58 protein-coding genes (2 of these 58 only partly in view) are annotated in these 56,099 nt (G+C 64.1%); 29 read left to right on the forward strand and 29 right to left on the reverse strand.

Translation table 11 applies throughout. From position 1 onward, the window contains the following. Positions 1-259 carry the 5' end (the start) of a 4,5:9,10-diseco-3-hydroxy-5,9,17-trioxoandrosta-1(10),2-diene-4-oate hydrolase gene (gene hsaD, locus ACL02S_RS06580; protein WP_412801396.1) on the reverse strand. It extends 623 nt beyond the left edge of the window, so the window shows 259 of its 882 coding nt (coding positions 1-259); its start codon is at positions 257-259; the stop codon falls past the left edge of the window. 9 nt (positions 260-268) lie between these two features. Beyond that, complete coding sequence (gene hsaA, locus ACL02S_RS06585) at positions 269-1,432, reverse strand: 3-hydroxy-9,10-secoandrosta-1,3,5(10)-triene-9,17-dione monooxygenase oxygenase subunit (protein ID WP_412801397.1); 1,164 nt, start codon at positions 1,430-1,432, stop codon at positions 269-271. Between the two features lie 217 nt (positions 1,433-1,649). Here hsaA and ACL02S_RS06590 point away from each other — a divergent pair, with 217 nt between their 5' ends. Both ACL02S_RS06590 and ACL02S_RS06595 read left to right on the forward strand, forming a co-directional pair. Then, on the forward strand, positions 1,650-2,858 hold the full coding sequence (locus tag ACL02S_RS06590; RefSeq protein WP_412801398.1) for a 3-ketosteroid-9-alpha-monooxygenase, oxygenase component: 1,209 nt from the start codon (positions 1,650-1,652) through the stop codon (positions 2,856-2,858). After that, on the forward strand, positions 2,858-3,190 hold the full coding sequence (locus ACL02S_RS06595; protein ID WP_412801399.1) for a hypothetical protein: 333 nt from the start codon (positions 2,858-2,860) through the stop codon (positions 3,188-3,190). Before ACL02S_RS06590 ends, ACL02S_RS06595 begins: the two co-directional genes overlap by 1 nt. 60 nt (positions 3,191-3,250) lie before the next feature. Here ACL02S_RS06595 and ACL02S_RS06600 read toward each other — a convergent pair whose 3' ends face one another. The 9 genes from ACL02S_RS06600 to ACL02S_RS06640 all read right to left on the reverse strand — a co-directional run bounded on the left by ACL02S_RS06600 (position 3,251) and on the right by ACL02S_RS06640 (position 12,665). Continuing rightward, a complete protein-coding gene (locus ACL02S_RS06600) occupies positions 3,251-3,661 on the reverse strand; it encodes a cupin domain-containing protein (RefSeq protein WP_412801400.1) in 411 nt (136 codons plus the stop codon). Positions 3,662-3,757: 96 nt separating this feature from the next. Further along, positions 3,758-4,510 carry a DUF427 domain-containing protein gene (locus ACL02S_RS06605; protein WP_412801401.1) on the reverse strand — a complete coding sequence of 251 codons (753 nt, stop codon included), beginning with the start codon at positions 4,508-4,510 and terminating at the stop codon, positions 3,758-3,760. A gap of 110 nt (positions 4,511-4,620) precedes the next feature. Beyond that, the gene (locus ACL02S_RS06610; protein WP_412801402.1) at positions 4,621-5,847 is read right to left on the reverse strand and encodes an MFS transporter; all 1,227 of its coding nucleotides are present in this window, start codon (positions 5,845-5,847) and stop codon (positions 4,621-4,623) included. Between the two features lie 9 nt (positions 5,848-5,856). Then, positions 5,857-6,315 (reverse strand): MarR family winged helix-turn-helix transcriptional regulator, encoded by a 459-nt coding sequence (locus ACL02S_RS06615; protein ID WP_412801403.1) that lies wholly within the window; start codon positions 6,313-6,315, stop codon positions 5,857-5,859. A 678-nt stretch (positions 6,316-6,993) separates the two neighbouring features. Further along, positions 6,994-8,049 (reverse strand): acyl-CoA dehydrogenase family protein, encoded by a 1,056-nt coding sequence (locus ACL02S_RS06620; RefSeq protein ID WP_412801404.1) that lies wholly within the window; start codon positions 8,047-8,049, stop codon positions 6,994-6,996. Next, the gene (locus ACL02S_RS06625; protein ID WP_412801405.1) at positions 8,046-9,077 is read right to left on the reverse strand and encodes an acyl-CoA dehydrogenase family protein; all 1,032 of its coding nucleotides are present in this window, start codon (positions 9,075-9,077) and stop codon (positions 8,046-8,048) included. The genes ACL02S_RS06620 and ACL02S_RS06625 overlap by 4 nt, the downstream gene beginning before the upstream one ends. Further along, positions 9,074-10,216, reverse strand: coding sequence for an acyl-CoA dehydrogenase family protein (locus ACL02S_RS06630; protein WP_412801406.1), 1,143 nt, complete (start codon positions 10,214-10,216; stop codon positions 9,074-9,076). Before ACL02S_RS06630 ends, ACL02S_RS06625 begins: the two co-directional genes overlap by 4 nt. Then, positions 10,216-11,112, reverse strand: a complete 897-nt coding sequence (locus ACL02S_RS06635; RefSeq protein ID WP_412801407.1) for an enoyl-CoA hydratase — start codon at positions 11,110-11,112, stop codon at positions 10,216-10,218. Before ACL02S_RS06635 ends, ACL02S_RS06630 begins: the two co-directional genes overlap by 1 nt. Next, on the reverse strand, positions 11,112-12,665 hold the full coding sequence (locus ACL02S_RS06640; RefSeq protein WP_412801408.1) for a FadD3 family acyl-CoA ligase: 1,554 nt from the start codon (positions 12,663-12,665) through the stop codon (positions 11,112-11,114). Before ACL02S_RS06640 ends, ACL02S_RS06635 begins: the two co-directional genes overlap by 1 nt. Positions 12,666-12,749: 84 nt before the next feature. On the opposite strand from ACL02S_RS06640, the gene ACL02S_RS06645 reads away from it, so the two are divergent. From ACL02S_RS06645 to ACL02S_RS06665, 5 genes are all read left to right on the forward strand, one after another. Then, positions 12,750-14,003, forward strand: a complete 1,254-nt coding sequence (locus ACL02S_RS06645) for an acyl-CoA dehydrogenase family protein (RefSeq protein WP_503129048.1) — start codon at positions 12,750-12,752, stop codon at positions 14,001-14,003. Then, positions 14,000-14,797 (forward strand): SDR family oxidoreductase, encoded by a 798-nt coding sequence (locus tag ACL02S_RS06650; protein ID WP_412801410.1) that lies wholly within the window; start codon positions 14,000-14,002, stop codon positions 14,795-14,797. Before ACL02S_RS06645 ends, ACL02S_RS06650 begins: the two co-directional genes overlap by 4 nt. A 207-nt stretch (positions 14,798-15,004) precedes the next feature. Next, on the forward strand, positions 15,005-15,766 hold the full coding sequence (locus tag ACL02S_RS06655) for a hypothetical protein (RefSeq protein WP_412801411.1): 762 nt from the start codon (positions 15,005-15,007) through the stop codon (positions 15,764-15,766). A gap of 45 nt (positions 15,767-15,811) precedes the next feature. Further along, positions 15,812-16,420 (forward strand): TetR/AcrR family transcriptional regulator, encoded by a 609-nt coding sequence (locus ACL02S_RS06660; RefSeq protein ID WP_412801412.1) that lies wholly within the window; start codon positions 15,812-15,814, stop codon positions 16,418-16,420. A gap of 10 nt (positions 16,421-16,430) precedes the next feature. After that, entirely contained in the window at positions 16,431-17,624 is a 1,194-nt protein-coding gene (locus ACL02S_RS06665; RefSeq protein WP_412801413.1) for an acetyl-CoA C-acetyltransferase, read from the forward strand. Between the two features lie 553 nt (positions 17,625-18,177). Here ACL02S_RS06665 and ACL02S_RS06670 read toward each other — a convergent pair. The 4 genes from ACL02S_RS06670 to ACL02S_RS06685 all read right to left on the reverse strand — a co-directional run bounded on the left by ACL02S_RS06670 (position 18,178) and on the right by ACL02S_RS06685 (position 21,900). Then, on the reverse strand, positions 18,178-19,263 hold the full coding sequence (locus ACL02S_RS06670) for an NAD(P)H-dependent flavin oxidoreductase (RefSeq protein WP_412801414.1): 1,086 nt from the start codon (positions 19,261-19,263) through the stop codon (positions 18,178-18,180). An 82-nt stretch (positions 19,264-19,345) separates the two neighbouring features. After that, positions 19,346-20,104, reverse strand: coding sequence for a CoA-transferase subunit beta (locus ACL02S_RS06675; RefSeq protein ID WP_412801415.1), 759 nt, complete (start codon positions 20,102-20,104; stop codon positions 19,346-19,348). Positions 20,105-20,245: 141 nt separating this feature from the next. After that, complete coding sequence (locus tag ACL02S_RS06680) at positions 20,246-21,124, reverse strand: CoA transferase subunit A (RefSeq protein WP_412801416.1); 879 nt, start codon at positions 21,122-21,124, stop codon at positions 20,246-20,248. Between the two features lie 11 nt (positions 21,125-21,135). Continuing rightward, positions 21,136-21,900 (reverse strand): enoyl-CoA hydratase family protein, encoded by a 765-nt coding sequence (locus ACL02S_RS06685; protein WP_412801417.1) that lies wholly within the window; start codon positions 21,898-21,900, stop codon positions 21,136-21,138. 80 nt (positions 21,901-21,980) lie between these two features. Between ACL02S_RS06685 and ACL02S_RS06690 the strand changes: the two genes are divergently transcribed. Together ACL02S_RS06690 and ACL02S_RS06695 are read left to right on the forward strand one after the other, a co-directional pair. Beyond that, entirely contained in the window at positions 21,981-22,763 is a 783-nt protein-coding gene (locus ACL02S_RS06690; RefSeq protein WP_412801418.1) for an SDR family oxidoreductase, read from the forward strand. Between the two features lie 32 nt (positions 22,764-22,795). Further along, positions 22,796-23,707 carry an SDR family oxidoreductase gene (locus ACL02S_RS06695; protein ID WP_412801419.1) on the forward strand — a complete coding sequence of 304 codons (912 nt, stop codon included), beginning with the start codon at positions 22,796-22,798 and terminating at the stop codon, positions 23,705-23,707. A 430-nt stretch (positions 23,708-24,137) separates the two neighbouring features. Here the strand turns inward: ACL02S_RS06695 and ACL02S_RS06700 are convergent, their stop codons facing one another. Both ACL02S_RS06700 and ACL02S_RS06705 read right to left on the reverse strand, forming a co-directional pair. Continuing rightward, positions 24,138-24,554: a helix-turn-helix domain-containing protein gene (locus ACL02S_RS06700; RefSeq protein WP_412801420.1), complete on the reverse strand. Its 417-nt coding sequence runs from the start codon at positions 24,552-24,554 to the stop codon at positions 24,138-24,140. Positions 24,555-24,916: 362 nt separating this feature from the next. Further along, entirely contained in the window at positions 24,917-26,080 is a 1,164-nt protein-coding gene (locus ACL02S_RS06705) for a steroid 3-ketoacyl-CoA thiolase (protein ID WP_412801421.1), read from the reverse strand. A gap of 102 nt (positions 26,081-26,182) precedes the next feature. Here ACL02S_RS06705 and ACL02S_RS06710 point away from each other — a divergent pair, with 102 nt between their 5' ends. After that, a complete protein-coding gene (locus ACL02S_RS06710; RefSeq protein WP_412801422.1) occupies positions 26,183-27,484 on the forward strand; it encodes a cytochrome P450 in 1,302 nt (433 codons plus the stop codon). 72 nt (positions 27,485-27,556) lie between these two features. On the opposite strand, the gene ACL02S_RS06715 is transcribed toward ACL02S_RS06710, so the two are convergent. From ACL02S_RS06715 to ACL02S_RS06735, 5 genes are read right to left on the reverse strand one after another with little or no spacing between them, the layout of a single operon-like run. Beyond that, positions 27,557-27,976, reverse strand: a complete 420-nt coding sequence (locus tag ACL02S_RS06715) for a nuclear transport factor 2 family protein (protein ID WP_412801423.1) — start codon at positions 27,974-27,976, stop codon at positions 27,557-27,559. A gap of 29 nt (positions 27,977-28,005) precedes the next feature. Next, on the reverse strand, positions 28,006-28,890 hold the full coding sequence (locus ACL02S_RS06720; RefSeq protein ID WP_412801634.1) for a TIGR03619 family F420-dependent LLM class oxidoreductase: 885 nt from the start codon (positions 28,888-28,890) through the stop codon (positions 28,006-28,008). 5 nt (positions 28,891-28,895) lie between these two features. Next, positions 28,896-30,077: a thiolase family protein gene (locus tag ACL02S_RS06725; protein WP_412801424.1), complete on the reverse strand. Its 1,182-nt coding sequence runs from the start codon at positions 30,075-30,077 to the stop codon at positions 28,896-28,898. Then, complete coding sequence (locus tag ACL02S_RS06730; protein WP_412801425.1) at positions 30,074-31,111, reverse strand: thiolase family protein; 1,038 nt, start codon at positions 31,109-31,111, stop codon at positions 30,074-30,076. The genes ACL02S_RS06725 and ACL02S_RS06730 overlap by 4 nt, the downstream gene beginning before the upstream one ends. A 12-nt stretch (positions 31,112-31,123) precedes the next feature. After that, entirely contained in the window at positions 31,124-32,086 is a 963-nt protein-coding gene (locus tag ACL02S_RS06735) for a Zn-ribbon domain-containing OB-fold protein (RefSeq protein ID WP_412801635.1), read from the reverse strand. 114 nt (positions 32,087-32,200) lie between these two features. Between ACL02S_RS06735 and ACL02S_RS06740 the strand changes: the two genes are divergently transcribed. The 4 genes from ACL02S_RS06740 to ACL02S_RS06755 all read left to right on the forward strand — a co-directional run bounded on the left by ACL02S_RS06740 (position 32,201) and on the right by ACL02S_RS06755 (position 35,669). Continuing rightward, a complete protein-coding gene (locus ACL02S_RS06740; RefSeq protein ID WP_412801426.1) occupies positions 32,201-33,238 on the forward strand; it encodes an LLM class F420-dependent oxidoreductase in 1,038 nt (345 codons plus the stop codon). A 22-nt stretch (positions 33,239-33,260) separates the two neighbouring features. Further along, positions 33,261-34,817: an acyl-CoA synthetase gene (locus tag ACL02S_RS06745; protein ID WP_412801427.1), complete on the forward strand. Its 1,557-nt coding sequence runs from the start codon at positions 33,261-33,263 to the stop codon at positions 34,815-34,817. Positions 34,818-35,058: 241 nt separating this feature from the next. Then, positions 35,059-35,253 carry a type II toxin-antitoxin system VapB family antitoxin gene (locus ACL02S_RS06750; protein WP_412801428.1) on the forward strand — a complete coding sequence of 65 codons (195 nt, stop codon included), beginning with the start codon at positions 35,059-35,061 and terminating at the stop codon, positions 35,251-35,253. Beyond that, entirely contained in the window at positions 35,250-35,669 is a 420-nt protein-coding gene (locus ACL02S_RS06755) for a PIN domain nuclease (RefSeq protein WP_412801429.1), read from the forward strand. Before ACL02S_RS06750 ends, ACL02S_RS06755 begins: the two co-directional genes overlap by 4 nt. Before the next feature lie 9 nt (positions 35,670-35,678). Here the strand turns inward: ACL02S_RS06755 and ACL02S_RS06760 are convergent, their stop codons facing one another. Next, positions 35,679-36,677, reverse strand: a complete 999-nt coding sequence (locus tag ACL02S_RS06760; RefSeq protein ID WP_412801430.1) for a sigma-70 family RNA polymerase sigma factor — start codon at positions 36,675-36,677, stop codon at positions 35,679-35,681. 189 nt (positions 36,678-36,866) lie between these two features. On the opposite strand from ACL02S_RS06760, the gene ACL02S_RS06765 reads away from it, so the two are divergent. Next, a complete protein-coding gene (locus ACL02S_RS06765; protein ID WP_412801431.1) occupies positions 36,867-37,286 on the forward strand; it encodes a VOC family protein in 420 nt (139 codons plus the stop codon). A gap of 69 nt (positions 37,287-37,355) precedes the next feature. On the opposite strand, the gene ACL02S_RS06770 is transcribed toward ACL02S_RS06765, so the two are convergent. Then, the gene (locus ACL02S_RS06770) at positions 37,356-38,138 is read right to left on the reverse strand and encodes a crotonase/enoyl-CoA hydratase family protein (protein ID WP_412801432.1); all 783 of its coding nucleotides are present in this window, start codon (positions 38,136-38,138) and stop codon (positions 37,356-37,358) included. Positions 38,139-38,198: 60 nt separating this feature from the next. Between ACL02S_RS06770 and ACL02S_RS06775 the strand changes: the two genes are divergently transcribed. Beyond that, positions 38,199-39,848 (forward strand): acyl-CoA synthetase, encoded by a 1,650-nt coding sequence (locus ACL02S_RS06775; RefSeq protein WP_412801433.1) that lies wholly within the window; start codon positions 38,199-38,201, stop codon positions 39,846-39,848. A gap of 27 nt (positions 39,849-39,875) precedes the next feature. Here the strand turns inward: ACL02S_RS06775 and ACL02S_RS06780 are convergent, their stop codons facing one another. Both ACL02S_RS06780 and ACL02S_RS06785 read right to left on the reverse strand, forming a co-directional pair. Continuing rightward, on the reverse strand, positions 39,876-41,060 hold the full coding sequence (locus ACL02S_RS06780; RefSeq protein WP_412801434.1) for an FAD-dependent oxidoreductase: 1,185 nt from the start codon (positions 41,058-41,060) through the stop codon (positions 39,876-39,878). Then, positions 41,057-41,254: an AbrB/MazE/SpoVT family DNA-binding domain-containing protein gene (locus ACL02S_RS06785; protein WP_412801435.1), complete on the reverse strand. Its 198-nt coding sequence runs from the start codon at positions 41,252-41,254 to the stop codon at positions 41,057-41,059. The genes ACL02S_RS06780 and ACL02S_RS06785 overlap by 4 nt, the downstream gene beginning before the upstream one ends. Before the next feature lie 340 nt (positions 41,255-41,594). Between ACL02S_RS06785 and ACL02S_RS06790 the strand changes: the two genes are divergently transcribed. Continuing rightward, on the forward strand, positions 41,595-41,966 hold the full coding sequence (locus ACL02S_RS06790; RefSeq protein ID WP_412801636.1) for a type II toxin-antitoxin system death-on-curing family toxin: 372 nt from the start codon (positions 41,595-41,597) through the stop codon (positions 41,964-41,966). Positions 41,967-42,023: 57 nt separating this feature from the next. Here the strand turns inward: ACL02S_RS06790 and ACL02S_RS06795 are convergent, their stop codons facing one another. Together ACL02S_RS06795 and ACL02S_RS06800 are read right to left on the reverse strand one after the other, a co-directional pair. Further along, positions 42,024-43,145 (reverse strand): acyl-CoA dehydrogenase family protein, encoded by a 1,122-nt coding sequence (locus tag ACL02S_RS06795; RefSeq protein WP_412801436.1) that lies wholly within the window; start codon positions 43,143-43,145, stop codon positions 42,024-42,026. A 20-nt stretch (positions 43,146-43,165) separates the two neighbouring features. Then, entirely contained in the window at positions 43,166-44,359 is a 1,194-nt protein-coding gene (locus tag ACL02S_RS06800) for an acyl-CoA dehydrogenase family protein (protein ID WP_412801437.1), read from the reverse strand. 155 nt (positions 44,360-44,514) lie between these two features. On the opposite strand from ACL02S_RS06800, the gene ACL02S_RS06805 reads away from it, so the two are divergent. From ACL02S_RS06805 to ACL02S_RS06860, 12 genes are all read left to right on the forward strand, one after another. After that, a complete protein-coding gene (locus ACL02S_RS06805; protein WP_412801438.1) occupies positions 44,515-44,703 on the forward strand; it encodes a ferredoxin in 189 nt (62 codons plus the stop codon). A 42-nt stretch (positions 44,704-44,745) separates the two neighbouring features. After that, entirely contained in the window at positions 44,746-45,648 is a 903-nt protein-coding gene (locus ACL02S_RS06810) for a 3-oxoacyl-ACP reductase (RefSeq protein WP_412801439.1), read from the forward strand. A 281-nt stretch (positions 45,649-45,929) separates the two neighbouring features. Further along, on the forward strand, positions 45,930-46,694 hold the full coding sequence (locus ACL02S_RS06815; protein ID WP_412801440.1) for an MlaE family ABC transporter permease: 765 nt from the start codon (positions 45,930-45,932) through the stop codon (positions 46,692-46,694). 4 nt (positions 46,695-46,698) lie between these two features. Next, positions 46,699-47,550, forward strand: coding sequence for an MlaE family ABC transporter permease (locus tag ACL02S_RS06820; RefSeq protein ID WP_412801441.1), 852 nt, complete (start codon positions 46,699-46,701; stop codon positions 47,548-47,550). A 5-nt stretch (positions 47,551-47,555) separates the two neighbouring features. Further along, positions 47,556-48,770, forward strand: coding sequence for an MCE family protein (locus tag ACL02S_RS06825; protein ID WP_412801442.1), 1,215 nt, complete (start codon positions 47,556-47,558; stop codon positions 48,768-48,770). Continuing rightward, entirely contained in the window at positions 48,767-49,795 is a 1,029-nt protein-coding gene (locus ACL02S_RS06830; protein ID WP_412801443.1) for an MCE family protein, read from the forward strand. Before ACL02S_RS06825 ends, ACL02S_RS06830 begins: the two co-directional genes overlap by 4 nt. Continuing rightward, positions 49,792-50,853: an MCE family protein gene (locus ACL02S_RS06835; RefSeq protein ID WP_412801444.1), complete on the forward strand. Its 1,062-nt coding sequence runs from the start codon at positions 49,792-49,794 to the stop codon at positions 50,851-50,853. The genes ACL02S_RS06830 and ACL02S_RS06835 overlap by 4 nt, the downstream gene beginning before the upstream one ends. Further along, on the forward strand, positions 50,850-52,121 hold the full coding sequence (locus ACL02S_RS06840; protein ID WP_412801445.1) for an MCE family protein: 1,272 nt from the start codon (positions 50,850-50,852) through the stop codon (positions 52,119-52,121). The genes ACL02S_RS06835 and ACL02S_RS06840 overlap by 4 nt, the downstream gene beginning before the upstream one ends. Then, the gene (locus tag ACL02S_RS06845) at positions 52,118-53,368 is read left to right on the forward strand and encodes an MCE family protein (protein WP_412801446.1); all 1,251 of its coding nucleotides are present in this window, start codon (positions 52,118-52,120) and stop codon (positions 53,366-53,368) included. Before ACL02S_RS06840 ends, ACL02S_RS06845 begins: the two co-directional genes overlap by 4 nt. Then, on the forward strand, positions 53,365-54,726 hold the full coding sequence (locus tag ACL02S_RS06850) for an MCE family protein (protein WP_412801447.1): 1,362 nt from the start codon (positions 53,365-53,367) through the stop codon (positions 54,724-54,726). Before ACL02S_RS06845 ends, ACL02S_RS06850 begins: the two co-directional genes overlap by 4 nt. Further along, positions 54,723-55,496 carry an Rv1363c family protein gene (locus ACL02S_RS06855; RefSeq protein WP_412801448.1) on the forward strand — a complete coding sequence of 258 codons (774 nt, stop codon included), beginning with the start codon at positions 54,723-54,725 and terminating at the stop codon, positions 55,494-55,496. The genes ACL02S_RS06850 and ACL02S_RS06855 overlap by 4 nt, the downstream gene beginning before the upstream one ends. Further along, a complete protein-coding gene (locus ACL02S_RS06860) occupies positions 55,493-55,981 on the forward strand; it encodes a YfgM family protein (RefSeq protein WP_412801449.1) in 489 nt (162 codons plus the stop codon). Before ACL02S_RS06855 ends, ACL02S_RS06860 begins: the two co-directional genes overlap by 4 nt. 25 nt (positions 55,982-56,006) lie before the next feature. On the opposite strand, the gene ACL02S_RS06865 is transcribed toward ACL02S_RS06860, so the two are convergent. Continuing rightward, positions 56,007-56,099, reverse strand: the end of a protein-coding gene (locus ACL02S_RS06865) for a sensor histidine kinase (protein WP_412801450.1). It continues 1,371 nt past the right edge of the window; 93 of the gene's 1,464 nt are visible here — the last part of the coding sequence; its start codon lies beyond the right edge, outside the window; its stop codon occupies positions 56,007-56,009.

Here is a 56,099-nt window from a genome sequence, read left to right on the forward strand (position 1 = left end):
AATACTGCGGATGTTCGGTCGGCTTATCGGAGTGGCCGAATCCGGGCTGGTCCACCGCGAGCACATGGAAATGTTCCGCCAGTACCGGGATATTGCGGGCGAAGTTCGACCACGAGGAGGCGCCGGGGCCACCACCGTGCAGTAGGACGATCGTCGGTCCGTTGCCTTCGCCCGCCTCGTGATAATGCAGCCGCAGATCCGGCCGCACCTGCGCGTATCGGGAGGTCGATTCGGCGGTGAGCGCTATGGTTGATGTCACGACCGGCTCCTAGACCATACCGTCGGTAACCGGGAGCCCGAACTCGTGCGTGCCGTACATCAGATACGCGCGCTCGGGATCATTGGCCGCGTGTACCCGGCCCGCATGTGCGTCACGCCAGAAGCGTTGCAGCGGAGTTCCGTTCGCCAGCGCGGTGGCGCCTGAGCTCTCGAACAGCTTGTCGATGGCCGCGATCGAACGGCCGGTGGCGCGCACCTGATCGCGGCGGGCCCGTACGCGCAGGTCGAAGGGGATTTCCTGACCCGAAGCCAGGAGCGCGTATTCATCGGCCACATTGCCGGACAGCTGCCGCCAGGCGGCATCGATATCGCTGGCGGCCTCGGCGATGCGGACTTTGGCGAAGGGATCTTCTTTGGCCTTCTCGCCGGCATATGCCGCTCGTATGCGCTTGCCCTGGTGCTCCACATGCGCCTGGTACGCGCCGTAGGCCATGCCGACGATCGGAGCGGAGATGGTAGTGGGATGAATTGTGCCCCAAGGCATCTTGTAGACCGGATCGGTGTTCTGTTCCAGACCGGGCGATTTCATCTCGCTCATGGCACGGAAACTCAGGAACCGGTGCTTGGGCACGAAGACGTCCTGTACGACGATGGTGTTGGAGCCGGTGCCGCGCAGGCCGACCACATTCCACACGTCATCGATGCGGTAGTCGTCCCTCGGGATGAGGAAGCTGCCGAAGTCGACCGGCTTGCCGTCTTTGAGCACCGGTCCGCCGACGACAACCCAGGTCGCGTGATCGCAACCGGACGACCACGCCCATGCGCCGTTGACGAGGTAGCCGTCATCGGTGACCGTGCCCGCGCCCATCGGTGCGTAGGAGGAGGAGATGCGTACCTCGTTGTCCTCGCCCCAGACATCTTCCTGGGCCTGCTGGGAGAACAGCGCCAGATGCCAATTGTGCACGCCGACAATGCCCGCTACCCAGCCGGTGGAACCGCAGGCGCTGGCGATCTTGCGCGTGGTGTCGTAGAAGGTCACCGGATCGGCAGCGTAGCCGCCCCACTGCGTGGGCTGGAGCAGCCGGAAGAAGCCGGTCTCCTGCAACGCCTTGATGTTTTCGTCGGGGATGCGCCGTAGGTCCTCGGCCTCCTGCGCGCGTTCGCGCAGTGTCGGCAACAGCGCTTCGACCCGTTCGGTCACTTCTTGCGTCATCTCGGGACCTGCTCCTGCCTGGTCGATTGATAACCGATACTCATGTGCTTCTGCGATTAGAACCGCGCTTCTGAGATTAGAACAGGTTCTTATCTATGTCGAGAACCAACGTTCACTGCTGCTCTGGCATGCACTCATGCAGGAAGTGGCGCGAACCGCTGGCGCCGTGGGTGGCAATTTTGTAACGTGTTCTAGTACAGAAGGAGGAGGAATCGCGATGGCAGTTACCCCGCCCCCGAGCGGTGCGAAGGTCAGGGACCTGGATGTCGGCGCTGCCCCGAGCCGGTATGCGCGGGGATGGCATTGCCTCGGCCTGGCCAAGACATTCCGGGATGGTAAGCCACACGCTGTCCACGTATTCGGCACCAAGCTCGTCGTCTGGGCCGACAGCAGTGGTGAACTTCGGGTGCTGGATGCCTACTGCAGGCATATGGGCGGCGACCTGAGCATGGGTGAGGTCAAGGGCGACGATATCGCGTGTCCCTTTCACGACTGGCGCTGGTCGGGGACCAGCGGTAAGTGCACCTCGATCCCGTACGGGCGTCGGGTGCCGCCTTTGGCACGCACCAGGAAGTGGCCGACGCTGGAGCGTAACGGTCAGCTGTTCGTCTGGAACGATCACGAGGGCAATCAGCCTCCGCCGGAGATCACCATTCCCTATATCAAGGGCGCCTATACCGATGCCGACGGCAATCCCAGCGAGGAGCTCGACAGCGGGTGGACCGACTGGACGTGGAACTCACTGCTGATCGAGGGCGCGAACTGCCGTGAGATCATCGACAACGTGGTCGACATGGCCCATTTCTTCTACATCCACTACGCCTTCCCGACCTATTTCAAGAACGTCTTCGAGGGGCATATCGCCACCCAGTTCCTGGAGACCACAGGCAGGCCGGATGTCGGCATGGCGGCCAAGTACGGCGGCGATACGCTGCTGAAGTCCGAGGCTTCGTACTACGGGCCTTCGTACATGATCAACCCGCTGCTGAACATCTACAGCGGGTACGAGGTCAACAGCGTGTTGATCAACTGCCACTATCCGGTCACCCAGGACTCCTTCGTCCTGCAATGGGGCATCACACTGCGTAAGCCGCAGGGGGTGGAAGGTGAGACGGCCGAACGGCTGGCGGAGAAGATGACCGATGGCATCAGCATCGGCTTCCAGCAGGATGTCGAGATCTGGAAGCATAAGTCCAAGGTCGAGAACCCGCTGCTGTGCGAGGAAGACGGGCCGGTCTATCAGCTACGTCGTTGGTACGAGCAGTTCTATGTCGATCTTGCCGATGTCACCGAGAAGATGACCCAGCGCTTCGAATTCGAGGTGGACACCACCAAGGCCAACGAGGCTTGGGCGGCCGAGGTCGCCGAGAACTTGCGCCGCCAGCGCGAGGCCGGGCACATCGAGGAAACCGAGGCGGGCGTGTAATGGCAGCTAACTGGGCGAAAGCACCAGACTTCGCCGATCAGCCCGATCGTCGAGCCGAAGTGCGGGCCCAGACCGTGGTGGACAAGCAGCGTTATCTGGAGGATGGCTTGACCCCGCTGCAGTGCCAGTCGTGCGGGAGTGAGGTGCTGGTGCGTAAAAGCAGCTCGCGGCAGACATCGGTGCAGTGGACCGCTGATCCCGCTACCCACTGCCCGGTGTTCGCCGAGCTGAGCACGCACGGCGGAGGACTCGGTCGCCCCGACTCCTGTCCGCAGCTGGCGCGCACTATTGCCTGGGCGGTGGAGGAGGGTGTGCTCGAAATCCCCGAATAGAGCAGTGGTCGGGGCACGGTAGGTTGGCGCTTGCGCGGTGTGCCGGGGTACTGAATCAGCTCAGTCCAACCGGAAGTCCGCGAAGTCGAATCCTGGCGAGACGATGCAAGTGACCAGTACATGATCCGCTCCGATAGGCCGGGCCGCCTGGCTGACCCCGCCCGGTACTACGGCCTGCGGTAGGTGCCCCTGCTCCAGGTCGGGGCCGAGGATCACTTCCGTGCCGCCGATGTTCAATGCCAGCGGTCCGCCACGGTGCCAGAGCCATAGCTCGTCGAAACGGAGGGTATGCGGGGCGGATCGCTCGCCGGGCAGCAGCAGGAAATAGGCCGCCGTCGCGCTCGCCCGTGGCCCTTCGCATCCTTCTGGGGTGATTTCGACAGGGCTGCACCAGGTTTGGCGATACCAGCCGCCTTCTGGATGCGGCGCCAGATCGAGTGCGGCGGCAAGCGACGGTCGGCTGTCTGTCATCGTTCGATGATGCCTGTTCCCGCGGCTGTTCGCCGGGCATTCTCCGCAGTCGGCGCATGCTCTGCGGGTGAGTTACCGCCAAGGTGCAGGTGTGGGTCAGCTGAACGGTGAGGGCGGCCGTTCCTGGAGTCGGCCGTCCAGGTAGATATCGACCTTCTCGTTGTAGAAGCAGATCAGCCCGGCGACCTTCTGGCTTTCCGGCAGCGGGGTACGGTAACCCCAGGCGTGGTCGGGATACTGTGTATCGCCGATCTGGATGGTCCAGTAGTCCGCGGTGCCCTTGTACGGGCAGCTGGTGTGGGTGTCCGAAGGGTGCAGCAGATCCATTCGAACATCGGTCATCGGCAGGTAGTACCGTGCGGGCAAACCGGTTTCGAAGAGGATGCGCGGGGTGTGCGATTCGGCGACGGTGACACCGTCGATCGCCACGCGTATATGCCGAGAGCTGGCCAGGATGTCGACACGGGAGTAGGGGTTGCGTGGGTGGACGTAGATCGGCTCGTCCTCCTCGAACCATTCGTCCATCGCGGCCCATTCCAGCCTGACCAGGTCATGTAACTCGGTGATCGGTGAATCGTGGTATCGCAGCGCCGCTCCGGTGGCGGTGCCGCCGTCGGTCACGATGTCGTAGCCGGTGGCATCGCCGCGGCTGGGGGAATGCCGAATGTCTCCGTTCGGTTCGAGTTTCACTCGCAGATCCGCGACCGGCAGGTAGTAGGTCGGGTAGTGCGGGTTCTCCCATAGCAGCACCGGTCTGACCGTATCGGCTACCAGATATCCGCCCAGATAGACCCGCACGCGCTTCTGGCTGGTTTCGACACTGACGCGGCCCCGCCTCGCTTCGGTCATACTTGTCGACCGTACTCTCCGCTGTCCGGTTCCGGGAGAAGTTTCGTATCAGTGGGCTCGGGCATCGCACCACTGCTGCCGGAGGCGGAGCAGGCTCGGCATCGCTGACCTCAATCGCCCACGGTGATGGCCGCGGCCTCTTCGACGCTGTGCGGTGTGGGATTGTGATCGCCGATATGGGTGAGGGCCGCTCGACCGGCGAACAGCACGAGTACGGCGGCCACAGTGCATGCGGCACCGACCCAGAACGGCAGGGCGATAGCGTGTTCGCCCAGCTTTCCGGCGAGATAGGGGGCACAGGCGCCGCCGGCGAATCGGACGAAGCTGTAGGCGGCCGATGCGGTGGACCGCTCCACCGGCGCCGAGATCATCACGGCCTCGGTGATCAGCGTGTTGTTCACGCCGAGGAACAGGCCTGCCAGGACGGTGCCGACGATAAGCACCGATTTATGCTCGGCGAACGCGGCCATTATCGCCAGATCTGCCGCGAACAGGCTCAGCGAGAGTCCCATCATCGGCAGCGAGCCGAAGCGGCGCTGCAGCCGTGGCGCCAGAAACACCGAAGCGATAGCGAGCAGCACACCCCAGCCACAGAAGATGAAGCCGATCGCATAGGTGCCCATATCCAAGGGAAACGGAGTGTACGCGAGCAGGGTGAAGAAGCCGAAGTTGTACAGCAGGGCGGTGATACTCAGGATCAGTAGCCCGCGGTGGCGTAATGCTCGGAACGGCGCGGCGATCGAGGTGCGCTGAGCGGGTTCGGGTGCTTGCGGTAGCAGCACGATAACACTGACCAGTGCGACGGCCATCAGTACCGAGACGCCGAAAAACGGTCCACGCCAGCTGATTCCGCCCAGCAAGCCGCCGAGCAGCGGTCCGGTGGCGATACCGATGCCCAATGCCGCCTCGTACAGGATGATCGCGCGGGCTACCCCGCCACTGGCCGCGCTGACAATGCTGGCCAGCGCGGTAGCGATGAACAAAGCGTTGCCGAGACCCCACCCCGCGCGGAAGCCAACGATCTGTCCGACGGTATCGGACATGCCTGCCAGCGCTGCGAATACGATGATGATCACCAATCCGGCCTGCAGTGTCGCCTTGGCGCCGAAGCGACTGGAGATAACGCCGGTTATCAGCATGGCCACCCCTGTCACCAGCATGTAGCTGGTGAACAGCAGCGATACTTCCGCCGGTGAGGCGTTCAATTGTTCACCGATCGGTTTGAGAATGGGATCGACCAATCCGATACCCATGAATGCGATCACGCTGGCGAATGCCACCGCCCACACGGCCTTTGGTTGCTTGGTGTGGTGCACAACCGAAGTCGCGATGCTCATCAGTACTTCCTATGGTTCTCTTCGCGGGGCTCTTTCATGTTGTCCCGCAGCTGCTTTCATAGCGTCCAGTAGGTCGTGTAATTCGGTGTCCAGTCGCGTCAGGCGTTCGGTGTCGAAGCCGGGAAGCCGGTCACCGATCTCGGTGGCCAGCGCCTGGCGGAATCGGGCGAGACGAGCGTGTCCGGCCGGGGTGAGTTCGATGATGACGGCTCTCGAGTCCGCGGGATCCTTGCGCCGGGAGGCGAATCCTTCCGCGACCAGCTTGCCGGTAAGCACCGTCGCCGAAGGTTGGGAGCATCGGTCGATCATGGCGAACTCGCTGATCCGCACAGCGCCGTGTTCGTCGAGTACCGCAAGCGCACGCGCCATCGCGCGGGGCAGATTGTCACCGCTGATCACCCCGGCGAGTCGGGTCACTCTGCCCGCGGTGACGAGGAGATCGACGATGATGCTGTCCGCTGCGCTCATCCGGTCCTGCTGCACAACTACTATATTACATAGGATAACTATATATCTGCCGGCGAATCGCGTTTTCTCTGATTTAACGATTCCCTAACGATCAGAAGCGCATTGTGCGGATACTATGAACACATAGTTCGAATTCCTCTCCTGTTGGCTTGAAAGTTCTTTTCTCGCCCCGTATTTCGGAAAGCAGAAGAAGGGAATGTCCTCGAGAGTTCGTATCGATCGGCAAAGCACAAGCGGGCGATACGAGAGAAGAGGGAAGTCGAGCGAATGAAACCGGAAGGGAGGTGGGTGCATCCACATCGAATCGTTTCGCGAACCGGTCAGGAGGCCGGACACCGCGAATTGTTCCTGAGACCGGTCCTGTCGATCAGTTCTGGGCACTGGCGCATGTCGGTCTCAGGAACAAAGATCAAACGCTGAGTATCTCAGCGTACCGTGTGTGGAACTGGGAAGACGAGGTTCTGGCGGTAGTTGTCCCAGAAGCCGAGTCCATTGTAGAGATCAGTGTCGACCTCTCGGATGCCTGGACTCATCGTGGATATACCACAGCGTCGGGGACGATGCCCGTGACTAGCCCTGTAGAGACGGTAGGGGATACCGAAGCCTGGGCTTTCTGCTTCGCCAGCCGGGATCGCCGATCTCGTCTCCAGTTCTGCGCGAGAAATTTCTACTACGGCCTCATACCGACTGGGCGACCGGTCGTCGAGGGGCGCCGAACAATTGCGCGTCCGCGTGTGCGCGCTTGAAGAACAATTGCGCGTCGTGCTCCCAGGTGATCGCGATGCCCCCGTGTAACTGGATAGTCTCGGCTGCGATGGTATTGAGCGCCGTAGAACAGTGGACACGGGCCACCCAGACATCTTCGGCAGCCGAAGGGCTGTCTATCGCTACGGCCGTGGTGGCGGCGACGGACGCGGATCGAGCTGATTCCAGCAGTACGTACATATCCGCCATCCGGTGTTTGAGCGCCTGGAAGCCACCGATCGCCCGGCCGAACTGCACCCGGGATTTGGCATAGTCCACAGTCATCTCCAGACAGCGCTCAGCAGCGCCTACCTGTTCGGCGGCCACAGCGGCCCACGCGATCCGGCGAAGCCTGGTACTGGTCGTCGCTGGATCCGCGGAGCCGAGACGGTGTGCTCGCGCTGCGGCGAAGACTACTTCGGTGAGGCGACGGGTGGGATCCATGGTCGGTGCGCGGCGTCGGGTGACGCCGGCTACCGAGGGATCGACTTCGAAGAGACCGGTCGGTGTGACGACGATGAGGGTGTCGGCGGTCATCCCGTCGAGGACATAATGCGCGGTCCCGGTGAGCGCGCCGTCTTTTTCCCGCACCCCGAGTTCGTCCCAGCCGCGTTCGCTCGCCCAGCACACCGCTATCGTCCTGGTGCCCTCGGCCACTTCGGGCAGCAGCCGCGCACATGCCTCGGCATCACCCGACAGCAGTACGGCTTGCCCGCCGAGTACGGCCGAGCCGAGCATCGGCACTCCGGCGAGAGTGCGTCCCAATTCGCCTACCACCAGAAGTGCTTCCACCAGACTCGCCTCGAAGCCGCCGTATTCCGCGGGGATGGCCAGTGCGCCGACGCCGATCTGCTCACACAGCAGTTGCCACAGTGCCGGGTCGTAGCCGAGTTCGGTATCCATCGCCGCGCGCACCGCGGCCGACCCGGCGTGCTTGGTCAGCAATGCCCGAACCGAGGCGAGGAATTCCCGGTGTTCCGCGGTGCTCATGGTGTGTCTCCCGCCGTAGGCTCCCCAGTGGCATCGCTGCGCAGTGCGTTGGCGATCCGGGAGCGGTGTAGGTCTGCGCTGCCCCACGCCGAACGCAGTGCGGTCACTTTGGTCAACCACAGCGAAAGGTCGTACTCGGCGGTGTAGCCGATCGCGCCGTGTACCTGGAGTGCGGTACGAGCGGCGTGATAGGCCGCGTCGCCGCAGGCGACCACAGCGGCCGAGACATCGCGGCTCCGCGTGGGCTCGGTCATGGTCAGTGCGGCGCGGTAGAGCAGTGGCTCGGCCAGATCCAGTGCGATGAGTACATCGGCGAGCTTCTGTTTCACGGCCTGGAACTCGCCGATCGGCCTGCCGAACTGTTTGCGCTGTTTGGTGTACTCGGTGGAAGTGTTCAGCAGCGCCCGGCCCGCCCCGAGTAGCTGGGCCGCGCAAGCCAGCGCTCCGGTGTCGAATCCAGTGGCCGCGGCTTCGGGTAAGTGTTCGCCCTCGGCGATGGTGTCGTCGGCGGCGATCGCGAACAACCGGCGCGCTGGGTCGATCGAACGCACTTGACCGGCGCGGTGCCCGGTGCGCAGGCGCGTGCCTTCTACCGAGAGCACAACTTCGGCGGTGTCGGCATCCAGCGCCACACTGCTGTGGCCTGGTGTAGGGAAGGAGATCGTGCCGAGCGCGGCGCCACCGGCGAAGCCGGGCAGCCATCGTGCGGCCAAGCCGGTATCCGGAAGTGCCTGTAACAGAGCGGGAATAACGGCCGCGGTCTCTATCAGTGGCCCCGGTGCGGCAGCCCGTCCGATTTCCTGGAATGCCACGACCAGATCGATCGGTTCGGCACCACTACCACCGTATTCCTCCGCGACGGTCAGCCCGAGCACACCGGCCCCGGCCAGCTGCCGGATCAGTGCGCGCCCCGGACTCGGATCGCCTGCGGCCCACGCGCGTGCGGCGGTCGGTGTGCGACAGGCATCGAGGAGCTTGCGCAGGCCGACACCGAAATCGAGTTGTTCGGGGCTGAGCGCGAATCTCATCGGCTGCTTCCTCTCGGTAGTCCGAGCAGCCGCTCGGCGATGATATTGCGCTGGATCTCGTTGGTGCCCGCGTAGATCGGGCCGGATAGCGCGAACAGGTATCCGTCGGTCCATGGTCCACAGCGCTCGGCCACCGGGCCGAGTACATCGAGTGCGGTCTCATGCATGGTGATGTCGAGTTCGGACCAGAACACCTTGGTGATAGAGGATTCCGCACCGAGCTTGCCGCCCTCGTCGAGCCGGGTGACCGTGCCGAGGGTGTGCAACCGGTACGCTTCGCTGCCGATCCAGGCATCAACCACCGCGTCGCGTTGTGTGGTGCTGTCCGGATCGCCTACCCGCAGCCACAGGTCGATCAGTCGCTGTGCGGTGGCGCTGAATCGGCCAGGGCTGCGCAGCGAGAGGCCACGTTCGTTACTGGAGGTGCTCATCGCCACGCGCCAGCCCGCACCGGGTTCGCCGATCACATCACGGTCGGGTACGAAGACATTGTCGAGGAAGATCTCCGCGAAGCCGGGCTCACCATCCAACTGCGGAATCGGGCGCACTGAAACGCCGTCGGCGGTCAGCGGGAACATCACATAGGTGAGACCCTTGTGTCGTTCGGCTTCGGGATCACTGCGGAACAGCCCGAACGCCCAGTCGGCGAAGGCGGCGCGCGAACTCCAGGTCTTCTGACCGTTCAGCAGCCAGCCGCCGGTGGTGCGTTCGGCGCTGGAGCGGATTCCGGCCAAGTCGCTGCCCGCCTCCGGTTCCGACCACGCCTGAGCCCAGATATCGTCGCCGCGTGCCATGCGCGGCATGATCCGTGCCAACTGTTCCGGTGTGCCGTGTTCGAACAGTGTCGGGGCCAAAAGGAAGATGCCGTTCTGGCTGACCCGCCCCGGTGCCCCCGCCGCGTAGTACTCCTGCTCGAACAGCACCCATTCCAGTAGCGAGGCATCACGGCCACCGAACTCCTCCGGCCAGGCGACCGCGGAGAACTTGGCATCGGCCAGAGTATGTTCCCACGCTCGATGCGCCTCGAATCCGGCTTTGGTATCCATCGATGGCAGCGGTTGTGCCGGTGTGTTCGCGGCGAGGAATTCGCGGACCTCCCGCTGGAATTCTTCAGTCGCCTGGTCGAGATCCAGATCCACTACGTCGTTCCGTTCTGTCCGGTGCTGCTCGCGGAAGTCTTCATCGACTTGGCGTTCATGCCACCCAGTGCGTCGGTACCGACTTCGGCGTTGTGCGCGTGCGCGAAGTGATGCAGCCCGAAGACCGAATCCATACCCGACCGCATGCCCATCAGGTCCTCGGCCTGGTTGACCGCTTTCTTGGTCAGGGCCAGGCCGAATTGCGGCATGGTGGCGATCTTTTCGGCGAGTGTCATGGTCTCGGCCTCGAGTTCGTCGCGCGGCACCACTCGGTTGACCATGCCCCATTCCTTGGCCTGCGCGGCACCGAAACGGTCGCCGGTGAAGAGGAATTCCTTGGCCGCACGTGGACCGAGTACCCAGGGGTGGGCGAAGTATTCGACCCCTGGAATGCCCATTCGGACAACGGGATCGGAGAAGAACGCGTCCTCGGAGGCGATGATCATATCGCATACCCAGGCCAGCATGAGCCCGCCTGCGATACAGGCGCCCTGCACCATGGCGATGGTGGGTTTGGGAATCTCCCGCCAGCGCCTGCACATGCCGAGGTAGACCTCCAGCTCCCTGGCGAAGCGCTGATCGCCGCCGACCCGGTCGACGTGATCCCACCACAGCGCGGCCTTGTTCTGGTATCGCACATGGTGGTCGCGGCCGGGGGTGCCGATATCGTGCCCGGCGCTGAAGTGTTTCCCGTTGCCTGCCAAGACGATAACGCCGACCTCTGGGTCCTCCACGGCACGCTCGAAGGCGGCGTCGAGCGCGTAGGTCATCACCGAATTCTGCGCATTGCGATATTCCGGCCGGTTCATCGCGATGATCGCGACGCGTCCGCGGCGGGTGTAGGTGACCACTTCACCCTCATGTTCTTCCCCGACGGGGTCGGCCGGTTCCGGCATCACGACTTCTCCTCACGTAATTGACGCTTGAGTACTTTCCCCGCGGAGCTGTAGGGCAGCTGATCACGGAATTCGATGAACCGAGGCACTTTGAAGTTGGCCAGCGTGGTGGTGGCGTGCGCGAGTACTTGCTCCTCGGTGAGCGTCGCGCCGGCCCTGCGCACCACGTACGCCTTACCCACTTCGCCCATTCTGGTATCGGGCACACCGATGACAGCGGATTCGGCCACACCGTCCAACCGGGCCAGTACCTGCTCGATCTCGGCCGGATAGACATTGAAGCCGCCGCAGATGTACATGTCTTTGAGCCGGTCGGTGATCTTCAGATATCCCCGGTCGTCGATCGTGCCGACATCTCCGGTATGCAGCCAGCCATCGGTGTCGATGGCCTCGGCGGTGCTGTCCGGGTCGTCCAGATAACCGAGCATTATGTTCGGTCCACGGAGTAAGACCTCACCTGCCTCGCTGAGCCGCAACTCGAAGTCGGCGATCGGCTTGCCGCAGGTGTTCGCGATGGTCTCGGCATGGTCCTCGGCTCGGCACATGGTGCCGAAGCCCGCTGCCTCGGACAGGCCGTAGGCGGTCAGGACTACGTCGAAGGTGAGTTCCGAACGCATCCGCTCGACCAGCACCACCGGTACGGTGGCGGCGCCGGTGACGGCCACTCGCAGGCTGCTCAGATCGAACGCGTCCCGGTCGGGGAAGTCCAGGATCGTCTGATAGATGGTCGGCGGCCCCGGCAGTACCGTGACCTTCTCCGCACCGATGCGCCGCATCGTCTCCGGTACATCGAAGGTCGCCTGCGGGATGATCGTGGCGCCGGTGACCAGGCAGGCCAGAATGCCCGCTTTGTAGCCGAAGTTGTGGAAGAACGGGCTCACCACCAGGTAGCGGTCGTCGCTACGCAAGGTGGCGCATTCCGCCCAGGCGCGTACCACCGCGAGGGCTTGCCGGTGTGCGATCAGGGTGCCTTTACTGCGCCCGGTGGTACCGGAGGTGAACAGGATGTCGGAAATATCGCCTGGACCGACCGCCGCGGCGCGTTCCTCGGCTTCGGCCACCGTGACCGACGCGGCGACGGCCGCCAGCTCCGACCAGTCCAGTGCGGCGGCATCGGTATTCGCCGAGCCCGGCTCGACCGGAATGACCACTACGGTTTCGATAGCGAGGTCCGGTGCGGCAGCACGTAATTCGGCGAGCCGATCGCGGCCGAGGAAATTCCCCGCGATGAACAGCACCCGCGCGCGCACCCGGCCGAGCACATCGACGGCCTCGTCGGCGACATAGCGGGTGTTCAACGGCACCAGTGCGGCGCCGGTGTAGTGCGCGGCGAGGGCGGCGATCACCCAGTGGTTGGTATTGGGCGCCCACATGGCCACCCGATCGCCTGCGCGCACGCCGCGTGCGATGAGGGCTCGCGCCACCTCTTGGACGGCGTCGAGTAGCTGGGTCCAGTCCAGCCGGACCGCGCCATCCACGATCGCCGGGGCGTCGCCGAAGGTCCGAGCGGCGTGGTGCAATGCCATCGGTGTCGTCTGAGCAGGGGTTGTCACGGTTGTCCTTACCGTCCGCGAGCCACTTATGCGCACGCTCTACAAAGCAAGTGCTTGGTAGGTTATCCTACCGGCGTGGGTGCTATCCAGACCTCAGAATCCGACACTGCCGCGCCGGATGGGCGGTTTTCCGCCACTGAAGACGCGCGTTTCGCCGCCGAGGTGCGTGAGTGGCTGGCGGAGAACCTCGACGGGGAATTCCGCGCACTGCGCGGTTTGGGTGGGCCGGGGCGCGAACACGAGGCGTTCGACGAGCGCCTGGCCTGGGATCGGCATCTGGCTGCCGCGGGATGGACCTGTCTCGGATGGCCCGAGGAATACGGTGGCCGTGCGGCCACCGTGCGCCAGCAGGTGATCTTCCATGAGGAGTACGCCAAGGCCAATGCCCCGGCGCGGGTCTCGCACGTCGGTGAGGAACTACTCGGCCCGACCCTGCTCGCCTTCGGCACCGAGGCCCAGAAGGAGAGATTCCTGCCCGGCATCCGCACCGTTTCCGAACTGTGGTGCCAGGGGTACTCCGAACCCGGTGCGGGCTCGGATCTGGCTGCCATCGCCACCGCGGCGCACCTGGATGGCGACGAGTGGTCGATCACCGGGCAGAAGATCTGGACCTCGCTGGCGCATGTGGCGGACTGGTGCTTCGTCATCGCCCGTACCGAGCGTGGCTCCACCAGGCACAAAGGTCTGTCCTACCTGCTGGTTCCGATGAAACAGCCGGGAATCGACGTACGCCCGATCATCCAGCTGACCGGTACCTCGGAGTTCAACGAGGTTTTCTTCGACAATGCCCGCACTGCGGCCGATCTGGTGGTCGGCGAACCGGGCGACGGCTGGCGCATCGCCATGGGCACGCTCACCTTCGAGCGCGGTATCTCCACCCTGGGGCAGCAGATCCAGTTCGCTCGCGAACTGGCCGATATCGAGGCGCTGGCCCGCCGCAGCGGGGCAGCCGACGACCCGCTGATCGCCGAGCGGATCGACCAGGCATGGATCGGTCTGCGTGTGCTGCGCGCGCACGCTATGCGCACGATGGAGGGTGCGGGCGTCGGCGGTGCTACGCAAGGCTCCGCTCCGGCTCGAAAAAATATCGGGGTGGACGACGGCGGTCAGGCCTCGGTGGCGAAGCTGCTGTGGGCCAACTGGCATCGCGGCCTCGGCGAGCTGGCGATGGCTGTGCTCGGCGCTCGCGGTCTGGTAGCAGGCGAGGGCGATCTCACCGAATGGCAGCGGCTGTATCTGTTCACCCGCGCCGACACCATCTACGGAGGTTCGAACGAAGTGCAGCGCAATATCATCGCCGAGCGGGTGCTCGGACTGCCACGTGAGGCGCGCCCGTGACCGGGCCGCTGTCGGTGGTCCCCGAACCCGTCGCAGGGCATGGACTGCTGACCGGACGCACCGCGGTGATCACCGCCGCCGCCGGTACCGGTATCGGCTCGGCTACCGCGCGCAGACTGCTGGCCGAGGGTGCGGACGTAGTGGTTTCCGACTGGCATGAGCGGCGTCTGACGCAGACGGCGGCCGAACTCGCCGAAGAGTTCCCGGCTCGGCGGATCGCCTCGATTCCCTGTGATGTGCAACATACCGAGCAGGTGAACGAGCTGGTTCGTGGCGCGGTCGAGGCGCTGGGCCGGATCGACATCATGGTGAACAACGCCGGACTCGGCGGGGAAACGCCGGTAGTCGATATGACCGACGAGCAATGGGAGCGGGTCCTGGATATCACCCTCAACGGCACCTTCCGCTGCACCAGGGCCGCGCTCGGCTACTTTCGCGAGGCAGGCCACGGTGGTGTGATCGTGAACAATGCCAGCGTGCTCGGCTGGCGGGCGCAGCACGGCCAGGCGCACTACGCCGCGGCCAAGGCCGGTGTGATGGCACTGACCAGGTGCAGTGCTGTCGAGGCTGCCGAGCTCGGGGTCCGGATCAACGCAGTGGCCCCGAGTATCGCCAGGCACGCTTTTCTGGACAAAGTCAGCTCCACCGAATTGCTGGACCAGTTGTCCGAGCGAGAAGCATTCGGCCGGGCGGCGCAACCGTGGGAGGTCGCCGCGACGATCGCGATGCTGGCCAGTGACTACACCACCTACCTGACCGGTGAGGTGGTCTCGGTGAGTAGCCAACGCGCCTGATTCACCGGAGATTCTGTGGGGCCTTCACCGCCTGGCGGTGCGCAGGCGCGAGCGAACGTAGCGGGCAATCATCGAGCATCTGCTTACCCGGCGTCTTTGCCGCAGTAGGCGCACCGCAACGGGATCACCTTCCCGTATCTGGCGCCGTACCTGCGGTAGGCGGCTGATCAGGGAGAAAGGGTGGGCAGGAGGGCGGGGGGATATGCCATGCTGGATGGGATCGGATACGCGCTCGTCAAGGGGGCGATGATTATGGGTCCGGATCGCCCGCCCGTCCGCGAACAACTGGAAATCGAATTGGTGCGTGCGGTGGTGCTGGCCAGGCGGCGGTTGGACAGCTTGGTGCGTTCCGCACTCGCCCTCGGCGCCGAGCTCATGGAGTACACCTCCGAGCATGCCGTCGTGCGGGCCGCCACCCGCGTTCTGCAGCAGTACTCCGTCGACGAGGACGAACTCGTCGCTGATCCACGCGGTGCGCTGTGTGCCGATCTGGTGTGTGATCGCAGGGGTGGCGATGGGGCCGATAGTCCCGCCAGTGAAGAGGAAAGGCGGAGGCAGCGCCGGACGGATCTGCTCTGTGAGGTCCGTACAGATTTGTTGGAGGTCCTTTCTCGGTGCCAACAGCTCCAATTCGACCGATCAGCCTTTGTGAGCGAGATTGCCCGTGGGTTATGCGCCGCCACCGACAAACTGGTGATCGACGCCGATATGGACACCTATAACGCCTGGCGTCGTGGCATGTTGCTCGGGCTGAGCGAGGTGCCGATCCCCAACGGTCCGCCGCGGGTGATGGCCACGGTGGACGCCGGGCCGGGCCGGGATCCGGTCACCGTGGAATGGGACAGTTGTGAACGCCGTCTGGCGCTCGTCGCGCGGATGACCAGGGCGGGAGTCTCGCCTGTGGTGATCTGCGATCGGCTGCTCGCCGACCTTTCGGTTTCCTCCCCGCTGCGCTACTCGGAGCGGTGAGCATCCCTATCGACCAAGCAAATGCTTGGTTGTAGTATGGGGTAGGTGACCGCACCAGACGCCTCGAAGTCCGCACGTCGCGGTGAGTTGCTCGCCTTGGCCGCCGAATTGTTCGCAGAACAGGGCTTGCGCGCTACCACCGTGCGTGACATCGCCGACGCGGCAGGCATCCTCTCGGGGAGCTTGTACCACCATTTCGATTCCAAGGAGTCGATGGTGGACGAGATCCTGCGCGGTTTCCTCGATGATCTGTTCGGGCGTTATCGCGAGATCGTCGACTCCGGATTGAGTTCGCGAGCCACCTTGGAAGCCTTGGTGGTCGCCTCCTATGAGTCGTTCGACCGCTGGCACGCCGCGGTAGCGATCTATCAGGCCGAGGCCAAGCGGCTGCGCACCGTGGAGCGGTTCAGTTACATCGCCGACTACAACCGGGAATTCCGTGAGTTCTGGCACCGGGTATTGACCGACGGCGTCGAAGACGGCAGCTTCCGGCCGGAACTCGATGTCGAACTCGCCTATCGGTTCCTGCGCGACACGGTGTGGGTCGCGGTGCGCTGGTATCGGCCCGGCGGCCCCATCACCGTAGCCAATCTTGCCAAGCAGTACCTGACCATCGTGCTCGACGGACTCACCGTCCCCGAGCACAGCACGTAGGAGTCCTTATATGTCAGCATCTTCCACGTCCCGCCGTCCGTATGCCCCACTGCGGGACGCCTACGTGATCGATGCGGTGCGTACCCCGGTCGGCAAGCGCGGCGGCGCCCTGGCAGAGGTACACCCGGCCGATCTGGGTGCGACCGTACTACGCGGACTACTGGACCGAAGCCCGGTGGATCCAGGCCTGGTGGACGATGTCATCGTTGGTTGCGTCGACAATATCGGTCCGCAGGCGGGAAATATCGGTCGCACCATGTGGTTGACCGCGGGATACCCCGAAGAGGTCCCCGGTGTCACGGTGGACCGGCAGTGCGGATCCAGCCAGCAGGCCATCAATTTCGGCGCGCAGGCCATCATGAGCGGCACCGCGGAAATGATCGTCGCGGCAGGCGTACAGAATATGAGCGCTATCCCGATCTCCGCGGCCATGCTCGCGGGCAAGGAGTACGGTTTCGACTCACCGTTCGTCGGCGCGCGCGGATGGGACCACCGCTACGGCACCGGTGAGGTATCGCAGTTCCGCGGCGCCCAGATGATCGCGGAGAAATGGGGTATCAGCCGCGAGGATATGGAGCATTGGGCGCTGCGCAGCCATGAACGGGCCCGCGACGCCATCAAGAACGGACGTTTCGACAACGAGATCGTTCCGGTCGGCGACTTCTGGATCGACCAGGGGCCGAGGGAGACCAGCCTGGAGAAGATGGCCACCTTGCCCGCGCTGGCCGAGGGCAGTCCGCTCACCGCCGCCGTGGCCAGTCAGATCTCCGACGGGGCGAGCGCTACCCTGCTCGCCTCGGAATGGGCGGTGCGGGAATACGGCCTGACACCGCGGGCACGTATCCACCATGTGAGCGCGCGCGGCGCCGATCCGATCGTCATGCTCAGCGCACCGATCCCGGCGACCAAGTGGGCGTTGGCCAAATCCGGCCTCACCATCGAGGACATCGATGTGGTCGAGATCAACGAGGCCTTCGCCCCGGTGGTGCTGGCCTGGCTGAAGGAGACCGGCGCTGACCCGGATCGGGTCAATGTCAACGGTGGTGCGATCGCGCTCGGTCACCCGCTCGGCGCCACCGGCGCAAAGCTTTTCGCGACGCTGCTCAACGAGCTGGAGCGGGTCGAAGGGCGGTATGGCCTGCTGACCATCTGCGAGGGTGGCGGCACCGCCAACGCGACCATCATCGAGCGCCTGCCGCACTGATCCCGGCTTGGTGGCACGTCGGCGACTTCACGTCGCCCGACGTGCCACCAGGGACGACTGTGGGCTGTACCTACAGCTCTCTAGACGGATTATCACGCAAGCGGCTTGCGGTTACCAGAGCGCCGACCGTCAATCCACCCACAAGAGCCGCCACCAGAACAAGCAATACTCCAGCAATCGAATGGGACGAGAACCAGGTTCCCACAGCCGATATGACAGCGACGATCACAACAGCTGAGATCACCCTGGCTGGAATTGCTCGTAGTGCCCGCATCACGCTTTCCATGCGCTCTGCTCTCCCCTCGATAGGTATTTGGCCTACGCGGTCAGCGTACAGTGAAGCTCGCTTATCGGACGCGCTCAGCCGCAACGGATGTCGTCGGAGTGATCAGGTGAAGCTCCGGCTCACCAGGGCAGATGTCCGTCCCTTCCGGGTCAACGCGGTGGATGAGCGGAGTGATATGGCGGCACCGGAGCGCTGTTCGACCGCCATTCGACTACCGTCGGTAACAGAGCCGTCAGCTCGAGCGGACGGCCTGCTCGAGCTGACGGACTACGGCCTCGCCGATTTCGCTTCCCCGGCAAGCGCACCGAGCGCATCGATCCGCGCGAGTGCGTCGGTGACGATCCGATCGATGAGTTCTGCGCAGGTGGGCAGATCATCGATGATCCCGGTGACCTGGCCTGCGGCGAGTACACCAGCCTTGGTGTTGCCCTCGACCAGTCCGGCGCGCAGCAGCATCGGAGTATTGGCAGCCATGATCACCTGAGACCAGCTGAGGTCTTTGGTCTTTCGCATGGCGAGGCCATCACGGATCATGGTGGACCATTTCATACCGGTCATACTCTTGAACCGGGTCGCATTGCCCACCGCCGCGGTGAGCCCACGCCAGCGCCCGGCATGCTCCAGGCGTTGTACCAGCTCGGTGTTCAGCACGCGGTGCGGCATACCGTCGACCTTGACCGACACCACCGTGTCTTGGAGCTGTCTGCGCAGGTATTCCTGTTTGACGGCATCGGGGACCGTGCTTTCCTGGGTGAGCAGGAATCGGGTGCCCATCGCGACGCCCGCCGCACCGTAGGCCAGGGCGGCGGCCAGGCCGCGCCCGTCGAAGAAACCGCCTGCCGCGACCACGGGGATATCCACCGCGTCCAATACCGATGGCAGCAGCAGGGTGGTGGCCACCGGGCCGGTATGCCCGCCGCCCTCGCCGCCCTGCACGATCACCGCATCCGCACCCCAGGACGCCACTTTGCGCGCGTGTTTGGCGGCGCCGATCGACGGGATAACCACTACGCCGGCATCTTTCAGCTTGGCAATGAGATCCTGTTTTGGTGCGAGCGCGAAGGAGGCGACCGCCACCTTCTCCCGGATCAGCAAGTCGATCCGTTCGGGGGCGTCGGCGGCATCGGCACGGATATTCACACCGAACGGTTTCGCGGTGTGTGCCTTGGTCTTCGCGATGGCCGCCTCCAGCTCGGCGAAGGTCATGGTGGCTGAGGCGAGGATGCCGAGACCGCCTGCTTCGGCGGTGGCGGAGACCAGACTCGGGCCTGCCACCCAGCCCATACCGGTCTGCACGATCGGGTGCTCGATGCCGACCAGATCGGTCAGCGCGGTGCGTAGACGGGGGCTCATGCCGCGTCCTTTGCTGTTATGCGCAGGACTACGAGCGGGACCGGTGTGGTCACGCCGCGTTGCCTCCGCGTGGTTCGATCACTCATGATGGGACCTCGTTTTCGCGAGTCTTCCTCGGGTCGAGTACCTCGCGGATAAGACGCAGTTGCTCGGTGGTCGGCAGTGGTGTCTGCCCTGCCTCAGCGAGGCCTGCGATCTCGAAGGAGGTGTTCTCCGCGACTTCCTCGATGGTGACGCCGGGATGCAGACTGCGGGCACGCATGGTGTGGCCGGGACCTTCGAAATCGAAGACGCCCAAGTTGGTCACCACGCGGTGCAGGTGCAGGAAGCGATAGGCCGGATTGGTGGGATCGACCTTGTCGTATCCCACGCCGGAGACGATATCGACTCGATCGGTGAAAACGCGTCTGGTGTGCCGTGCGACCCAGTAGCTGGTCGCGTGATTGATCGTGTTACCAGGGGCGCCGCGTACCCCGAACATCTGCCGGGTCGGCTGCTGCAACGGGCCGAAGGCAGAGAGGTTCTGATTGCCGAAGCGATCGATCTGGTTGGCGCCCATCACCACGTGCCTACGGCCGGAGGCCAGCGTGTCGAAGACCTTCCGGAACGGAATCCAGCCCTCGATCGGTGCTTTGCCGTCCAGCGGGGGAGTGTCGGCGAGCAGCAATGCCTCACCGTCGGACAACAGCAGGTCCGGTTCGGTGGTCAGCCTGGCCAGCCGCGCGCCGAGCTGCGCCATCGGCGTCATCGGGCTGGCTATGATTTCCCCTGCGCCGTGGAAGATCTCCGCGCAGGCGACCGCGCACACCTCGGCGCGGGTAATGGTCTCGGTGCTGGTCATCACGCCTCCTGTGTCCTGCGGGAGTTCCCGCGCCCCGTCGGCGTGGTGAGTGCTTCGCGATTGTTTCTCATCACGCCTCCTGTGTCTTGCGGGAGTTCCCGCGCCCCGTCGGCGTGGTGAGTGCTTCGCGATTGTTTCTCATCACGCCTCCTGCGCGAATCGCTGTACGGCGGCCTGGTACTGCTCTTCGGAGCCGGTCAGGTAGGTATCGACGAATCGCTGCCACGCTTCGGGTGTTTTGGCGGATTCGGCATAGTGCTTCTGGAATTTCTCATCTCGGCCGTAGTTGTCCGCGGCCAGAGTGAAATGCGCGCCACCCGGCGCTTCCACCACACCGTCGACCATCATGCGGTTGAGCAGTAGTGCCTGCAGTGGCACGGTTTTCACCAGTTCCTCGGTATCGACCACATGTTCCACCGAGACATAGCGTCGTTGAGCGGCCAGGCAGAACAGATCGTCGAAGTACGGATCGACGCCGGTATAGGCCGCATTGCCGTGCGCGTCACCCAGATTCAGATGCACCAGCGCCGCGTCGAGATTCAACGCCGGCATAGCGATCAGCGTCTCTGCCTTGCCGTCCGGCCCTGGGTACGGGGATTCGATTGTCTTCAGCTCACCTTCCCAGAAGTTCGGGACATCCGAGCCGAGCCCGGCACGGATCGGCAGGAACGGCAGCCGCGCCGCTGCCGCCTCCAGCCCGCATTTGAGCATGCCTTCGTCCATTTCGCGGGCGATCAGCGTGCCGGTGGTGCGGGCCTTGGCGAACCACGGATCGTAGAACGGCGGCGAATCGAGTGAGACGAAGCCGTAGTACGCCTTGCGCACCTTTCCCGCCGAGCACAGCAGCCCGAGGTCAGGACCGCCGTAGCCAACTATCGTCAAATCCGTGAGGTCCGAACGAAGGATGGCCCGTACCAGTGCCATCGGCTTGCGTCGCGACCCCCAGCCACCGATGCCGATGGTCATCCCGCTGCGCAGTTCGCCGACAACATTGTCGAGCGACATCCGCTTGTCTCGCATGGCGTTTCTCCTTATCGACCGGACTTGCGCGCCGCGAGGTCGTCGTCGAACCTGGCGCGGATCTCGTCGGCGACGCCGGCGAGATTGAGTTCGAAGGTGAATCCCTGCTCGTACCGGTAGCTGCGCTGTACGTCCTGTACGTCGATGCCGTTGAGGGCCCGTTTCGCCGCCCGGATCACCCGCCCGTCCTTGGCTGCGATGTTCTCGGCCAGTTCCAATGCCGCCGCGTCCAGTTCGGCGCGCGGCACCACCTGGTAGACCGAGCCGTAGTGGTGGAGCTGCTGTGCGGTGATGGTGCTCGCGGTATAGAACAGCGCCCGCATCAGATGCTGGGGTACCAGCCGCGCCAGGTGGGTCGCCGCGCCGAGTGCGCCCCGGTCCACCTCGGGCAGGCCGAATGTGGCGTCATCGGAAGCGATCACGACATCCGCGTTGCCGACCAGTCCGATACCGCCGCCGAGGCAATAGCCCTGCACGGTAGCGATCACCGGCACCTGGCATTCGTAGACCGCGCCGAAGGCCTCGAAGCAACCGTGGTTGGCGTCGATCAGAGCTTGGTGACCTGGCTTGCTCTGGATCTCCTTGATGTCGACGCCTGCGTTGAAGCCGCGGTTGGCCGCGCGTAACACCACCACTCTGGTGTCCGGATCGCGACCTGCCGCGCGGACTTCGTCGGCGATGGCGAACCAGCCATCGGTCGGGATGGCGTTGACCGGCGGGTAGTCGACCGTGATCACGGTGATGCCGCTTGATTCGGAATGACGGTTGATCCCCATCGCGAGTCCCATCGTGTGTATCGGTGCGTCCGGTTCCGCGAGCATTGGCAAAGCAAGCAGTTGCTTGGTAGGTTAGCACGGTGGCACTCGAAATCGATCTGGCCGGTCGCGTGGTTTTGGTGACCGGCGGTGTGCGTGGCGTAGGTGCTGGGGTGAGCAGGGCGCTGCTCACCGCGGGAGCGACTGTGGTCGCGTGCGCGCGGCGACCGGCTGATGTTCCGGTTCAGATTCATGGGCGAGCTATCGATTACCTGCCGTGCGATGTCCGGGATGCGGACGCGGTGGGTGTGCTGGTCGAGACGATCGTCGAGCGCTACGGACGGTTGGACCATCTGGTCAACAACGCGGGCGGTGCGCCTTTCGCGTTGGCGGCCGAAGCGAGTAAGAATTTCCACGCGAAGATCGTCGAGCTGAACCTGCTCGCCCCCTTGTTGGTGGCGCAGGCCGCGAACGCGGTGATGCAGCGACAGGACGAGGGCGGCTCGATCGTCAATATCTCCAGTGTCAGCGGGCATCGTCCGTCGCCGGGTACCGCGGCCTATGGTGCGGCCAAGGCAGGCATGGATAGCCTCACCGCATCGCTCGCGGTCGAGTGGGCACCGAAAGTGCGGGTCAATTCCTTGGTGGTCGGACCGGTCGATACCGAACTGAGCCGGCTGCATTACGGCGATCAGGACGGTGTCGACGCGGTGGGCCGGACCATTCCGCTCGGTCGGCTGGCTTGTCCGGACGATGTCGGCCGCTGCGCTGTTTTCCTGGTCTCACCGCTGGCCGCCTACATCAGCGGGGCAGCACTGCTGGTGCACGGCGGTGGTGAGCGGCCTGCCTTCCTCGCCGCCGCCACGACGCACCATCAGTCCTGAACAACCCGGACATATACGAGAAGGACACAGGTATGGACACCGAGCAGATCTGCGCAGGGCGCGTCGTCATCGTCACCGGTGCGGGCCGGGGTATCGGCCGGGCACACGCCCTCGCCTTCGCCGCGGCGGGTGCCAAGGTGGTGGTCAACGACCTCGGCTCGGCATTGGATGGCCTGTCCACCGCGGAGACTCCGGCCGATCAGGTGGTCGCGGAGATCAAGGCGCTCGGCGGCGAAGCCGTGGCCAATGGTGCGGACGTCGCGGACTGGGCCGGGGCACGCAGCCTCGTACATCAGGCCGTCGATACGTTCGGCAGGCTGGATGTGCTGGTCAACAATGCGGGTTTTGTGCGGGACCGCATGCTGGTCAACCTGAGCGAAGACGAGTGGGACGCGGTGATCCGGGTGCACCTCAAAGGCCACTTCGCCACGATGCGGCACGCCATCGAGTACTGGCGCGCGGAGTCCAAGGCAGGCCGTCCTGTCGATGCAAGGATCATCAACACCAGCTCTGGCGCTGGTCTGCAGGGCAGCGTCGGGCAGGGCAATTACGGTGCGGCCAAGGCCGGTATCGCGGGTCTCACGCTGACCGCCGCCGCCGAATTCGCTCGTTACGGCGTTACGGTGAACGCGATCGCGCCTGCCGCGCGGACCAGGATGACCGAGACGGTATTCGCGGAGACGATGGCCGAGCCGGAGGACGGTTTCGACGCGATGGCGCCAGAAAACGTGTCGCCACTTGTGGTGTGGCTCGGCAGTGCGCAGTCGGCAGCGGTCACCGGGCGGATGTTCGAAGTCGAAGGTGGCAAGGTCGCGGTCGCTGATGGCTGGCGGCACGGGATCGCTGTCGACCGTGGCGCCCGCTGGGATCCGGCCGAACTCGGACCCGTGGTGGCCGATTTGATCGCCAAGGCGGTTGTGCCGGAGCCGGTCTACGGAGCCTGATCCGTGTTGCGGGTGAGCCGTATACCGCGGAGCTGTGCCGGTACCGGGTGGACTGATCGGGCCAGGATCCGAGGTCGAGTTGGGATAGCTGAGAAGGTCGTTTCCGAGCCTTCCCTAGTTGATCGACTTCGGACGAATGCAATCAGTATGAGGCAATATTGCGCGGCCAGTTGCCTATTCAAATCAATCCACTATTCGAACCAACCGGTTTGTAGGAAAACTGGCTGAATGCGAACTTCAAACCCTGTAGTCGTGTTGAAAGCGACTATGTGCTCGGTTTTTCCGAACAAAACCACATGTCGGCTCGGTATGCTTCGCTATTTCTTCGGGCATGGCGGCCCTGTATCGCGTGCTGAGACCTTCCCCGCATACAGCACAGCACGGTGCGACCTCATGAGGTCGCACCGTGCTGTGCTGTATGCGGAAGAAGCTACTCGGTGCCGTCCGGAGGAATTTCGGGCAAGCCCTCGCTGGCCCGCAACTTCTCCGCCATGGAGGTGAGTAGGTTCTGTGATTCTTCGGACAAGTCGAACGCTCTGCTCGACAGCCTCCGCAGTCCGTAGCCCTGCAGCTGGGACAGCAGTTCGAGATCATGATCGATCTTGGCGGCATAGATGTCGTTGAAGAAGTAGTCCGGCTTGACCTTGAAGAACTTCGCCAAAGCGGACACTGTCTCATCGGACGGGTTTGTCCGCTGCCCCGACCGCAACTGCGACAGGTACGGTTTCGAGATCGGATGCCCGGAGGCCGTCAGTGCTGCCGCGACCTCCGCGTTGGTATGCGGCTTACGCCCAGGGGGATGCACGGTTTCGAACAGCTTGTTCAGCCGCGCCGCGAAATCAGCCATTGTGAGCCGCCCAATTCCCTTCACTGTACTAACAGTCGTTATCTCGGATACGCATCATTGATATTAGCGGCTCAGTAACTGAAAACCTACGCCTGATTCCAGATTTCCTTGAAGCTTCTAGGGTTGAACGCGGCGAAGCCGCTGGGGCGCTTGCGTTTGCGGGGTACCCCAACGGCTCTCGAGAATGGGCGTTATGACCAGATTCCAGCCCGTCGTTGCGTTCTCACGGCAGAGGATCTCGATAGCCGTAAGGTAACTGATATCTCCGTGGTGGGATCATCCACACGCATGTGTGGCGTATGACACTTTTTCGCTCGCGAGGAATGAATCTTCAACCAATCCCGTGGGAACGCTTGAAGTTCTCATAAGCGCTCGATGATCGTCCCTGTCGCAAGTGCGCCACCGGCGCACATGAGCACCATAGCGGTGCTGCGATCCGAGCGCTCCAGTTCATGCAAAGCTGTTGTGATCAGGCGTGATCCAGTGGATCCGACAGGGTGTCCGAGTGCGATCGCGCCGCCGTTGACATTGACCCGATCCAGGTCCGGCCGGTGCACCGAGGCCCAGGAGAGGGGGACCGATGCGAACGCCTCGTTGATCTCGAAAAGATCGATATCGTCGAGAGACATCCCCGAGTGCTTCAGCAGCCGGGTGCATGCCTGTACCGGGCCGTCGAGGTGGAACTCGGGTTCGGCGCCGACCACCGCCTGGGTGACGATTCGTGCCCTCGGGGTCAAACCGGCTCGCTGTGCCGCTTTTTCGTCCATCAGCAGGACCGCCGCGGCGCCGTCGGAGATCTGCGAGGATGATCCCGCGGTGTGTACGCCACCCTCCAGGACCGGCTTCAGCTCGGCCAGGCCTTCCACTGTGGTCGCACGCAGGCCCTGATCCTTTGTCACATCCAGCTTTTCGCCGGTGAGATTGCCCTCCTTGTCGACCGCGGGCGCACTGATGGTGAGCACTTCGCGATCGAACCGGCCTTCCTCCCATGCCTGTGCGGCCAGACGTTGTGAGCGGGCACCGAACTCGTCTACATCGGCGCGAGTGATACCGCGCCGCTTGGCAATTCGCTCTGCTGCTTCGAACTGGTTGGGCAGGTCGATATTCCACGAGGCGGGCCTGCGCGGCCCGGCGTTCTCGCCGACGTTGGCGCCGAGCGGGACTCGGCTCATCGCCTCTACACCGCAGGCCATGCCGGTCTCGATGGCATCGGCTGCGATCAATCCGGCGATCAGGTGATTGGCCTGCTGGGCCGAGCCGCATTGGGTGTCGATGGTGGTAGCGCCGACCTGCCACGGCAGGCCTGCGTGCAGCCAGGCCACTCTGGTGACATTATTGGACTGCTCGCCCGCTTGTGTGACGCAGCCGCCGATAACCTGCTCGACCTGCATGGGGTCCAGATGTGCTCGCTCGAGCAGTCCGCGTTGGGCCAGGCCGAGCAGTTCGGCCGCGTGCAGGCCCGACAGCCAGCCGCCGCGCTTGCCGATCGGGGTACGTACGGCCTCGACGATTACCGGTGTGCCCATGTCCAACCTTTCCTCACGGAGCATAAAACTGAAACGCGTTCATGGCACTGATGGAAGCGGAATCGGATCGGTTTCTTTCCTCATTCTCTCACCTGTGCTTGAATGATTATAGAACGTGTTTCAGTTTCTCGAAGGAGACATCTGGTGGTAGACACTGGGAATGCCCGGCCGAATCTGCCGGACGGATTCGACGTCACGGATCCAGACATCTACGCCGAGCGCCTTCCGGTCGAGGAGTTCGCAGAACTACGCCGGACCGCGCCGATCTGGTGGAATCCGCAGCCGCCCGAGATCGGTGGCTTCCAAGACGAAGGCTTCTGGGTGCTCAGTAAGCATGCCGATGTCAAAGAGGTGTCGCGGCGCAGCGATGTGTTCTCCAGCTATGCGAACACCGCTATTCCGCGTTTCAGTGACGACATCACTCGCGAGCAGGTCGAGCTGCAGCGCGTCGTTCTGTTGAACATGGACGCACCCGAGCACACCAAACTGCGCAAGATCGTCTCGCGGGGGTTCACACCGCGGGCGATCAACGGCCTGCGCGCCGAGCTCTCGGCCCGCGCCGAGGCCATCGTGAAGGCCGCTGCGGAATCGGGCTCCGGTGATTTCGTCACCCAGGTGGCCTGTGAGCTGCCGTTGCAGGCTATCGCCGAGCTGATCGGCGTTCCGCAGGAAGACCGGATGAAGCTGTTCAACTGGTCCAATGAGATGACCGGTTATGACGATCCGGAGAACACCGTCGATCCGGTCGCGGCCTCTGCCGAGATCCTTGGTTACTCGTACCAGATGGCGGCCGACCGCAAGCAGTGTCCAGCCGACGATATCGTGACCACCCTGATCGAGGCCGATATCGATGGTGACAAGCTCACCGAGGAGGAGTTCGGCTTCTTCGTCATCATGCTCACTGTCGCGGGCAACGAGACCACGCGCAATGCCATCACCCAGGGCATGATGGCGTTCCTGGAGCACCCCGACCAGTGGGAGCTGTTCAAGAAGGAGCGCCCGGCCACGGCCGCCGATGAGATCATCCGCTGGGCCACTCCGGTCAACTCGTTCCAGCGGACCGCGCTGGAGGACTTCGAACTCAGCGGTGTGCAGATCAAGAAGGGGGATCGGGTGGTGATGTTGTACCGCTCGGCCAACTTCGACGAAGAGGTCTTCGACCACCCGGAGAAGTTCGACATCATGCGCGCGGACAACCCGCATCTGGCCTTCGGCGGCACCGGTGAGCACTACTGCATCGGGGCGAACCTGGCCAGGCTGGAGGTCGACTTGATCTTCAACGCCATCGCCGATCACCTGCCCGACATCACCAAGATCGGTGACCCGAAGCGTCTTCGCTCGGGGTGGCTCAATGGGATCAAGGAGTTCTCGGTCGACTATAAGACCTGCCCGGTCGCGCACTGAGACAGCGCAAGGGCCCTCGCACTGTGGGGGGTGCGAGGGCCCTTGTCATGTGCCGGGATGGTGGCCGATTGTTCAGTCGACCGGCCGTGCTGTCGCCATGGCGCGATCGATTTCCCAGAACGCGCGTAGCGCGACGATCTTGCCGTCGTCGTCCACTCGGTAGGTGAACACACCGTCGGCATCGACCCGATGACCGCCGATCGTGCTGCGGATGGTGCCGGTGAAGGCGACCTCGTTGCCGCAGGCGAACGAGTCGTCGAACAGGAACTCGATCAGATCGGTCGCGGCGATCGCTTTGTCCCAGAATGCGGCGATGGCCTCTTTACCGTGATGCCCCTTGCCCTCCGGATCGAAGCCGGAGGGGCCGATGGGGTCCTCTATGCCTGCGTCCTCGGCGAACAACGCGACCCACGCCTGCTTGTCCCGCGCTCGGACCGCGGCCTGTGAGGCCAGGCCCGCGGCCCTGGCCGGATGTTCCGTGGTGGCAGTCATACGCGCTCCCTGGACTGGTGGGGTGGCCGTTACGGTGCCGCCACGATGGGTTCGGCTATGTATTGCTCCGCGAACTTGTGTAGCGAGTCCTGTTTGGCGGCGAGCTCGCCATCGAAGCCGATCCCGTCGGCCAGCCAGGGCACCACAATCGCATCGGTGACGCAGGCATCGGCCAGATCCTGATATCCGGACCGGCCGAAACGATCGACACAGACCGCCTGGATCTCGAACGGTTCATCGCTCCGGCCGAACTCGGCGCGCAGTGTGTCGAGCTTCTCGATGGTCCGCCGCAATTCGTCGTAGGTCATCATGGCCGAGGTCCAGCCGTCGCCGACCCTGGCGGCGCGGCGCAGCGCAGGGGCGGTGTGTCCGCCGATATAGAACGGCACCGGTTCACTCGGCGCCGGGCTGATCTGCAATGGTTCGAAGTCGAAGAACTCGCCGTGGTACTCGACCATTCCGCCGGCCAAGACCAGCTTGATGACTTCGATCATCTCGTCCACCCGAGCGCCACGCCGGGCGAACGGCACGCCACACCACTCGAACTCCTCCGGCGCCCAGCCGATGCCGACGCCGAACCCGAAGCGGTTGCCGGACAGATTGGCCACCGAGCCGACCTGCCTGGCCAGCAGCAGCGGGTTGCGTGAGCCCAGCTTCAACACATTCGTGTAGAAGCGGATCCGGCTGGTGACGGCCGCCATGGCGGCCGCGCCGATGAGTGGATCGACCCATGGACTGTCCGGTCCCCAGAATCTGCTGCCGTCGGCGGTATAGGGGTATTCGGCCGTCGCCGACTGCATGTAGAACAGCGAGTCCGGCAGCGCGATCGACGAAAAACCGCACTCTTCAGCGGTTTTCGCGAGCTCAGGCAGCTGCTCCAGCGGACTCATCGCGATCCCGATGGTGAATTTCAGCGCGGTCACCGAGGCTCCGATCCGACCACCCACATCGAGAAGTACTGCGACCCCCCGCCGTAAGCATGTCCCATTGCTTTGCGGGCGCCTTCGACCTGGTAGTCACCGGCTCGTTGCATGATCTGTTTGGCGGCCTCGGCGAATCGGATGAGCCCGGACGCGCCGATCGGGTTGGAGGACAGCACCCCGCCGGAGGGGTTGATCGGCAGGATCCCGCCGATTTCGGTTTCGCCTTTGTCGGTGAGCTTCCAGCCGTCGCCTGGCGGCACGAAGCCGAGGTTTTCCAGCCACATCGGTTCGAACCAGGAGAACGGAACGTAGATCTCGGCCACGTCGATCTCCTCGAGCGGGTTGGTGATACCCGCCGCTTCCCACAGTGCCGCGGCCGCATCCTGGCCTGCCTGGGGGTTGACCTGATCGCGTCCGGCGAAGGTGGTCGGTTCGGTGCGCATCGCGGTGGCGTGCACCCAGGCGACCTTCCGGCCGGTGGCCTCGACGGCGGCGGCCGCGTCCGCATCGCCGAGCACGATCGCGCACGCGCCATCGGAGGAGGGGCAGGTCTCGTCGAAGCGGATCGGATCCCACAGCATCTGCGAGGCGAGTACCGATTCCAAGGTGATATCGGGCTGCTGCAGATGGGCGAGCGGGTTCTTGGCCCCGTTCCGGCGATCCTTCACCGCGACCATCGCACCGATATGGCTCGGCGCGTTCGAGCGCCGGATGTAGGAGCGCACATGGGGGGCGAAGTAGCCGCCAGCACCCGCGCCGACCGGCATGGTGAACGGCACCGGAATCGACAACGCCCACATGGCGTTCGACTCCGACTGCTTCTCCCAGGCCACCGCGAGCACCCGCTTGTGCACGCCAGCCTGCACCAAATTGGTCGCGACGACACCGGTTGACCCGCCGACCGAGCCCGCGGTGTGCACGCGCAACAGCGGCTTCCCGGTAGCGCCGAGCGCATCCGCCATGAACAGCTCGGGCATCATGACGCCTTCGAAGAAATCGGGCGCCTTGCCGACCACGACCGCGTCGATATCGGCGATGGTGAGTCCGGCGTCATCGAGCGCGCGATCGATGGCCTCGCGACACATGCCCGGCATCGACACGTCGGTACGTTTTGTCACGTGATGGGTTTGTCCGGTGCCGAGCACCGCGGCTGGGTAGCCCCCGCCCGTCGTACTCATTGGGTCTCCGATTCCAAGACGGTCACAAGGTTCTGCTGGAGCGCGGGTCCGCTGGTGGCATGGGCCAGTGCACGGCCCGCCGAGCCGGTCATGATGGCCTCGGCCGCGAAGCCGATGCGCTCGAGGCCCGCGGCGAACATCGGGTTGCCTGCGAGCGCGCCACCGGACGGGTTCACTACGGTGCCCTCGCGCAGGCCGATGGCCTCGGCGAGGATCAACTGCTGATGACTGAACGGCGCGTGCAGTTCCGCGATATCGAAATCACTGGTGCTGCCGCAACCGACTGCCGCGGCCGCGGCCGATGTGGAGGCAGAGACGGTGAGGTCGCGGGCGCCGAGCACCGGTGTATCCACTCGGTGCGCCATACCGGTGATCCAGGCGGGGCGTTCGCACAGTTCACGGGCGCGATCACCCACCGCGAGTACCACGGCGGCCGCGCCGTCGGTGATCGGCGCGACATCGTGCGCGCGCAGCGGATCGGCGACATACGGCTCGCTCAACAGGCTGTCGACATTGCCTGCCGAGCCCGCGGCCACCGCGGCCATATCGCGCTCGGTCCAGCGACCCGCGTCGAGTCCGGCTCGGGCCTGTAGCCCGGCGATGGACAGCGCGTCCGGCCACAGCGGCGCGACCAGATACGGGTCGAGCTGCATGGTGAGCACTTGGCGCAAGGTGCCTGCGGAGGACTTGCCGAAACCGTAGATCAGGGCTGTTTTCGCCTGTCCCGAACGCAGTTTCACCCACGCCTCGTACAGCGCCCATGCGGCGTCCATCTCCACGTGTGATTCGTTGATCGGCGGCACCGCACCGATCGCATCGACTGCGGAGATGAACGAAAACGCGCGTCCGGCAAGGAAGTCGGAAGATCCCGAGCACCAGAAGTCGATATCGGACTTGGTGATGCCGAGCCGATCGTAGAGCTGCTGGAAGCAGGGCACCAGCATCTCGACACCATTGGTAGTGCCGGTGGTCTCCGGCACATGCGGTGCGTGGGTGAAACCCACGACCGCGATATCGGTGGCGTTGTCAGTCAACGTGCGCCTCTCTCAGAGGTGATGTTTGTAGGTCTCGTAGTCGGCATCCGGCTCACCGGTCGGCCGGAAGTGGTCCACGTTCTCCAGGCCGTAGCCCCACTCCTCGCGTGGTTTCCATACCGCTTCCACCCGCATGCCCATGCGCACTTCGCTCGCCTCGCATCCGAGGACCAGATGCAGCACCGGGATATCCGCGCCGTCCAGCAGGACATAGGCCGCGACGTAGGGCGGTTTGATCCGCTGCCCGAGGAACGGGACATTCACAATGCAGAAGGTGGTCACCGTGCCGTGGTCGGACAGTTCCAGGTAATCCTCGGTCGGCCTGCCATCGGTGGGGTTCGCGCCGCGGGGCGGGAAATACACCTTGCCCGCGGCATCGGTGCGCGCGCCGATCAGCTTGCCCTCGGCCAATCCACGCAGGTAGACGGTTTCCTGCGGGGAGGCGGTGTGTTTGTAGGACAGATCGACCGGTGTGACTATCCCGGTGACCGGCTCGGCCGAGCTTTCGGGTTCGGTCGCGGTGCTTGCCTGTTCACCCGGCTCGAAGCAGGCGATATCGTGAATGCTTCCTTCGGTCTGTTCGGCCCACCGGGCGGTCACTCGCATACCGGTGTGGATGTCCTCCGGCGCTGCGATATCGACCGCGTGCAGCAGTGCGGTATCCGCGCCGTCGAGCCGGATCAGTGCCCAGGCGAACGGACGGTCGAACGGCTGGCCGGGCAGCGGTTCGCGCACCCAGGTCCATGTTTCGACGGTGCCGGTCGCGGCGACATCGACGAATTCGGTCAGCGGTGCGGCGGTGATCGGATCGTATTCCGGCGGCGGCACGATCACCCGGCCGTCCGAACCGCGCGCGCCGATGATCTTGCGTTCGCGCAGCTTGGTCAAGAAGGTCCCGATGGTGGGTCCCACCGAGCGGGTGTAGTCGAAATGCGCCCGCAGGGGCGCGCTGAGTACCTCGGGCGCGGTGTTCAATCCCGTGCCGTTTCCACTGGCGATTGCCGTGGATACAGTATTCCCCTGAGTCACGCTATCGAGTAGAACAGGTTCTAACTCTGGTGGCAAGCATTGAACGGAAAGGGGTCCGGAGTGAAATTCGGATTGCAACTCGGATACTGGATGGCCCAGCCACCCGCGAACGCGGGCGAACTGGTGGTGGCAGCTGAGGGGGCCGGATTCGACGCCGTATTCGCCGCCGAATCCTGGGGGTCGGACGCCTTCGGTCCGCTGACCTGGTGGGGCTCGTCGACGCAACGGGTGCGACTCGGTACCTCGGTGGTGCAGATGTCGGCACGGACCCCGGCTGCGACCGCCATGCACGCGCTCACCCTCGACCATCTCAGTGGTGGCCGGGCGATCCTCGGTCTCGGCGTCTCCGGGCCGCAGGTGGTGGAGGGCTGGTACGGTCAGCCGTTCGCCAAGCCATTGCAGCGCACCAGGGAATATGTCGATATCGTGCGGAAGGTGCTGGCTCGTGAAGCGCCGGTCACCAATGACGGCCCGCACTATCCGTTGCCCTACACCGGGCCCGGCTCTCTCGGGCTCGGTAAGCCGCTCAAGCCGATCGTGCATCCGCTGCGTGCGGATCTGCCGATCTGGCTGGGCGCGGAGGGGCCGAAGAATGTCGCGCTGACCGCGGAGATCGCCGATGGCTGGCTGGCCATCTACTACGCGCCCCGGTTGGCCGGGATGTACAACGACTGGCTGGATGAGGGGTTCGCACGGGCGGGCGCCAGGCGGAGCAGGGCGGATTTCGAGATCGCCGCGAGTTGTCAGGTGGTGATCACCGACGACCCGGCGGGCGAACTGGAGCGGATGCGCTGGATCATGGCGCTCTACATCGGCGGTATGGGCGCACCGGAACTGAATTTCCATGCCCAGGTATACCGGCGGATGGGGTACGACCGCGAGGTCGACGAGATCGGACGGCTGTTCCAGGCGGGCAAGAAGGCCGAGGCCGCCGCGATGGTGCCGGACGAGCTGATCCTGGATACCGCGATCATCGGCGACGAGGAGCATGTCCGCAAGCAGCTGCCGGTGTGGGAGGCCGCAGGCGTCACCATGATGCTGGTATCGGTATCCGATATCGAGCAATTGCGTCGGCTCGCCCCCCTTGTCGAACGGTAGAACACGTTCTAAATTTAGTGAGGTGACGACGCAGGAGCCAGTAAAAGTCCTCGGTCTGTGGAACATCGCCGACGCCGAGCCCGACCGGATCGCGATGGTCGATCCCTTGGGTAAGGAGGTGACGTATCGCGAATTGGCCACGCTCGCCAATTGCTATGCCAACGGCCTACGTGAACTCGGCCTGGCCACCGGTGATGTGTTGGTGACCATGCTGCACAACTGTGTGGAGGCGATTGCCGCCTACTTCGCGGCCTATCAGTCCGGTTTGTACATCGTCGCGGTGAACTGGCATCTCACCGGTCCAGAGGTCGCCTACATCCTGGCCGACAGCGAGGCCAAGGCATTCATCGCCAGTGATCGTTTCGCCGCCGCGGCGCAGGCCGCCGCCGACGAAGCGGGACTGCCTGCACAGGCGCGTTACGCGGTCGGCGAGATCGAGGGCTTCCGGCCGGTGGCTCAGCTCGGCACCGCGGACGCCGCCCGGCCTGCCGACCGCGGTACCGGTGCGCCGATGCTCTACACCTCGGGAACCACGGGGCGCCCCAAGGGGGTTCGGCGCCCGCTCACCGGCGCCGACCCGGATGTCATTCCGCCGCACACCACCGCGTTCTTCGGCCTCTTCGAACTGGCGCCCTACGACGATCACGTTCATCTCTGCGGCTCCCCGCTTTATCACACCGCGGTGCTGAACTTCGCCACCATCTCGATTCAGCTGGGCCACAAGCTCGTTCTGATGGATCGCTGGGATGCCGAGGAGATGTTGCGGCTGATCGACAGGTATCGGGTGACGCACAGTCATATGGTGCCCACCCAGTTCCATCGGCTGCTCGCGCTGCCGGAGGAGATACGCGCCGGGTACGACGTGTCCTCGCTGCGCAGTATGGTGCACGGAGCCGCTCCCTGTCCGCAGGAGACCAAGCGGAAGATGCTGGAGTGGTGGGGCCCGACGGTCACCGAGTACTACGCGGCAACCGAAGGCGGCGGAACGGTGATCAACGGCACCGACTGGCTACGCAAACCGGGATCGGTGGGCAAGGCATGGCCGTGGTCGGTGATCAAGGTACTCAGTGAGACCGACGGCTCCGAGGTGCCTGTAGGCGAAACCGGCTTGGTCTATATGCGCATGGGCGTGTCGAGCTTCGAGTATCACCACGACAAGGCCAAAACCGAGGACGCGCGCGTCGGCGATATGTTCACCGTCGGTGATATCGGACATCTCGACGAGGACGGTTACCTCTACCTGCACGACCGGCGCTCGGATCTGATCCTTTCCGGTGGGGTGAACATCTACCCCGCCGAGGTCGAGAACGTGCTCATCACCCATCCGAAGGTCGCCGATGTGGCGGTTTTCGGTATCCCGCATCCGGATTGGGGGCAGGAGGTGAAGGCGGTCGTGCAGCCTGTCGACGGCGTCGCGGGCGATGCGGAGCTCACCGAGGAGCTGATGGCCTTCGCCGCGACCCAGCTGGCCAAATACAAGCGGCCCAAGTCCATCGACTATCTGCCCGAGCTGCCGCGCGACCCCAACGGAAAGCTCTACAAGCGCAAACTTCGCGACCGCTATATCTCGGCGTCCTAGTCTGTCGCGCGGGCGGTCCGCTGGGTTTCGTTCCGGCCGCGCGTGGATTGCCGATAAACGAATGTGCCCTGCGTACCCGGCTGCGCAGGGCACATTCGTGTTCGTAGGTCAGGTCGGTTCGTGAAGTTCTGGAGCGAGGCCGAACAGCAGGAATCAGCCACGTCCTTTGTTGATGTCAATCGCATTGGGCTGCTGATATCATTGTCATAGCTGAATGCGCATCATCATGGAGGTGGTTTAGATGCGTACCACGATCGATCTCGATGATGACTGGGAAGAGGTCGCGCAAGTGCTCGGTACTCACGGCAAGACCGAGACGGTCAACCGCGCACTGGCACACGTCCTCGCCGAGCGCCGCCGCGCCCAGGCCGTGGAGACCTTCCGGACTGTGGACCTCGACCTCGATTCCGAGACCATGCGTGGAGCGTGGGAGTGAGCACTCCCGTCTACCTGGCCGATAAATCCGCCCACGCCCAGCGGTACATCTCAGAAGACGCGGCTCGCCGCTTGGACAGCGAGATCGCCGCGGGGCGCCTCGCCGTCTGTGAGATGGTTGCTCTCGAACTGCTGTACTCGGCTCGTAACAGTAGCGACTATCTTCGCCTGAACACCGCACTCCAAGCCTTGTCTTGGGCAGCCACCGACGGCGCCGCCATGAAACGAGCCCTCGATGTGCAACGCCGACTCGCCCAACGCGGGCAACATCGTCGCCCGCTACCCGACCTCATCATCGCCGCTACCGCTGAACTCGCCGAACTGACTGTGCTGCACTACGACCACGACTTCGACCTCATCGGTGACCTCACCGGCCAGCCGATGGAATGGATCGTGCCCCGAGGTGCCGCGGGCTGACGTCGTGGGTCAGGTCGGTTCGTGAAGTTCTGGAGCGAGGCCGAACAGCGGGAAGAGTTTCTCGGTGTCGTGGAAGAAGTTCAGCCCGGCGATGCGGTCACCGTCGAGTTCCAGCACCGTGATCGACTGTGGCAGCCATACGCCCGGTTCGGGGCCCGGCTTGTAGTGACCGAAGGCGGGCAGGCCGTTGGCGCCTGCCAGGCGGACGAGCCGGGAATCGCGGCAGGCGCTTCCGGCGCCGAGCATGAAGGCGGCCACGTTCTCCGGCCCGGAGATCCACATCTCGATCGGCGGCATGGACATCGCCACATCGTGTTTCAGCAGCGCGGTGAGTGCGTTCATATCGTAGGCCTCGAACGCCTTGACATAGTCGTCCACCAGCTTGCGCTGATCGGCATCGGTTTCGTCGTAGGCATCGGTGTCCGCGGGCCGGGCCTTGGCCATGGTGGCCCTGGCCCGTTGCAGTGCGCTGTTCACCGATGCGGTCGACATGGTGAGCGCATCAGCGGTCTCGTCGGCGGAGAACCGCAGGACCTCACGCATGATCAGAATCGCGCGCTGAGTGGCGGGCAGGTGCTGGCAGGCGGCGACGAAGGCCAGTCGTAGCGTGTCCTTTACATCGGCGTGCTCGGCCGGATCGGCGCCGAAGGCGAGTGCGTTCGGAATGGGCTCGATCCAGACATAGTCCGGCTGCGGCGCTGGTACGGGAGAATCCGGTCGTGCGGGGCCGGATAGATCCATCGGCCGCGCTCGGCGTTGCGGGCCGCCGAGCATATCCAGGCAGACATTGGTGGCGATCTTGTACAGCCAGGTTCGCAGGCCTGCGCGACCTTCGAACGAGCCATAGGACTTCCACGCGCGGGTGAAGGTCTCCTGTACAGCGTCTTCGGCTTCGAAAGAGGAACCGAGCATCCGGTAGGCGTATGCGCACAGCTCTCGGCGATGGGGTTCGAACGAGGCGAGTGCATCGGGAACTGGACCGGATGACGAGCCGGACGAGTCGTTCATAGGTGGCACTGTGCCACAGGGCACCGACATGAACGCAGGACTTCGGATCGGTTGCCCACGGATCGAGCTCGTCGCTTTCTCGGTACGACGTGGGACTGCTCGGTGCTATGGCGACGGCGCGATGAGTTTTCTTGCCCTGGCTCGTCGTATCCAGTGACACGATCGGAATCGTTCGAGAGGAACAGACCCATGAGCAGCAAAATGATCTTCGTCAATCTCCCGGTAGCCGACCTGGATCGGTCGAAGACCTTCTACGAGGCGCTCGGCTGGAAGGTGAATCAAGAATTCACTGATGACAATGCCGCCTGCATCGTGGTCGACGACAACATCTGCCTGATGTTGCTCACCAGGGATTACTTCACCACCTTCAGCAAGCGGCCGGTGGCAGATACCGAGGCGGCGACCAGTGCCGTGTACGCGCTGGCTCTCGGCAGCGTCGAGGAGGTCGACAACCTCGTCGGCGCGGCACTGACCGCGGGCGCGACCGAAGAGGTGAACGAGGACAAGCGGGCGCAGGAAGCGCAAGTCGGCATGTACGGGCGGGCGTTCATCGACCCCGACGGCCATCAGTGGGAGCTGTTCTGGATGAACTACCCGGGCGGCAACTGAACTCGGTTGGGCCGCTTCCGATGCTCCGTGCGCCAGGGGCGGCCCAAGGCCTTCGGCGGGCTGATGCGTTCAGCTGCCGGTGAAAGTGGGCTTACGCTTCTCCGCGAACGCTTTCGGCCCTTCCTTGGCATCTGTCGAGCGGAATACGGTCATCCCGATCTCGGCTTCGACCCGGAAGGCCTCGTTCTCCGGCATGGCCTCGGTCTCCCGGATGGTGCGCAGAATGGCCTGCACGGCAAGGGGGCCGTTGGCGGCGATCTGCCCGGCGATCTCCAGCGCTTTGTCCAGTGCCGTACCGTCCGGCACCACCTGTCCGATCAGCCCGATCTCCTTGGCCTCCGTCGCAGTGACGTGCCGACCGGTGAGCAGGATGTCCGCGGCGATGGTGTAGGGGATCTGGCGGACCAATCGCACTGCCGATCCACCAAGCGGGAACAGGCCCCATCGAGCTTCGGACACGCCGAATTTCGCGCTCTCACCGGCAACCCGGATATCGGTGCCCTGCAGGATCTCGGTGCCGCCCGCGATGGCAGGGCCCTCGACTGCCGCGATCAATGGTTTGGTCAGTCTGCGGCCTTTGAGCAGCGCGTCGATCGTGGACAGGTCCCAGCCGCCGCCCGCGAACGAGTCGCCGGGGTGCTGGGTGGTCATCGCCTTGAGATCGGCGCCGGCGCAGAACGCACCGCCCGCGCCGGTCAGGATCGCCACACGGATATCCGGATCATTGTCCACCTGGTCCCAGGCGTCTCGCATGATCGCCATCATCTCCCCCGACAAGGCATTACGCGCCTCGGGGCGGTTCATGGTGACGATGAGGACATGGTCGCGCTTTTCCACCAGACAGTGCGGCATTGCTGATTCTCCTGACTTCTGACCTTGTCAGAGACAGTAACACGTTCTATTTTTAGGACTGTGAGCTACAACATAGCGGACCTTGTCGAACATGCCATCGACCTGATGCCCGACCGCGTCGTACTGGCCGACGACGGCCGTGAGGTCACCTACGCCCAGTTGGAGGAGCGGGCCAATAAACTCGCTCACTACCTGCGAGATCAGGGGGTCCAGCCGGGTGACAAGGTGGGCATCTACTCACGCAACACGATCGAGGCCGTCGAGGCCATGGTCGCGATCTTCAAGGCACGGGCCGTGATGATCAACGTGAACTATCGATACATCGAGAACGAGTTACAGTACATCTTCGACAACTCCGATATGGTCGCGCTGGTCCACGAGCGCCGCTACAGCGACAAAGTCGCCGCCGTCCGCCCGAAGGTCCCGCAGCTGCGCACCGTCATCGTCGTCGACGACGATACGACCGGCACGATTCCCACCGCAGCGGATTCGGTGGAATACGAGTCGGTGCTCGCGCAGTCCTCGGGAGAGCGTGATTTCGGCGATCGCTCCCCGGACGATCTGTACATGCTCTACACCGGCGGCACTACCGGTATGCCCAAGGGGGTGATGTGGCGCCAGGAGGATGTATGGCGCGTGCTCGGCGGGGGCATCAATTTCATCACCGGCGAATATGTCCAGGAAGAGTGGGAATTGGCGAAGCTCGGCGCGAGCAACCCACCTATGGTGCGGTTCCCGATTCCGCCGATGATCCACGGTGGCGCGCAGTGGGCTACATTCCAGAGTCTGTTCGGCGGAGGTAAGACCGTGATGATCCCGGAGTTCTCCGGGCACGGAGTGTGGCAGGCCATCGACAGGCACAAGATCAACCTGATCTTCATCACCGGCGACGCGATGGCGCGCCCGATGCTCGACGCATTGGTCGAGGGCAATCCGGAAACTGGTCAGCCCTACGATCTTTCGAGCCTGTATGTGGTGGCCAGCAGTGCGGCGTTGTTCTCTCCCGCGCTCAAGGACCAGTTCCTCGAGCTGCTGCCGAACCGGATGATCTCCGATTCGATCGGCTCCTCGGAGACCGGTTTCGGCGGGCTTTCCCTTGTCACCAAGGGCGCCACGCATACAGGGGGGCCCCGGGTGAAGATCGATGCCGCTACCGCGGTGCTCGACGAGGAGGGCAATCCCGTGCAGCCAGGATCCGGTGTGGTCGGCATCTTGGCCAGGAGCGGGCATCTGCCACTCGGCTACTACAAGGACGAGGCCAAGTCCGCGGCGACCTTCAAGGAGTTCAACGGGATTCGCTACGCCATCCCCGGTGATTTCGCCAGGGTCGAGGAGGACGGTACGGTCACCATGCTCGGCCGTGGTTCGGTCAGCATCAACAGCGGCGGCGAGAAGATCTATCCCGAGGAGGTCGAGGGCGCGCTCAAGACGCACCCGGAGATCTTCGACGCGCTGGTGGTCGGTATCGAGGACGAACGCTGGGGCCAGCGGGTGGTGGCCGTGGTGCAGTGTCGCGGTGAGAAGCGGCCCACGCTGGAGGAGCTGCGCCCGGTGCTCACCAAGGAGATCGCCTCCTACAAGATGCCGCGCAGTCTGTGGTTCGTAGACGAGATCAAGCGTTCCCCCGCGGGTAAACCCGATTACCGCTGGGCCAAGGAACAGACCAAGGCCCGTCCGGCGGACGAGCACGCCGAAGCAAGCTCGAAATAGCAGCCTGCGGCGCAGGTGCGGCCGGAGTCAACTGTTGGCGAGCTCGGCCAGCCGGGATGCGAGGCGGTGGCGGACAGCGGGGATCCTGATCAGGGTGGTGAGAGCCAGATTGCGTACGGCGCGGGCGGGGCGGGAGTGCAAGGTCGCGATTCTGGTCATCCGGTCGGTGAACGAGACGACATCGAGCGCGACCGGGCGGCGGGTTGCTTCGTAGTTGTGCAACAGGGTGCCCGGCTCGCCTGCGAGTACTCGGGTCACCAGTGGGCCGAGTGCGGCGGCGTCCTGGATGCCGGTGTTCATTCCCTGGCCACCCGCTGGGCTGTGTACGTGGGCGGCATCGCCCGCGAGCAGGATGCGGTCCCTGCGGTAATGGTCGGCGACCCGGTGGTGTATGCGAAAGTGTGAGCTCCACAGCACCTCACGAACTTCTACCGCACCGCCGGGGCCGTAGATGTCCAGGATGGACTGGATATCCGCGGCGGTCGGGTGGTCGGGCGTGTTCTCCAGGGGAGCCACTATGCGGTAGCGATTCGTGGTCTGCTCGTCCGGTAAAGGGAAGATCACTGCGATGCCTTCTTGGTGAAGGTGTACCGACCCGGCATGAGTGATCGGCCAGTCCATCCGGATATCGGCGAGGAGGAAGGACTCCGGGTAGGTGCCCCCAGCGAATCCGATGCCTGCCTGCTCACGGACCACGCTGTGTATGCCATCGGCCCCGATGACGTAATCGGCGCCGATGCTGCCGGGATTCCCTGCGGCATCGGTGTATTCAACTGTGGCACCGTCTTTTTCGTTGATGACTCTACTGACTCGGTATGGTCGGTACACTTCGCCGCCTGCTTTCCGCAACCGGTTCAGCAGTATCGCTTCGGTGGTGGCCTGCGGGGTTGTCAGGATGTACGGATAGCGGGTGGGGAGATCATCGAAAGCGATGGTGGCCAGTGCGTGCTTGCCGTCGTACAGAGCGAAGCGCGATGTGATGAGACCCGTCGAGATCAGTTCTTCGGCAATGCCGAGCTGTTCGAAGATCTCCAGTGTCCTGGCGTGCACAACGGCGGCGCGTGAGGTATTCGAGCTTTCCGCGAGCCGGTCCAGCAGGACGAAATCGATGTCCGCGTCGGCCAGCGTGATGGCGGCGGTCAGTCCGGTGGGGCCAGCGCCGACGATAACGACGGAGGTGGTCGCGGGTAGTGGGGTCGAGTTGGCGTTCATCGGCCGTCCTCGTTGTCCGTGCTGCCCCGCAGTCGGTGGACGGCGCGTCGTCCTCGAGTCGAGGAAGCTTCGGCTCGTACGATTCGTAATGTGCCATCGACATCGATGACCTCCACGTCGTCGCCTTCGTGAAGATTGTTCTCAGCGCGAAGGTCGGCGGGGATCGTCACTTGTCCCTTGCTGCTCAGGCGCATCGCATTCCCCTATCACGATGGGTTCATAGCAATCGTAATACCGACGGCGCCGCGAGATCAGGCACGCTCGGCACAGTGGTCTCGGCCTGTCATGGTGGCGGGCATGTTCGCCGCTCTCGTGCGGTACCGCGCAGTACCATCGGGCTATAGCTGGGCTGAACATCAGGTTTTCCGAGGAAGAACTGGTCGCGCTGCGTCAGCGTGCGCAGGCAGAGGGCCGCAGTATGCAGCAGTTCGTCCACGATGCGGTCATCAAGGCGATCAACGAGCACTCCAGGCTGTTCGATGAGGCGGCCGATCATGTTCTGCGAGTCAGTGAGGAGCTGAACCGGAGACTCGCCTGATGGAGTACCTGACGCTGCCTGAACTGCTGAATCTCGCTGAGCGGCTGGATACTGCGGCGGTTCGCGACTACGGTCTGCTCGAATCGGCTCTTACTCGACCACAGTCCAGTGTATTCGGACAGGACGCTTACCCGGACGTATGGCAAAAGGCAGCCGCGTTGATGGAATCGATCGCACGCAATTACGGTCTGGTCGACGGGAATAAGCGACTGGCGTGGTACGCGAGCCGGGTCTTCTTGTACCTCGACGGTCACCGGCTCGACCCGCGTTTCGATGTCGATGATGCCGAGCGTTTCGTGCTGGACGTCTGTCAGGGTGTGCTCGACGTTCCAGCGATTGCCGAGCGCTTGATGAAATTCGAAGGTTGACCGCCGACCGATCGGCCCGTCCGGTATTCCCGCACGGCCGATCGGCCGGTGTCGCGGTCAGGAGGGCGTGGCGGCCAGCAGGGCGCCGAGTGCGCGCAGGTGGTCGGTGCCTGAACCGAGGGCGAACTCGTTGTGCTTGGCCGCGGTGAAGTAGTTGTGCGCGATGTGGTCGCGGTCGATGCCGACACCACCGTGTACGTGGACGACGGTGTGCGCGACACGGTGGCCGGCGTCGGCGGCCCAGAACTTCGCCGTATGCACCGCCTCGGCCGAGTCCAGGCCCTCCGCCACTCGCCATGCGGCCTGAGTTACCGCCAGGCGCAGGCCCTGGACATCGATATACGCATCGGCGAGGCGCTGGGCGACGGCCTGGAAGCTGCCGATCTGCTTGCCGAACTGTTCTCTCTCCCTGGCGTATTCGGCGACCAGGTCCAGCGCCCGCTCCAGAGTGCCCAGCTGCAGGGCGCTGAGTCCGAGCCAGGCGCGGGTGAGAATCCAGTCCAGGATTTCGGCGCCGTTCGCGGTGGTGCCGACCAATTCGGCGGGCGTATCGGTGAGCTCGACCACGAACTCCGGGCTCTGGTCGACGACTTGCTGCGCGGTCACCGTCGCTGCCGTCGGGTCGACAAGGAAGACCGCTGTGGTCCCGGAGATACTGGCGGGGACGAGGATGCGTTCGGCTCGATTCGCGTACGGCACGGTGGTTTTGACGCCGGTGAGCCGCCAGCCTTCGGCTGTCTCGTTCGCGGTGGTGGTCGGCGTGCCTGGTTCCCAGTTGCGCTCTTCGGCCAGTGCCACCGTGAGGATGGCGCTACCCGAGCATGCCCGGGTGGCTACCTCCTGTTGCGCCGCATCGCCGAAACGGGCCAGTGTGCCCGCGCCGAGGACGATCGACCACAGATAGGGCACGGCCGCGAGGTGCTTGCCGAGCTCACGCAGGATGGCGGTCTGCTCGAGCGGGCCTAGGTCATTGCCGCCGACCGTCTCGGGCAGGGTCGCCGCGAGTACACCGGTCTCCGCCAGCGAACTCCACAGGGGCTGGTCGAAGCGCTCGGCGTCCGATCCTGCCGCACCCGCGGTATCGAGTTCCCGTAACCGGTCGGCGGTGACCAGCTTTCCGCACACTTCGGCGGTCAGTTTGCCGAGATCGGATTGTGCTTCGGTGGGGATGAAATCCATGGTGGTCTACCTGCTTTCGATCAGCGCGCCGCGGCAGGCTGCTTGAGGGCGGTCATGGCGATGATGTCGCGCTGCACTTCGTTGGTGCCGCCGCCGAAGGTCAAGATGAGCGCGGCGCGGTGCATCCGTTCCAGCCGTCCGCGCAGTTCGGCGCCGGGAGAATCCTGGCGCAGATACGCTTGCGGGCCGAGTACCTCCATGAGCAGCCGGTATGCCTCGGTGGCCAGTTCGGTGCCGTACACCTTGCAGGCCGAGGCGTCCCACGGTCGCGGAGCCGCATCGCCGCCAGCATCGGCCCGGCTGGCGATTTCCCAGTTCAGCAGCTTGAGGTATTCGACCTTGGCGTGCACCCTGGCCAGGTTGAGCTGCACCCATTCCCGGTCGATCACGCGGGAGCCGTCGCCTGCTTTGGTAGCGCTAGCCCATTCGACGGTTTGCCGCAGGGCCAGCAGCAGCGGCCCGGCCGAGGTGAGTGCGACGCGCTCGTGGTTGAGCTGATTGGTGATCAGCGCCCAGCCGCCGTTCTCCTGGCCGACCAGCGCGCTCGCGGGAACCCGGACGTCCTGGTAGTACGTCGCGCTGGTATCAGGGCCCGCCATGGTGTGCACCGGGGTCCAGGAGAAGCCCTCCGCGGTGGTCGGCACGATGAGCATGCTGATGCCCTTGTGCTTCTTGGCCGCTGGATCGGTACGCACGGCCAGCCAGATGTAGTCGGCGTAGGCGATCAGGCTGGTCCACATCTTCTGGCCGTTGATCACATAGTCGTCACCGTCGCGCACCGCCGTGGTCCGCAGGCTGGCCAGGTCGGTACCCGCGCCCGGTTCGGAGTAACCGATGGAGAAGTGCAGTTCGCCTGCCGCGATCTTGGGCAGGAAGAACTTTTTCTGCTCCGCGCTGCCATAGTGCATGATCGTCGGCGCTACCGAGTTGATGGTCAGGAACGGCACCGGCGCGCCCGCGGTCGCGGCCTCGTCGGTGAAGATCAGCTGATCCATGATGGGGCGGTCCTGCCCGCCGTACTCCTTGGGCCAACCAAGCGCCAGCCAGCCGTCGTGGCCCATCTGCTGGACGACTTCGCGATAGACATTGCCCTGCCCGTACTCGCCGGTCTGCGCGCTCAGCGCCGCTCTGCGCTCGGGGGTGATGAGCTGCGCGAAGTAGTCACGCAGTTCCGCGCGCAGCTGCTCCTGTTGTGGCGTGTACGCAATGCGCATAGCAGTACCTCGGGCCTTCGTCGGATCGGGTTCTCCCGATCATTGCACATGAACTGAAACATGTTCCAGTATTGCTAGCGGATCTAGGTGATGGGGCCCAGCTGGTATAGATCGATTGTTAGGCTTTGATCGCAGTGGCGGTAGAAGGAGTTGTTATGAAGATAAGTGTCGATCCCGACCTGTGCGAAGCGAATGGGATCTGCGTCGGAATAGCCCCCGACGTGTTCGAACTCGATGATGAGGATGTGCTGCACATCGCGAACGCCGAGGTGCCGCCAGAGCGGCTCGCCGACGTCGAGGATGCTGTCGCGCAGTGCCCCAAGGCGGCGCTGCGACTGCAGTGATCACCCCTTGTCGTAATTTGTAACACGTTCTAGAGTCGGCTCGTGGGTAATGATCTGAGCTTGGCCGGCCGAGTAGCGATAGTGACCGGCGGCGGCGCCGGATTGGGAAGGGCCGAAGCGCTCGCGCTGGCTGGGGCGGGCGCCTCGGTGGTGGTCAACGATCTGGCGAAGTCGGACGCGGTGGCCGACACGCTTGCCGAAATCCGTGCGCTCGGCGCCAAGGCGGAGTTCGTCGCCGGCAGTATCGCCGAACGGGCCACCGCCGACGCCTTGATTCGCACGGCCGAGGAGTCCTTCGGGTCGGTCGACATCGTGGTCAACAACGCGGGCGTTACCCGCGACCGCATGCTGTTCAACATGTCCGACGAGGATTTCGACCAGGTGATCGCGGTGCATCTGCGCGGCCATTTCCTGCTGTCGCGCAATGCGGGCGCTTACTGGCGAGGCAAGTCCAAACAGGCGGGCGCCCCGGTATACGGGAGGCTGGTCAACACCTCCTCGGAGGCGGGATTGCTCGGTCCGGAGGGGCAGGCCAACTACGGTGCCGCGAAGGCGGGTATCACCACCCTGACGCTCTCCGCCGCACGGGCACTGTCGCGCTACGGGGTGCGCGCCAATGCGATCGCGCCGCGGGCGCGGACCGCGATGACCGCCGCGGTATTCAGCCCGGCGCCGGAGGGGGAGATCGACCCGCTGTCACCTGATCATGTGGCCCGGTTGGTCGCCTACCTCGCTTCGCCCGCGGCCGATGCGATCAATGGACAGTTGTTCGTGGTCTATGGGGGGATGGTGGCGCTGATGGCGGCGCCGGTTGTCGAACGCCGCTTCGACGCGGCAGACGGTCAGTGGTCGGCGCGAGATCTGGCCGATACGCTCGGCGGCTACTTCGCGGATCGGCCCGCAGGACAAACCTTCTCGGCATCATCGCTGATCGATCTGGAGTGATCGGCGGCGGGTATCGCCGATGTTACGGATCAGCTGTTGATCATGACATCTCTGCTTGGTAGACATAGGGACGGGTTATGTCGTACCTCACAGAGGCGGTGCGATTTACCAGTTGAAACCTGTTGCAATTGATAACGCCAACAATTCAATGAATGGCACGTGAAAAGTGTGAAATCACTTCCGGTGGCACATTGAACATGTTCTAATCACTGCGGCGGTGCGGTCACGGCGGAGTTTCGCGCCGAGGGTTGTACGCGCCGTTCGAGCAAGGAGGATCGCGGATGAACCAGGTCCTTGCCGAGCCATTGCGGGCCGTGGGGGGATTCTTCGAACTCACTGTCGATGTCGTGCGTTCCAGCGTGCGCAGGCCCTTTCAATGGCGCGAGTTCATCGACCAGTCCTGGTTCATCGCGCGCGTATCGATCGTGCCGACGTTGATGGTGGCCATCCCGTTCACCGTTCTGGTCAGCTTCACACTGAACATTCTGTTGCGCGAGATCGGTGCGGCCGACCTCAGCGGCGCGGGCGCGGCATTCGGTTCGGTCACGCAGATCGGGCCGATCGTCACGGTGCTCATCGTCGCAGGAGCCGGTGCTACCGCGATCTGCGCGGATCTCGGCGCCCGCACCATTCGCGAGGAAATCGACGCCATGCGAGTGCTCGGTATCAATCCGGTGCATCGACTGGTGGTGCCGCGCGTGCTCGCGTCCATGTTCGTCGCACTGATGCTCAACAGCCTGGTGTGTACGATCGGCATCGTTGGGGGGTTTATGTTCTCGGTGTATTTGCAGGATGTGAATCCTGGTGCGTTCGTCAACGGCATCACGCTGCTCACTCATCTGCCCGAGCTGATCCTTTCCGAGGTGAAAGCGGGATTGTTCGGGTTGATCGCGGGGTTGGTCGCCTGCTATCTGGGACTGAATGTCAGAGGGGGGCCCAAAAGTGTCGGTGATGCGGTGAATCAGACCGTGGTCTTTTCCTTCATGGCCTTGTTCGTGGTGAATGTGGTGGTCACCGCCGTCGGTATCAAGTTCACGGCGCGGTGACCGGATGGCTTTCGTCATAGAGTCCCGCTTCCCCCGCACCGTCCGGCGCGTGCGCCAACTGTCGGACTCGCTCGATACGGTGGGCAAGCAGGCGGTGTTCTACGCCAAGGCGTTGGGTTCCATTCCCCGGGCATTGGTGCACTACCGCACCGAGACGATCCGGCTGATCGCGGAAATCAGCATGGGCACCGGCGCTTTGGCGGTGATCGGCGGCACCGTGGTTATCGTCGGCTTCCTCACCTTGTTCGCAGGCGGCACCATCGCGGTGCAGGGTTACAGCTCACTGGGCAATATCGGGGTCGAGGCACTCACCGGCTTCTTCGCGGCGTTCATCAACGTGCGCATCGCGGCGCCGGTGATCTCCGGTATCGGCTTGGCCGCCACCATCGGGGCCGGATCGACCGCGCAGCTCGGCGCGATGCGGGTGGCCGAGGAGATCGACGCACTGGAGTCGATGGCGATCCGGCCGGTGCCGTACCTGGTCGGTACCAGGGTGCTGGCCGGGATGATCGCGATCATCCCGCTCTACGCGCTCGCGGTGATCGCCTCGTTCGTGGCGAGCCGGTTCGCCACGGTGGTGATCTACGGACAGTCGGCAGGCGTCTACGACCATTACTTCTCCACCTTCCTCATTCCGACCGACATCCTCTGGTCATTCGCCCAGGCGATCTTCATGGCGCTGGCGATCATGATGATCCACACCTACTACGGCTACCACGCTGTCGGTGGACCGGTCGGGGTCGGCGTCGCGGTAGGTAACGCGGTACGGACCTCGCTGGTTGCAGTGGTCACCGTGACCCTGCTCATCTCGTTGGCCATCTACGGCACCTCGGGCAACTTCCATCTCTCCGGATAAGCGATATGGCGGAATCGAAGCAAACGGAAAGCCGCCTTGTGCGGGCACTACATGGCGGGCTCGGCCTGAAACTGGCCGGTGCGGCGATGGTGCTCGTGCTGGTCATGGTCGTGGCCGTCGCACTCGTCATGTTCGTCGGCGGATTCACCTCGACGTCCACCGTGCTGGTGGAGGCGCCGCGTAGCGGTCTGGTCCTCGACCCGGACGCCAAGGTGAAGATGCGCGGTGTGGATATCGGTCGGGTGGCATCGGTCGACTACCGCGATAACGGCGCCGAGCTGACCTTGGCTCTCGACCCGAAGCAGCTGAAGCTGGTGCCATCCAATGTGCACGTCGACATCAGGTCGACGACGATATTCGGGGCGAAGTACATCAACTTCATGGTGCCGGAGAATCCTTCGCCCACGTCGTTGCGGGCGGGTGCGACGGTTAGCGCCGATCAGGTGACCGTCGAGTTCAACACGCTGTTCCAGCATCTGTCCGATCTGCTGGCGCAGATCGAGCCGGAGAAGCTGAACGCGACCCTCTCCGCGCTGAGCACCGCGTTGCAGGGCCGTGGGGAGAAGCTGGGGGAGCTGCTGGAGCGCAGCGACGCCTATCTGCGCGATATCAACCCGTATCTACCTACATTGCAACAGGATCTGGTGAAAACCGGTGAAGTCACCGATCTCTACGCGGATACGGTCGGGGATCTGTTGCGCACCGTGGACAATGTTTTGGTTACCGGCAATACCCTGGTCGAGGAGCAGGGCGATCTCGACAACCTGCTGATCAATCTCATCGGACTGGCCGATACCACCGGTTCGGTGCTGCGTGAGAACGAGAGCCAGCTCGTCACGGCGCTGGATCTGCTGCGCCCGACCACCGGATTGCTCGACGAGTACTCACCCGCGCTGTACTGCTTGATCACCGGTCTCGGTACCGCGCTCCCGCTGGGTGAGGCGATCTTCGGCGGCCTGCAGGAGGGCGTCGCGCTGAACGCCGGATTCATGTACGGCGCCGAGCCCTACACCTATCCGAAGGATTTGCCGAAGGTCAACGCGACCGGTGGTCCGCGATGCGAGGGTCTGATCGACCGGGAGCCGGGCAGCCGCGCGGATTATCTCGTCACCGACACCTCGGAAGGCCACGTGTATACCCCGTCGACAACGTTGCGCCTCAACGGGCCGAAGATCTTCCAGATCCTGTTTGCCGGAATGCCAGGAGTGCCACGCCCGTGAGGAACACCGCGACCACCGTCAAACTGGCCATCTTCGCTCTGGTGATGACCCTGATCTTCGCAGGCCTCGTCGTCGTCTTCGGTCAGATCCGGTTCGCCAGGGAGAACGGCTACCACGCCGTATTCACCAGTTCCTCCGGCATATTGCCCGGTGCCAAGGTGCGCATCGCCGGAGTACCGGTCGGCTCGGTCACCTCGGTGCGGGTCGACGGGGAGTATCGGGCGCATGTCCGGTTCGATGTCGAGCGACAATACAAACTGCTCACCAGTACACGCGCGGCGATCAAGTACGAGAACCTGGTCGGCGACCGTTATCTGGAACTGGTGGAGGGGCCGGGGTCGAATCAGGTACTGCCCGCAGGCGGCACCATCGGCCTGGAACAGACCGCTCCCGCGCTCGATCTGGACATGCTGCTCGGCGGCTTCCGGCCGCTGCTGCGCGGCCTCGACCCCGATCAGGTGAACGATCTGACCAATGCGCTGCTACAGATTTTCCAGGGGCAGGGCGGCACGCTGGTATCGCTGCTCAACAGCGGCGGCTCGTTCGCAAGCACATTGGCGGAGCGGGACGCGCTGATCGGGAGCGTGATCGACAATCTCAACACCGTATTGGGCACCATCGACGAACGTGGTGACCAGTTCGCCACAACGATCGCCGAACTGCAGCGTTTGATCAGCGGGCTGGCCGCCGACAAGGATCAGATCGGCGCCGCCATTCCGCGGATCGCGGGTGCCACCGGCGAGCTGACCGACCTGCTCGCGCAGACACGCCCCGACCTGCGCAGCACCATCGAACAGACCGGGCGCCTTGCCACCAACCTCGACGCCGGGTCCGACACCGTTCAATGGGTGCTCGATCAGCTGCCGGAGACCTATCGCAAACTGATCCGGATCGGTTCCTATGGATCTTTCCTCCAGCTCTATGTCTGTACGGTGAACTTCCTGGTAGACGGTCCGGACGGGCAGACGATGAAGATCAACGGGCCTGGTGGCCAGACGACCGGAAGGTGCGCGGACGACCGATGACCGAGCAGCGATCATCCACTATCACCATCGGCATCGTCGGTCTCGTGCTCGCGGTGGCCGTATCACTGTCGGCACTGCAGTTCAGCCGGCTTCCGTTCATCCGCTCCGGCGCGACCTTCACCGCCTACTTCGCCGACGCGGGCGGATTATTGCCCGGCGACCCGGTCCAGGTAGCGGGGGTGCGGTCCGGGCAGGTCGCCGATGTCGGTCTCGACGGCGCGAAAGTGCTCGTCCGGTTCACCCTGGACGAGTCGATCAGATTGGGCGAACAGACCTCGGCGGCGATCAAGACCAATACGGTGCTCGGGCGCAAGTCATTGGAGGTGACCCCGGCCGGACCTGGCGAGCTGAGCGTCGACGACACTATTCCGCTGGAGCGCACCATTTCGCCGTACTCGCTCAATGACGCCTTGAGCGATTTGACGAGCACGGTGGCCGACCTGGATCTGAACCAGGTCGATCGGACACTCGACGCGCTATCGGCCGCATTCGCCGATACCCCCGCTCCGCTGCGCTCCGCACTCGACGGTGTCACCGCGCTCTCCCGCAGTATCAACGCCCGCGACCAGGCATTATCGGACCTTCTGACGCGGGCGCAGAACGTGACGAAGATCCTCGCCGATCGGGGTGACCAGATCAACGCGCTGTTACTGGACGGCAATGCGCTGCTCGGTGAGCTGGACCGGCGGCGTATCGCACTGGGGCAGTTGATCGTCCATGTCAACGGCCTCGCCCAACAGTTGTCCGGCTTGGTCGCCGATAACGAGGCTCAGCTGAAACCCGTCCTGGACAAGTTGAATTCGGTGCTGGCCCTGTTGCAGCGGAATAAGCAGAACCTCGCCGAGGCGCTGGACGGGCTCGGTCCGTTCGCCGCCGCGCTCGGTGAGCAAGTCGGCAGCGGCCCGTACTTCCACGCGTACGTGGTCAACGCGAGCAGTAAGTTGCTGCAGACATTGGTGGATGCCATGGTGTGGCCGCAGCATCTGCCCGAGGATCTGCGTAGCTACTTCACGCCGCCCCCTTCGGTCGAACCCGGGATCCAGGAGCCGCCACGATGAGCGTGCGCACCGCTGTACGAAAACTGCCTCGTTGGACGTTTGTGCTGGCCGGGGTGCTGGTTGCCGTGCTCGTTGCCGCGGGTGTGTGGACCGGCCTCATGCGCCTCGGAACGACCAAAGTCACCGCCTACTTCCCGTCCACCATCGGTTTGTACGCCGGTGACGACGTACGGATACTCGGGGTGAAGGTCGGCCGGATCGACTCGATCGAGCCGGGCAGCGACCAGGTCGAGGTGCGGATGACGATCGACCGCGGGATCGACGTCCCCGCCGATCCGCGGGCGGTGATCCTCTCGCCCTCGCTGGTCTCGGCCCGTTTCATCCAGCTCGCGCCAGCCTATACCGGTGGCCCGAAGCTGGCAGACGGCGATGTGATCCCGATAGAGCACACCGCAGTGCCGGTGGAGTGGGACGACATCAAAACGGAATTGTCCAAGCTGTCCACCGCGCTCGGTCCGGTCGGTGATGACGAACAGGGCTCGTTCGGCCGTTTCGTCGATACCGCCGCGGACAATCTGGACGGCAATGGGGAGCGATTCCGAGACACGCTGCGAGAGTTGTCGGCCACGCTGACCACTTTGTCGGATGGTCGTACCGACCTATTCGGTACTGTGCGTAACCTGCAGAAGTTCGTGGAAGTGCTTTCGGCGAGCAATGAGCAGATTGTGCAGTTCGGTGGCAGGCTGGCGTCGGTGTCCTCGGTATTGGCCGGTGTCTCCACCGAGCTCGGCACGGGACTGGACAATCTGGATATCGCGGTGGCCGATGTGCGCCGGTTCCTCGACAGCAGCGGTGCGGAATTGACCGAAGGTGTGCAGCGGCTGGCCGATGCCACCCAGGTGCTGGCCGATAAACGACCGGAGCTGGAACGGGTGCTCCATTCCGGTCCGACCGCGCTGGCGAACTTCTATCAGCTCTACAAGCCGGCCCAGGGCAGCCTGACCGGTGCTATCGCGCTGAACAACCCCGCCGATCCGCTCAGTTTCCTCTGTGGTTCGGTGCAGGCGCTGGAAGCCAATGACTCCGACCGTAGCGCCGATCTCTGTGCGCAGTATCTGGCGCCCGTGATCAGTTCTCTGAGCATGAACTACGTGCCGATTCTGACCAACCCGGTCAGCGGTGTGCACGCGTTCCCCGATCAGCTGGTGTACTCCGATCCCGGTCTGGCCGAGCGGGTGGCGAGCCAGACGGCGGCGGAGACCGGATACGCGCCGGTCACCGTGCCCAAAAGCCTTGCCGAAATGGTTATTCCGGAAGGAGCACGATGATGCCGACGCAGCGGATGCGCCGCACTGTCGCCGTCGCGATGGGGTTGGCGGTGGTGCTCGGGGTCTCCGGCTGCCAGTGGGACGGCCTGAACTCGCTGCCACTGCCCGGCACCGAGGGCACCGCGCCCGGTTCCTACCAGGTGCGTATCCAGATGCCGAACGTGACCACGCTGACCAGGAATTCGCCGGTGCGTGTGCACGATGTGGTGGTCGGCACGGTCTCGAATATCGAGGTGGAGGACTGGCACGCGCTGGTCACCGTCACGCTGAATCCCGATGTGGAGCTGCCTGCCAACGCGGTCGCCGAGATCGGTCAGACCAGTCTGCTCGGGTCCAATCATCTGGAGCTGTCCGCGCCTGCCGATCAGCCTCCGGAAGGCAGATTGAGCCCCGGCGATGTGATACCGCTCTGGCGTGCTGGGGCTTATCCGACCACGGAGCAGGTGCTGTCCTCCTTGTCGGTAGTACTCAACGGAGGCGGTATCGCCCAGCTGGAAACCATTACCCGCGAGTTGAATTCCGCGCTCACCGGACGAGAGGACGCGATAAGGGATCTGCTGCCACAGCTGAACGATCTGACCACGAACCTGGACCGCCAGACCGGCGACATAGTCAGCGCGCTGAACGGGTTGGACCGCCTGAGCGGTCAGTTGGTCGAGCAGCGCGACCTGGTAGCGGTCGCGATCGAACAGATCCATCCGGCCTTGACCGTGCTGGCCGATCGCAGGGCGAACATCACGCGGGCGCTGACCTCGCTCGGCGAGCTGAGCGCGGTCACCCAGCGGATCATCGATGCCAGTGGCGACGACTTGCAGGCCAATCTGCACAGTCTCATCCCGGTCCTGCGGTCACTTGCGGACACGGGGAACGACTTGACCGAGGCGCTGAAGATCGCGCTCACCTTCCCGTTCCCGCTGAAGAACCTGGATCGCGCGATCAAGGGTGATTATCTGAATCTGTTCATGACGATAGATGTCACCGGCGAGCGGCTGGACTCGAACTTCCTCACCGGGACGCCGCTGGGCGGTCGATTCGGCGGCGTGGAGGGCGCACTCGGCACCATCGCGCCGGAAACCGCCGTGCAGAGCAGCGAGCCTTCCACTGGGCCGTTGCTGGCGCCGTCCGCGCACAGCGAGCCGGTTCCAGCTATCCCCGGTCTGCCGCCGATACCCGGCCTGCCCATCATTCCGGGATTGACCGTGCCCATGCCGGGCGATACCGCGCCGCAAGGGGGACCGGGACAGTGAAACTCACACGATTCGTTCGTATCCAGCTGGTCATCTTCTCTGTGCTGACGGTGATCGGTCTGGTGGTCATGGGTGGGGTATATGTGAAGTTGCCCGCGATGTTCGGCATCGGGCGCTATGCGGTCACGGTGCAGCTGGCCGCGACCGGTGGCCTCTACCCGACGGCCAATGTCGCCTACCGTGGCACGAATGTCGGTGTGGTCAAAGAGGTTCGGCTCACTCCGACCGGGGTCGATGCCGAGCTGTCGATCGACAGCGACTACAAGATCCCCGCCGATGTCGATGCGTGGGTGCGTAGTGTCTCCGCGATCGGCGAGCAGTACGTCGACCTGGTTCCCGAGCAGAACCGTACCGAGGGAAACCTGTACGACGGCAGTGTGATCCCGGTAGAACGCACCAAACTGCCGCAGGATGTCGGCACGTTGCTCGATCAAGCCGACCGGCTGCTGTCCAGTGTCGCGGATACCCAGTTGCGTCAGGTCATCGATGAGGCATTCCTCGCGTTCAATGGTGCGGGACCGGATCTGCAGCGATTCATCGATTCGGCGACACTGCTGGTGCAGGAAGCTCAGGCCAACTCCGAACCGACCAAGCAGCTGCTGGAACAGATCGGGCCGCTGCTGGATACCCAGATCCGTTCGGACGCCGCGATCCGTTCCTGGACCGCGGACCTGGCGACGGTCACCGATCAGCTGCGCGAGCACGATCCGGCGCTACGTGGTCTGCTGCGCGAGGGACCTGCCGCGGCACAGCAGGTGAGTGCCCTGTTCAACGAGCTACAGCCGACGCTACCGCTGCTGCTGGCGAATCTGGTGAGTGTCGGCCAGGTCGGAGTCACCTATCACGCCGGGCTGGAGCAGGTCCTGGTGATCTACCCGCCACTGGTCGCCGCACTGCTCACCGCGGTCCGTGGTCCGCTCGAGTACGGTGCCATCACCGACTTCATGACCTTGGTCAACGATCCGGCCCCGTGCACCACCGGCTTCCTCCCGCCGGATCAGCGCCGCTCGCCCGCCGAGACCACTCCCATGGCAACACCACCCGGTTTGTACTGCAAAGTGCCCCAGAACGCACCCGAGGCGGTGCGCGGTATTCGTAACACTCCGTGTGCCGAAGTGCCTGGTGCGCGCGCCCCTACGCCGGAACTGTGCCGGAGCGGGTACGTTCCGATAGGTGATAACCCGCCGTTCGGCCCGCCGCAGCCGGTCGCCCCGGTGACCGGGCGGGCATACGACCCCATCACCGGGGTGTATATCGGTCCGGATGGACGCACCTATCGGCAGGGAGATATCGGACCAGATGGTTCGGGCACGGTACCGCCTGACTGGCAGGCGATGCTCGAGGAGCAGCCACGATGAGTGACACAGAGAAAACAGGTCATCCCGGACGCAGACGCGCGGTCCGCTCGGCCGGCCCCCCCGTCGGGAATGCTGAGGTTTCGACCACCGAGGACATGAAGATCGTGGCCCCGTCGGATTCCTCGGCCCGCGCTGCGGCCGACGACGCCGAGCCCGCCGGTGTTGCGGGGAATCCGACAGCCGAGAAGAAGACCGCGGCGAAGACGACTCTCGAAAAGGTGACTCTCGAGAAAGCGGCCTCCGGGGAGGAAACTCCCGAGAAGGCGACCGTCGAGAAGCGCAGTCGCGGTCTCCCGCGCAGCTTGGTCCTGGCCTCTTGCGTGTTGCTTGCCGTCGTACTCGTGTGTGGTGCCACCCTCTCGGTATTCGCGATGCGATCGGTGCATCTGCGCGATGAGCGCCGCGCCGAATACGTGCAGACCGCTCGACAGGCGATCATCAACCTCACCACCATCAGTGCCGACTCGGCCGAGGAAGACATCGACCGTGTCCTTTCGCTGGCATCGGGAGATTTCAAGGACCAGTACGGCAGTCTGGCCGACCCGTTCGCCAGCGTTGTACAGGTGGCCAAGGTGAATGCCACCGGTCAAATACTGGAGACCGCGCTGGAGAGTGACGACGAACATTCCGCGCAAGTTCTCGTCGCAGCCAGACAGTCGCTCACCAATGCGGGTCTGGAAGGGCAGCAGACGAGGCTTTTCCGGTTCCGGGTCACCGTTTCCCGCGGTGATTCCGGTATGACCGTGACGAAGGTGGAGATGGTGCCATGACCGCAGTTCGAGGCAGGACCACACTCATGATCCTCGGCGCCGTGCTCGTCGTCGCCGCGATCCTCGGTGGTGTCAACGGCTACCGGTACTGGGACGACCGGCAGACCGAGCAGGCACGCGAAGAAGCGGTCGCGGCGGCGGGCCGCATTGTCGAAGCTGTATTCAGCTATGGTCCGGATACCGTCGATACCACGCTTCGGGAGGCGACCGCCGACCTCACCAGCGACTACCGCCGGGAGTACCTGGAGCTGATCGACACAGAGCTCGTGCGGTCCGTCCGAGAAAACCCGTATTCCGTCACCTCGACTACGCAGGCGGGCGGTGTCGTCTCCGCCGACCGCTCGCACGCCGTGGTTCTTTTGTTCATCAACCGGCTTTTCATCAGCGAGGACACCCCGGAGGGCAGTATCAGCGGTTCCCGGTTGCGAGTGACCCTGTCGAAAGAGAACTCGCGCTGGTTGGTCGCATCGATCGGTACGGTCTGAGCGGTATCGGGTGCTGTAGTCGAGGTCAGGCCGAATCAACGGGCATCCGTCGCGGTAACCGGACGGTGAACGTGGTCCCTGTTCCTGGCGCGCTCCTTACCTCCACCTCGCCGCCGTG

Origin of the sequence: Nocardia spongicola (assembly GCF_047200775.1) — a bacterium.
Taxonomy (GTDB): domain Bacteria; phylum Actinomycetota; class Actinomycetes; order Mycobacteriales; family Mycobacteriaceae; genus Nocardia.

Coding starts and splice junctions, on each gene's coding strand:
- ACL02S_RS06590 (WP_412801398.1), top strand. CDS start 1,650: ATGGCAGTTACCCCGCCCCCGAGCGGTGCGAAGGTCAGGGACCTGGAT.
- ACL02S_RS06800 (WP_412801437.1), bottom strand. CDS start 44,359: ATGCGCATTGCGTACACGCCACAACAGGAGCAGCTGCGCGCGGAACTG.
- ACL02S_RS06835 (WP_412801444.1), top strand. CDS start 49,792: ATGACCGAGCAGCGATCATCCACTATCACCATCGGCATCGTCGGTCTC.
- ACL02S_RS06815 (WP_412801440.1), top strand. CDS start 45,930: ATGAACCAGGTCCTTGCCGAGCCATTGCGGGCCGTGGGGGGATTCTTC.
- ACL02S_RS06845 (WP_412801446.1), top strand. CDS start 52,118: ATGATGCCGACGCAGCGGATGCGCCGCACTGTCGCCGTCGCGATGGGG.
- ACL02S_RS06785 (WP_412801435.1), bottom strand. CDS start 41,254: ATGCGCCTGAGCAGCAAGGGACAAGTGACGATCCCCGCCGACCTTCGC.
- ACL02S_RS06855 (WP_412801448.1), top strand. CDS start 54,723: ATGAGTGACACAGAGAAAACAGGTCATCCCGGACGCAGACGCGCGGTC.
- ACL02S_RS06780 (WP_412801434.1), bottom strand. CDS start 41,060: ATGAACGCCAACTCGACCCCACTACCCGCGACCACCTCCGTCGTTATC.
- ACL02S_RS06715 (WP_412801423.1), bottom strand. CDS start 27,976: ATGACTGCCACCACGGAACATCCGGCCAGGGCCGCGGGCCTGGCCTCA.
- ACL02S_RS06685 (WP_412801417.1), bottom strand. CDS start 21,900: ATGGGGATCAACCGTCATTCCGAATCAAGCGGCATCACCGTGATCACG.
- ACL02S_RS06805 (WP_412801438.1), top strand. CDS start 44,515: ATGAAGATAAGTGTCGATCCCGACCTGTGCGAAGCGAATGGGATCTGC.
- ACL02S_RS06615 (WP_412801403.1), bottom strand. CDS start 6,315: ATGAGCGCAGCGGACAGCATCATCGTCGATCTCCTCGTCACCGCGGGC.
- ACL02S_RS06840 (WP_412801445.1), top strand. CDS start 50,850: ATGAGCGTGCGCACCGCTGTACGAAAACTGCCTCGTTGGACGTTTGTG.
- ACL02S_RS06695 (WP_412801419.1), top strand. CDS start 22,796: ATGGACACCGAGCAGATCTGCGCAGGGCGCGTCGTCATCGTCACCGGT.
- ACL02S_RS06605 (WP_412801401.1), bottom strand. CDS start 4,510: ATGACCGAAGCGAGGCGGGGCCGCGTCAGTGTCGAAACCAGCCAGAAG.
- ACL02S_RS06595 (WP_412801399.1), top strand. CDS start 2,858: ATGGCAGCTAACTGGGCGAAAGCACCAGACTTCGCCGATCAGCCCGAT.
- ACL02S_RS06625 (WP_412801405.1), bottom strand. CDS start 9,077: ATGAGATTCGCGCTCAGCCCCGAACAACTCGATTTCGGTGTCGGCCTG.
- ACL02S_RS06705 (WP_412801421.1), bottom strand. CDS start 26,080: ATGGGCACACCGGTAATCGTCGAGGCCGTACGTACCCCGATCGGCAAG.
- hsaA (WP_412801397.1), bottom strand. CDS start 1,432: ATGACGCAAGAAGTGACCGAACGGGTCGAAGCGCTGTTGCCGACACTG.
- ACL02S_RS06655 (WP_412801411.1), top strand. CDS start 15,005: ATGCTGGATGGGATCGGATACGCGCTCGTCAAGGGGGCGATGATTATG.
- ACL02S_RS06620 (WP_412801404.1), bottom strand. CDS start 8,049: ATGAGCACCGCGGAACACCGGGAATTCCTCGCCTCGGTTCGGGCATTG.
- ACL02S_RS06760 (WP_412801430.1), bottom strand. CDS start 36,677: ATGAACGACTCGTCCGGCTCGTCATCCGGTCCAGTTCCCGATGCACTC.
- ACL02S_RS06825 (WP_412801442.1), top strand. CDS start 47,556: ATGGCGGAATCGAAGCAAACGGAAAGCCGCCTTGTGCGGGCACTACAT.
- ACL02S_RS06710 (WP_412801422.1), top strand. CDS start 26,183: ATGATTATAGAACGTGTTTCAGTTTCTCGAAGGAGACATCTGGTGGTA.
- ACL02S_RS06700 (WP_412801420.1), bottom strand. CDS start 24,554: ATGGCTGATTTCGCGGCGCGGCTGAACAAGCTGTTCGAAACCGTGCAT.
- ACL02S_RS06795 (WP_412801436.1), bottom strand. CDS start 43,145: ATGGATTTCATCCCCACCGAAGCACAATCCGATCTCGGCAAACTGACC.
- ACL02S_RS06770 (WP_412801432.1), bottom strand. CDS start 38,138: ATGCCGCACTGTCTGGTGGAAAAGCGCGACCATGTCCTCATCGTCACC.
- ACL02S_RS06635 (WP_412801407.1), bottom strand. CDS start 11,112: ATGCCGGAACCGGCCGACCCCGTCGGGGAAGAACATGAGGGTGAAGTG.
- ACL02S_RS06725 (WP_412801424.1), bottom strand. CDS start 30,077: ATGAGTACGACGGGCGGGGGCTACCCAGCCGCGGTGCTCGGCACCGGA.
- ACL02S_RS06600 (WP_412801400.1), bottom strand. CDS start 3,661: ATGACAGACAGCCGACCGTCGCTTGCCGCCGCACTCGATCTGGCGCCG.
- ACL02S_RS06675 (WP_412801415.1), bottom strand. CDS start 20,104: ATGACCAGCACCGAGACCATTACCCGCGCCGAGGTGTGCGCGGTCGCC.
- ACL02S_RS06860 (WP_412801449.1), top strand. CDS start 55,493: ATGACCGCAGTTCGAGGCAGGACCACACTCATGATCCTCGGCGCCGTG.
- ACL02S_RS06680 (WP_412801416.1), bottom strand. CDS start 21,124: ATGCGAGACAAGCGGATGTCGCTCGACAATGTTGTCGGCGAACTGCGC.
- ACL02S_RS06610 (WP_412801402.1), bottom strand. CDS start 5,847: ATGAGCATCGCGACTTCGGTTGTGCACCACACCAAGCAACCAAAGGCC.
- ACL02S_RS06670 (WP_412801414.1), bottom strand. CDS start 19,263: ATGAGCCCCCGTCTACGCACCGCGCTGACCGATCTGGTCGGCATCGAG.
- ACL02S_RS06665 (WP_412801413.1), top strand. CDS start 16,431: ATGTCAGCATCTTCCACGTCCCGCCGTCCGTATGCCCCACTGCGGGAC.
- ACL02S_RS06750 (WP_412801428.1), top strand. CDS start 35,059: ATGCGTACCACGATCGATCTCGATGATGACTGGGAAGAGGTCGCGCAA.
- ACL02S_RS06820 (WP_412801441.1), top strand. CDS start 46,699: ATGGCTTTCGTCATAGAGTCCCGCTTCCCCCGCACCGTCCGGCGCGTG.
- ACL02S_RS06765 (WP_412801431.1), top strand. CDS start 36,867: ATGAGCAGCAAAATGATCTTCGTCAATCTCCCGGTAGCCGACCTGGAT.